We start from the raw sequence: 57,671 nt of genomic DNA, 5'->3' as shown, positions 1-57,671 counted from the left end.
GTGGCCGACTTGATGCCGGCCTCCTCGGCGTAGGAGGTCTCGTAGACCTCGGTCGGGTAGCCCTTGCGCTCAGCCCAGCGGAGGTACATCCGCAGCAGCATCTCGGCCCAGTCGGCGGCGTCGACGCCACCGGCCTGCGAGTTGATCGTCACCAGCGCCTCGCGCGCGTCGTACTCGCCCGACAGCAGCGTGCGGACCTCAAGCGCGCCGATGTCGGACCGCAGCGACGACAGCTCCTTGTCGGCCTCGGCCCGCGTGTCGTCGTCGGCCTCCTCGGCCGCCAGCTCGTAGAGGACCGACAGGTCGTCGAGCCGGCGGACCAGGCCCTCGACCCGGTTGAGCTCGCCCTGGAGGTGAGAGAGCCGGCTGGTGACCTTCTGGGCCTGGTCAGGGTCGTCCCACAGGTCCGGGGCGGCAACCTGCTGCTCCAGCTCCTCGATCTGCTTGCGCATAGCGTCGAGGTCGAGCACGTCCTGGATGCTCCGGAGCGTGCCCGCGAGCTCGTTGATCTCTTCTGCGGGATCGATGACTGCCACGTCTCCCAAGGGTACGCGACCCTCGCGCGCCCGAATAACATGGCGAGGTGCGCACATCTGGTCGGCTCAAGGCTCTGGCGCTCGCCGTCACCCTGCTGACCGGGACGGCCGGGCTCGCCGCCTGCTCGGGCTCCGCGTCGCCCGCCCCCAGCCGGGCGGCCGCCGCCGAGAGCCTCTCGCCCACCCCCGCGCCGGCGCCGCACGCCGTCACGCCGGACGACGCGGCCGAGGTGTTCGCCGAGTTCGTCGCCACCGACGACCTGCTGCGCGCGGGCGGCGACCTGCGGCTGTCGCTGGAGATCACCCGCGACTCCGAGGCGTTGCTGACCACGGCCGCCTTCGAGTCCACCGGCAACCGCCCGCCCCGCTACACGTGGGGGCGGCCCACCTTCTACGTGCCGCGCTTCCCGGCCGGGGAGCGGGCCCCGTGGTTCAGCGTGCTGGTGACCCGTGACGGCGAGCTGACGCTGCTGACGTTCGCCAAGGCCGCCGACTGGCGGCTCGGTTCGGCGACACGGCTGCTGGACGGGCAGCGGGCGCCGGCGATCGCGCTCGACGCCGACGGCTACGCGACGGCGCTGGGCTCCCAGGACGAGAGCGTCACCATCAGCCCCCACTACATGGGGCCGCTGCACGCCACGGTGGCGGAGGCGGGCGCGGGCGGCGTGGCGGCCGGCCTCATCGCTCCGGGCCCCCACACGACCGACATCGCCCAGGAGATCGCGGCGGAGCGCGACGAAGCCAAGATCGCCGGGTTCAGCTACGACTCGATCTTCAGCGGCAACGACCACCCGGTCTACGCGCTGCGCACCTCCGACGGCGGGGCGCTGATCCAGTACTCCCTGACGCGGACCACGACCACCACGACGCGCACGGCGGAGAAGGACTTCATCCCGGTGCCCGAGTCGGCCCGCTGGGCCATCGGGGAGCCGGTGCTGCGCCGCACGCTCCGGCTCTCCGAGACCCACCAGTACGCGACGGCGGTCCCGCCCTCCTCGGCCCCGGCCGCCGCCCGGGTCGTCGCCCACGACGGCGCCCTCACCCGCGCCTCCGGCGAATGAGCCGACCGGCCTCCTCCTGAGGCCGACCGCTCCCGAGGCAGCCCGCCCCTGACGCCGGGTCCTGCCACACGCATGGGTCGTGTCGTGGGTGGGCTGTGTCGTGGGTGGGCTGTGTCACGCGGACAGGCGCATCACGCAGACGGGCGTGTCGCGCAGACCGGCGTGTCACACAGACCGGCGTGTCACACAGACAGACGCTCCACACAGACGGGCGTGTCGCGCAGACAGACGCGCCACAGACGGGCGCGCCAACAGACGGGCGTGTCGCGCAGACCGGCGTGTCGCGCGAACGGGCCGTGTCAGACGGGCCGTTCGAGGCGTGCCGGAGGGCGCCGGCCCCTGCCGGAAAGCGGCGCCCTCCGGGCGGTGTCAGCTCGCCGGTCCACCCTCCGATCGGGGCAGGGTGCTGGTCGACACCAGCGTCCTGACGGCGCGCAGGGCGACCGACAGGGTGGCGAGGTCGAAGTTGTCGCTCTCCCAGATCTCCGACAGCGTCTGCCGGGCCCGGCCGACCGCGGCCGAGTTGGCCTCGCTCCAGCTGGCCAGCCGGTCCTCCGGCGACAGGCCGGAGGCGCTGGTGGTCAGGACGTCGCGGGTGAGCGAGGCGTGCGCCGCGTACAGGTCGTCGCGCAGGGCCGAGCGGGCCATGGCGTTCCAGCGGTTGTCGCGCGGCAGGGCGATGACCCGCTCGCGCAGGCGGGCGAGCTGGAGGCGGTCGGCGAGGTCGAAGTAGACCTCGGCCACCTCGTTGACCGGCCGGCTCGTCACCGAGGCGATCTCCACCAGGTCGAACGTGGAGTAGGCGGGCACCATGGCCGCCACCCGCTCGGCCAGGTCCACGGGCACGCCGCGGGCGACGAAGGAGTCGCGCCGGTCCTCGAAGGCCGCGAGGTCGGGGCCGGTGAGCATCTTCGGCAGGTGCGTGAGCAGGCCGTTGACGCCCTTGGTGAAGAAGCCGGCCGAGCCCTCCATGTCGAGCGGCGGGCGGCGGTTGGTGAGCAGCCAGCGGGTGCCCCGCTCGGCGAGCTTGCGCGCCTCCAGCAGCATGGCGATCTGGGTGGCGGTGTCGACGACGTTGTCCAGCGACTCCACCTGACGGTGGAAGCTGGGCAGGTCGAAGACCTCGCGGGTGACGAGGTAGGCGCGCACGATGTCGGGCGTCGAGGCGCCGGTCTCCTCGGCGAAGCGGTACATGAACGTGGTGCCCATGGAGTTGACCAGCTCGTTCACCACGCAGGTGGTGATGATCTCGCGGCGCAGCGGGTGGGCGTCCATGTACGACCGGAAGCGCTCGCGCAGCGCCGACGGGAAGTACGACACCAGCCAGGAGGCCAGGAAGGGGTCGTCGGGCAGGTCGGAGCCGAGCAGCTCGGCGTCGGCCACGAGCTTGGTGTAGGCGAGCACCACGGCGAACTCGGGCGCGGTCAGCCCCAGGCGGGCCTGGCGGCGCTCGGCGAGCGTCTTGTCGGACGGCAGGAACTCCAGCTCGCGGTTGACCAGCCCGTCGCGTTCGAGCCGCCGCAGGTAGCGGGCGTGGATGTGGAGCATCTCCACGGCCTGGGAGCGGGCGGCGGTCAGCACCACGTTCTGGGCGTAGTTGTCGCGCAGCACGAGGTCGGCGACCTCGTCGGTCATCGAGGTGAAGACCTGGTTGCGCTGCTTGTCGGTCAGCTCGCCGTCGCGGACGACCTGGTCGAGCAGGATCTTGATGTTCACCTCGTGGTCGGAGGTGTCGACGCCGGCGGAGTTGTCGATGAAGTCGGTGTTGACCAGCCCGCCGTTGAGCGCGAACTCGATGCGGGCGAGCTGGGTGAAGCCCAGGTTGCCGCCCTCGCCGACGACCTTGCAGCGCAGGTCGGCGGCGTCGATCCGGAGCGGGTCGTTGGCCTTGTCGCCGACGTCGGCGTCGGACTCGGCGCTCGACTTGACGTAGGTGCCGATGCCGCCGTTCCACAGCAGGTCCACGGGGGCCCGCAGGATGGCGCTGATCAGGTCGTTGGGCGCCATGGACGACACGCCGGCGGGCAGGTCGAGCGCCTCGCGCATCGGGAGCGTGATCGCGATCGACTTGGCCGTGCGCGGGAAGACGCCGCCGCCCTCGGAGATCAGGCCGGCGTCGTAGTCGGCCCACGAGCTGCGCGGCAGCGCGAACAGGCGCTGCCGCTCGGCGTAGGAGGTGGCGGCGTCGGGCTCGGGGTCGATGAAGATGTGGCGGTGGTCGAAGGCCGCGACCAGCCGAATGTGCCGGGACAGCAGCATGCCGTTGCCGAACACGTCGCCCGACATGTCGCCGACGCCGGCCACGGTGAAGTCGGTCGTCTGGACGTCCACGCCCATGGTGCGGAAGTGGTACTTGACCGACTCCCAGGCGCCGCGGGCCGTGATGCCCATGGCCTTGTGGTCGTAGCCGATGGAGCCGCCGGAGGCGAAGGCGTCGCCGAGCCAGAAGCCGTACTCCTTGGCCACGCCGTTGGCGATGTCGGAGAACGTCGCCGTGCCCTTGTCGGCGGCGACCACCAGGTAGGGGTCGTCACCGTCGTGCCGCACCACGTCGGCCGGCGGCACGACCTTGCCGTCGACGAGGTTGTCGGTGACGTCGAGCAGCCCGGAGATGAACATCCGGTAGCAGGCCACGCCCTCGGCGAGGACCTCCTCGCGCGAACCGGACTTCGGCGGGCGCTTCACGACAAATCCGCCCTTGGAGCCAGTCGGCACAATAACGGTATTTTTCACCATCTGCGCTTTGACCAGGCCGAGAACCTCGGTCCGGAAGTCCTCCATCCGGTCCGACCAGCGCAGCCCGCCCCGCGCGACCTTCCCGAACCGCAGGTGCACACCCTCCACCCGCGGCGAGTAGACGAAGATCTCGTACTTGGGTCGCGGCAGCGGCAGCACGCTGATCGCCTGCGGGTCGAACTTCAGCGAGATGTACGGCTTGCGCCGCTCGCCGTCGCGCTGGAAGTGGTTGGTGCGCAGCGTCGCCTGGATCATCTCCATGTAGGCGCGCAGGATCCGATCCTCGTCGAGCGAGGCCACGTCGTCCAGCGCGCCCAGGATCTCCTCACCGAGGGCGTCGGCCAGGTCGGCGCGCACGTCCTCGTCGCGCCGCGGGTCGAGCCGCGCCTCGAACAGCCGCACCAGCAGCCGCGCCAGCCGCACGTTGCCGTTCAGCACCCGCTCCATGTAGCGCTGGGAGTAGGCGCTGCCCGCCTGGCGCAGGTACTTCGCGTAGACCCGCAGGATCTCGGCCTGCTCGTACGTCAGACCGGCGCGCAGGATGAGCGCGTTGAAGTTGTCGGCCTCGACCTCGCCCTTCCACAGCGCGACCAGACCGTCCTGGAAGAGCCGCTTGAAGTCGTTCCGGTCCACTTCCTCCGAGGGGGTGAACCGCAGCCCGAAGTCGTAGATCCAGGCGTTCCTGGTGGCCGGGTCGTTGTCGATGTCGATCTCGTACGGCCGCTCGTCGACCACCTCGACGCCGAGCCGCTGGATCAGCGGCAGCGCCTTGGACAGCGAGATCGGTGCGCCGACCTTGTAGATCTTCAGCCGCCGCTCGCCCTCGGTGGCGTCGTACGGTTCGTACAGGTTGATGTCGATCTGGTCGTCATCGGCGGCGAGGAGCTGCTCCAGGCGGCGCAGGTCGACCACGGCCATCTTGGGTGGGAAGTCGGCCTTGTACCCCTCGGGGAAGGCCGACTGGTAGCGCCTGATGAGCCGGGGGGCCTCCTCCTCGGAGCTCATCTCGGTCAGCGCCGTGGCCAGGTCGTCCTCCCAGGAGCGGGTGATCGCGGCCAGCCGCGCCTCCAGCTCCTCCACATCCACCTGCGGCGGCGGCAGCAGCTTGCCCCGCCCGCCGCGGACGACCACGTGCAGCCGGGCCAGCACCGACTCACCGATCATCGCGCTGTAGTCGAGCGTGCTGCCGCCCAGCGCCTTGAGCAGCACCTCCTGCATCCGCAGCCGGACCTGCGTGGTGTAGCGGTCGCGCGGCAGGTAGATCAGGCAGGAGATGTAGCGGCCGTAGTCGTCGCGGCGCAGGAAGAGCTTGACCTGCTTGCGCTCGCGCAGCCGCAGCACGCCGAGCGCGATCGGCAGGAGCTGCTCGACCGAGGTCTGGAACAGCTCGTCACGCGGGAACGTCTCCAGGATCTCCATCAGATCCTTGCCGTCGTGGCTGTCGGCCTCCAGCCCGGCGCGCTCCAGCACCTCGGTGAGCTTGCGCCGCAGGACGGGGATCCGCAGGATCGACTCGTTGTAGGCCATGTGCGTGAACAGGCCGAGGAAGCGCCGCTCGCCGATGACCTCGCCCTCGGGCGAGAACAGCTTGACCCCGATGTAGTCGAGGTAGGCGGCCCGGTGGACCGTCGCCCGGGAGTTGGCCTTGGTGATGATCAGCAGCCGCCTCTCCCGCGCCTTGGCCCGCACCTCGGGCGGCAGCACGGAGAAGCTCGTGGAGCCGATCTTGTCGTCGCGCAGGATGCCGAACGCCGTGCCGGGCAGCGCCCGCAGCGCGTCGCCCTCGTCGGTGCTCTCCAGGCGGTACTCGCGGTAACCGAGGAAGGTGAAGTGCCCGTCGGCGAGCCAGCGCAGCAGGTGGAGGCTGTCCTCCACCTGCGCGGGCTCCAGCGGCGGCGGGTTGTCGGACAGGTCGTCGGCCGTCTGCACGGCCATCGCCCGCATCTTCGCGAAGTCCTCGACCGCGTGGCGCACGTCGTCCAGCACCCGCTGCAGGTCGGCTTCGAGCCGCTTGAGCACCTCGGGGTCGGCCTGCTTGTCGATCTCGACGTGCATCCAGGACTCGACCGTCACCTGGCCCGTGACGTCTTCCTGGCCCCTGCCGAGCATCCGGCCCGTCATGTCGCGCCGGACCCGCATCTGCGGGTGGACCACCAGGTGGATGCCGACGTCGTGCCGGTCGAGCTCCATCGTCACCGAGTCGACCAGGAACGGCATGTCGTCGGTGACCACCTCCACCACGGAGCGCCCCGGGTCCCAGCCGTTCTCGTCGACGGACGGGGTGAAGGCCCGGACCACCGCCCTGCCCTGGGGGCGCACCTCGGCGAGCTGCTTGTGGGACATCGCCGGACCGTAGACGTCGACCAGATTGCGGTCGAGCAGGTCTTCGGGTGCGACGTGCTTGTAGTACACGCGCAGCAGGGCCAGGGCCTCCTCCGGGCTCACATGGTCGCTACCGGCCGCGCATCGCTGCGCCGCCCGTTGGAGCAACTCGTCCTTGGCCTCGTCAAGCGGCATGTCGCTCTCACTCCTTTGTGAGGGTTTGCCATCACATTCATAGCCAGGCCCTAAGTTCCCACAGCAGCGGGAAATAGTGCAGGCGCGTCCTACCACGCAGATAGGGGGCGCCGGTCGAGCCGCCTGTGCCCGACTTCGTGCCGATCTGCCGTTCGACCATCTGCACGTGCCGTGTCCGCCACTGCGCGGCGGTCTCGTCGTGCGTGAGCAGATCCTCGGCCAGTTGCCACAGGTCGTCGTACGACCGGCGGTCCCTCGCCACGGCCAGCAGCGAGCCCATGATCTCGTCGTCCGAGACCGGCAGGCCACGCTGGGAGAGGGCGGTGAGATAAGCATCCCACAACGTGGGCTCGTCCAGCCTGCGGCGCAGCCTGGCGAGTTCGGCCTCGTCGGCGTCCCTGAGCCGCGCCAGGTAACCCGTGTCCTTCAGCCCCGACAGGAACTCCAGCTCGCGGAACTGCACGGACTGGAACCCGCTGGCCGGCGACAGATGGGCGCGGAAGGCGAGGAAGTCCTGGGGCGTCATCGTCTCCAGGACCTCGACCTGCTGGACCAGCACCCGCTCCACCGCGTGTACCCGCCTGAACTGGTGCCTGGCCTGCCACAGCTCGCCGCCGTCCATCGCGTCGCGGGCCTTCTCCAGCTCGTGCAGCAGCAGCTTGAACCAGAGCTCGTAGACCTGGTGGATCGTGATGAACAGCAACTCGTCGGGCGCCTCGGACTGGGGCCGTTGCTGGGCGAGCAGCTCGGGGATGCGGAGGTAGGCGCCGTAGGAGAGCCTGCCGCCCTCCTCACCGAATCGCCTGCCCGGAGGGACGGCCGCATCGGCGTTGTGCCCCACCGAACACACACCTCCCCCGATCGCGTCCGGGCGTCACTGACCGGACGTTCGCCTTGCCGTACCGATATCACCCGAAAAGGGCGGAGACGTCAACGCGACATCGACCGCGGGGGGTCGTCTTCGGAGGCGGAGGGGAGGTGCTTCAGCTCGTCGAGTTGCCCAGGAACCTCGGCGAACTCCTCGAGCTCGCGCCGGCACGACTCACACGTGTCGAGGTGGCGCTCGAACGCCTCGATGTCCTCCTCGTCGAGGACGCCAAGGACGTAGGCGGCCACCTCCTCGTGCATTACCCGGCTACCCCCTTGTCCCGCAGATGTTCGCGGAGAGCCCGGATGCCGTAGTAGAGCCGGGACTTCACCGTGCCCGGCGGAATCCCCAGGATCTCCGCCGCCTCACTTATCGTACGGTCCCTGAGGTAGGTCTGCTCAATGACTTCGCGGTGTTCTTCGGACAGGCTGCGGAGCGCCTCGGCCACGACGATCGCCGATAACGCCCGTTCCGACCCGTCGGGGACGGCCAGCATGTCAACTTCGGGGGGTTCGACCTCGTGGGGCCGGACACTCTTGCGCCGGCGCCCGTCAATGACGATGCGGCGGGCCACGGTCAGCAGCCACGCCCAGATGAGGCTCGGTTCCCATTGCAGTCTTGCCGAGTTACGCCAGGCGCGGACAATCGTCTCCTGCACGACGTCCTCAGCCCATTGGAGGTCGTTACCTGTCGACTTGCGTATGTGGCGCAGCAGAGGGCCGCCGAACTCCTGGTAGAGGACCGCGATGCGGTGCTCCGCCTCGGCATCCGCACTCTCGAACCTGCCGTCGAGGTGACTTAGCACGGGGCACATCTTTACACCTTCGTTATGCGTCCGGTAGCCACTCCGATAACTCCAGTCATTTGTAACTATTCACCGGTATGGCTGAACCGGTCCGCTGATGCCCGCGTACCTCCCACCATGCACAGGCTTTTGCGCGGTGAGGTCCTCATGTTCGGCGGCTTCGCCCTGGCCGCGGTGGTCACGATCCTGCTGGTCATGCCACCCGCGACCGCGCCCGTGTCCGCCGAGTGGTCGGTGCTGCCCTCCGGTCCCCTGGGGCCGGCGGACCGTGACCTGCTGGTCAAGGTCCGGCAGGCAGGACTCTGGGAGATACCCATGGGCAAGCTGGCCCAGGAACGCGCCGACTCCCAGCGCGTCAAGGAAGTCGGGATGCACCTGGTGGAGGACCACACCAAGCTCGACCTGGTCACCCGCCAGTACGCGGCCCGGCTCGGCGTGCCGCTGCCCGACGTGCCCAGCCCGGACCAGCAGAGCTGGATGGCCCAACTGGGGGCGCAGTCCGGCTCCGCGTTCGACAAGGACTTCGCGCAGTTGCTGCGCGCGGCCCACGGCAAGGTCTTCTCCGTCGTCGCGGGCGTGCGGGCGGGCACCCGCAACAGCGAGATCAGGAGGTTCAGCCAGCACGCGGTGAACGTGGTCATGAAGCACATGACGCTGCTGGAGTCCACCGGCCTGGTCGTCTACGACCAGTTGCCCGAACCCGCGGTTCCCGCGGCCGCGCCACCCGCCCCAGCAGCGGTCGACCCAAGGAGACAGCAATGAGTAGTTCGAGACGCCTGGCCGCGGCCGTGTCGGCCCTGGCCGTGATGGCGGGCGGGCTGGTGTCCGCCGTGGTCATCAGCGCCGGCCCGGCGATCGCGGATCACTGCGAGCCGGGCGAGCCCCCGCAACAGTCCCAGCGCCAGCGCGGGCAGGACCAGGACGGCAACGACCAGGGTCAGGACCCGAACGGCCAGGACCAGAACCAGGACCAGAACCCCGACGGCCAGGACCAGGGGGACCAGAACCAGAACGGCCAGGACGGCCAGAACGGCCAGAACGGCCAGGACGGCCAGAACGATCAGGACGGCCAGAACGGCGCCGGCCGGCAGCAGGACGGGGACCAGCCCGTCTCCGGCGGCGGCGCCCTCTCCCAGGCGCTCGACCCGGTCCAGAACCCGGACGACCAGAACCAGAACCCCGACGGCCAGGACCAGGGCGACCAGAACCAGAACCGCGACCGGAACCAGGAACAGGACCCCGGCCAGGACCAGGACCAGGACCAGGGCGCACAGGACCCGGGCGCCCAGGACGAGGAGCAGGCCCAGCCGTTCCGCCGCCGGCCCACCCAGCGCCCCACCTCCAGCCCGTCCCCGTCGCCCTCCCCCACCAACACCGGCGGCAACGGCGGCGAGGACGACTGTGCCGACCTCGGCCCGTTCGTGACCGACTTCGTCGACATCCGCCAGGTCCAGCCCACCTCCATCGACCCGCCGCGCGGCCGCGGCGGCTCGCGCGGATCGTTCGTCTCGCGCTGCGGCACGAACCAGAACGGGCACAACAACCCCGACAACTTCATCGTCGCCCCCGGCGTGTCCAACGGCGCCCACCACCTGCACGACTACGTCGGCAACCTCTCGACGGACGCCTTCTCGACCGACCAGAGCCTCGCGGCGGCGGGCACCACGTGCCGGCTGGGCGACAGGTCGACCTACTTCTGGCCGGTGCTGCGCGACCGCCGGGCGGACGACAACATCGAGGACCCGGACGGCAACGTCGGCCGCGTGCTGCGGCCCCGCCAGGTGATCCTCCAGTTCAGGGGCAACTCCACCGCCCGCGTCAGCGCGATGCCGAGGTTCCTGCGGCTGATCACCGGTGACGCCAAGGCCGCCACGAACGGCGGCGCCAACGCCCGTGCCGCCTGGACGTGCAGCGGCTTCAACAACCGGATCACCACCAAATATCCGCTTTGCCCGCGCGGCAGCCAGGTGCTGCGTATTCTGGATTTCCCAAGCTGCTGGGACGGTCAGAACACCGACAGCGCCAACCACCGCTCGCACGTGGTCTTCCCCGACCAGAGCGGCGCCTGTCCTCAGGGCACCAGGGCCATCCCGCAGCTCCGGATGACACTCACGTACTCCGTTCCCCAGGGGCCGTCCTACGCCTTGGACGCGTTCCCGGAACAGTTGCACAACCCGATCACCGACCATGCGGACTTCGCCAACGTCATGCCCGACCGGCTGATGCGCTTCGTGGTCGACTGCATCAACCGGGGCCGCCGCTGCTGACCTGAACCCGCCCCACCCGGCCGCCCGCCCCGGTCCCACCGCCCCGCCCGTCCCGGCCCCGCCTCCCCCGGCGGGACCGGGACGGGATCGGGCGGGTGACCCGGTCGGGCGGCACCGTCAGGCTTGCCTGACCCTCCCGAGGCGCACCCTCAACCGACCTTGGAGGGAAACCAATCCATGCTCCACAGACGAACCCCCCGGCACGCCCCCACCAGGCTGGACGACCGCAGGGTCCGGCTCGCGGCGAGCGCCGCCATAGCCGCCGTGGCGCTGTCCGTGTTCGCCCTGGCCAGGACCGAACGCGGGATGGCGCTCCTGGGCCGAGGGGTGGCCTTCCTCGAGCTCTACGCGGGCGTGTTCGCGCTCGTGCTGTTCACCGCGACCGTCGGGCTGGGCCTGCTCACCACCGAGCGGGTCTTCCTCTCCCCCGCCAACCGGGTGCGGGCGCAGCTCGCCCACCGGGCCACCGCCGTCATCGGCCTGGGTTACCTGATGACGCACGTGGTCCTGATGATGACGCTGAACCACGTCCCGGTCACCGCCATCCTGCTGCCGACCGCCGGGATCTGGGTGGCTCTCGGCGCGGTCTCGTGCAACCTGATGATCATGGTCATCGCGACCGGCATCATCCGGGGCCGGTTCGCGGTCAGCGGCCGGCCGTGGATGTGGCGGCTGCTGCACGGCGGGGCCTACCTGGCCTGGCCGGTCGCGGTGCTGCACGGCCTGACCGCCGGCCGGCCCGCCGCCGGCTGGGTGGTCTGGTCGTACGCGGCCTGCCTCGCGGCGGTCGGCGCGGCCCTGCTGGTACGAGTGCTGGCCACGCTGCTCAGGCCCGCCACGTTGCCGGAGGCCGTCGAGGGCCCGGCGGTCTCCACCGAGCCGCTCGTGCGCCCCGAGGAGATCAACGCGCCGGTGAGCCTCGCCGCCGCCCGGCGCAGGTACCGGGAGGCCGGATGACACCGCAGAGCGACGCCCAGGAGACAACGTGATCCCGCACCGAGTGCCCGAGGTGTTACGGCTGGGGCCGGCCCGCCTGACCGCAGGGCTGGAGCACACCCGGCGCCTGGACCTGCCCGCCCACCGCACCGTGCACGGCGAGCCCGTCCCGCGCGACGTGGAGACCCTCATCTCCCTGGCGAACGAGGTCGACATGCGCGGCAGGGGCGGGGCGGCGTTCCCGTTCGGCCGCAAACTGCGCGCGGTGTCCGACGCGGCCGGGTCGCGGGAGAGCGTCGTGCTCGTCAACGGCGCCGAGGGCGAGCCGGCCAGTTCCAAGGACGCCATGCTGCTCACCCGCACTCCGCACCTGGTGCTGGACGGCGCGGTGCTGGCGGCCGAGGCGCTGAACGCCCGCGAGGTGGTCGTCGCGACCGCCGGCGGCGAGGTGGCCGAGGCGTCGATCACCGCCGCCGTGAACGAGCGCCGGGCCGCGAAGGTCGCGGGCGCCGCCGAGAGCCACATCCCGATCCGCGTGGTCGGGCTGCAGGAGCGCTTCATCTCCGGCGAGGGCGGCGCGCTCGTCAACGCCGTGAACGGCCTGGAGGGCATCCCACCCGGCCGCAAGCGACGGGCCGCGCAGACCGGCGTGGACGGGCTGCCGACGCTGCTGTCCAACACCGAGACCTACGCCCAGCTCGCGCTGCTCGCCGAGCTGGGCCCGGAGGAGTACGCCGAGGTGGGCACCAGCCGGGAGCCCGGCACGGTGCTGCTGACCATGAGCGGCACCGCCTGCCGCAACGCGGTCGTGGAGGTGCCGACCGGCACCCTGCTGGCCGACGTGCTGGACATGTGCGACGCCGATCCGGGCGACGGCGTGCTGGTGGGCGGCTACCACGGCGCCTGGCTGACCCCGGACGCGGCCGTCAACGCGGTGATCTCGCGTGCGGGCATGAAGGCCGCCGGAGCCGACCTCGGCGCCGGGATCGTCGTGCCGCTCGGCGAGGCCACCTGCCCGCTCGGCGAGGCCGCCCGGATCACCGCCTACCTGGCCTCGCAGTCGGCGGGCCAGTGCGGGCCGTGCCGGCTGGGCCTGCCCGAGGTGGCCAGGCAGCTCATCGAGCTGACCGAGGGCAGCGGCTCGACCGACGCGGTCCGCCGGGCCGTGCGCACGGTCGAGCGGCGCGGGGCCTGCTTCCATCCGGACGGCACGGCCCGGTTCGTGCTGTCGGCGCTGGACACGTTCGAGAGCGAGATCGCGGTCCACCGCGACTACGGCTCGTGCGGCCGGCCGGTGCGCGGCGTGCTGCCGCTGCCCGAGCCGGAGGTGGAGCCCGACTACCGCCTCGACGTCGACTGGAGCCGCTGCCAGGGGCACGGCCTGTGCGCGCACCTGCTGCCGGAGTTCGTGGAGCTGGACGGGTTCGGGTTCCCGTCGTTCAGGACCGTGCCCGGCTGGATGGTGAAGGAGGCGCGCCGGGCGGTGGACATGTGCCCGGCGCTGGCGCTGCGCCTGGCGGAGACCACGCCGGTGGCCGTCAGGACGGGGTGAGAGCCGCTCGGCCCGTCCGAAGTGCGTCCGGGCGGGCCGAGCACCCCTTCCCCCGCACCCGACATCCGCGAACCAGCCATACTGGGACAGCGTCTCACCCAGGAGCCCGTACCGATCACCGGAGGCCCCATGGACCGTCGAGACTTCCTCCACACCGCCGCCGCGGCGCCGCTGCTCGGGGCGCTGGACCGGCAGGCACGGGACCGGGGCGGTGCGGCGCCCGACTGGGCCCGCCTGCGCCGCCGGCTCGCCGGGACGCTGGTGCTGCCCGGAGACGCCCGGTACGGCACGGCGCGGCGCCTGTTCAATCCCGCCTACGACACGGTGCGGCCACGTGGCGTCGCCTACTGCGCCGCGGCGGCCGACGTGTCCCGCTGCCTGGCGTTCGTCCGCGAGCACCGGCTGCCGGTCACCGCCCGCTCGGGCGGCCACTCCTATCCGGGCTGGTCCACCGGCACGGGACTGGTCGTGGACGTCTCACGGATGGACGCCGTCCGCTACCGGGACGGCCGCGCCACGATCGGCGCCGGCGCCAAGCTGATCGACGTGTACGCCAAGCTGGCCCGGCACGGGGTGAGCATCCCCGCGGGCACCTGCCCGACGGTGGGGCTGAGCGGCCTCGCGCTCGGCGGCGGCATCGGCGTGATGTCCCGCATGTACGGCCTGACCTGCGACATGATGGAGTCGGTCGACATCGTGACGGCGGACGGCCGGCTGCTCACCTGTGACGAGCGGCGCCATCCCGACCTGTTCTGGGCCTGCCGGGGCGGTGGCGGCGGCAACTTCGGCGTCGCCGTGTCGTTCACCTTCCGCACGCATCCGGCCCGCGACCTCCACGTGTTCTTCCTGAGCTGGCCGTGGTCCACGGCGGCCGCGACCGTGCGGGCCTGGCAGGCGTGGGCGCCGGGCGCCCCGGACGAGCTGTGGTCCTCGCTCGCCCTCTCGCGCGGCGCGGGCGGGCCCGAGGTCCGGCTGTCCGGCGTCCACCTGGGCGGCCGGGCGGTGCTGGACCGGCTGCTGGGCTCCCTCGTGGCGCGGGCCGGCCGCCCGTCGTCCCGCTCGGTCACCCGTACCTCGCATCTGGAGGCCATGAAGGTGATGGGCGGCTGCTCGTCGCTGTCGGTGGCCCAGTGCCATCCCGCCCCACACGGGCGGCTGGGCAGGGCGGTCTACGTGGCCAAGTCGCACCTGGCCTACCGGCCGCTGCCGCCCGACGGGGTGCGGGCGCTGGTCGCCGGGGTGGCGCGGCCCGGCCGGCACATGGTGATGCTGGACGCCCTCGGCGGCGCGGTGGCGCGGGTCCGGCCGGACGCGACGGCCTTCCCGCACCGGGCCGCGCTGTTCAGCGTGCAGTACAACGCCGACGGCCGGGACCGTACGTGGCTGCGCCGTGTCCACGCCGACCTGGCCCCGCATCTCGGCGACCACGCGTACGTCAACTACGCCGACCCGGACCTGACGAGCTGGCGCACGGCCTACTACGGCGCGAACGCGGCCCGGCTCGCCCAGGTCAAGACGGCCTACGACCCGGCCCGCGTCTTCCGGCTCCCCCAGGGCTTCTGACCTCGGGCCTCCGCCCCGGGGCAGGGGTCAGGCCGGGCTCGGGTGCGCCCGGCGCGGTGACCAGGCGGCGTCCTCGGGCGGCCGCGGGCAGACCTCGCGCCGGTAGCGGCCCGGCGGCAGGCCGTACTCGCGTTTGAAGGCGTTGGCGAACGCGAACTCCGAGCCGTAGCCGACCTGGGCGGCCACCGCGCCCAGCGAGACGTCGGACCCGCGCAGCAGGCGGGCGGCGGTGGCCAGCCGCCACCAGGTGAGGTAGGCCAGCGGCGGCTGCCCGACCAGGGCGGTGAAGCGGCGCGAGAAGGCGGCCCGCGACAGGCCCCCGCGGGCGCCGAGCGCCTGGACGGTCCACGGGTGGGCGGGGTCGCGGTGCATGGCGTCGAGGGCCGCGGCGATGGCCGGGTCGGTCAGCGCGGCGGACCAGCCGCCGGTCTGGCAGTGCTGCGAGGGCGCGTCGAACCAGGCGCGCAGGATGTAGACCAGCAGCGTGTCGAGCAGGGAGGACACGACCGTGTCGGCACCCAGCCGGGGGCCGGCGATCTCGCCCGCGAGCAGGTCGACGGCCGCGCGCAGCTCGGGATGGTGGCCGAGCCGGGCGGGCAGGTGGATCATCTCCGGCAGCTCGCGCAGCACCGGGTGGCCCTTGCCGGCGTCGAGCCGGTAGCCGCCGCAGAGCGTCACCGTGGCCGCGCCCGGCCCGGCGATGGACGCCGAGGCGAACAGCTCGCGCTCCTCCTCGGGATCGCAGTCGGCCTCGCCCACCGGCGTCGCCGGGCTGTCGGCCAGCGCGTAACCGTGCCCGTGGGGGAAGAACACCACGTCGCCGACGTGCAGCTGCACCGGGTCGCCGGTGGGCGGGATCAGCCACGCGCCGCCCTGCAGGATCACCTGGAAGCCCGCCGAGCCGGGCTGCGCCGGGAACCGCTGACCCCACGGCGCGTGCCACTCGACCCGGGCGGACCGGGGGCGTCCGGTGCGGACGATGGCCATCACGTCACTGAGCACGTCCATGGCTGAAGTCTACTCACACCTGATCGAGCGAGACGCTGGCGAAGAAAAGGCAGACTCTCACGCATTGGATGTCTCCCGGGCTGCTCCTACCGTTGCCAGGGCGAAAGGAGGGCCCAATGACTGTGGTCCAACAGGACGAGAAGGCCCCGGCCGGGAGCGGCGGCAGGATGCGGGCGGCGCGGATCCACGCCTACGGCGACGCGTCCGTCATCCGCTACGAGGAGGTCCCGCGTCCGCGCCCCGGGCCGGGCGAGGTGCTCGTCGAGGTGGCTGCCACCTCGTTCAACCCGTCGGAGGTGGGGCTGCGGCTCGGGCTGCTCGACGGCGTGCTGCCCGTGACCCTGCCGCACACCCTCGGCTGGGACGTCTCGGGCACGGTCGTCGAGGCCGGCCCGGAGGTGACGGCCCTGGCGCCCGGCGACCGGGTGATCGGCCTGGTGGACGGGGCCGCCGCCGACTACACGGTGGCGCCGGCCGCCGTGCTGGCCCGAGCGCCCGAGACGATCCCGCCGGCCGACGCGGCCGCCGTCCCGGTCGCCGGGCTCACCGCCTGGCAGGCCGTCTTCGAGCACGCCCGCCTCGGGCCCGGCCAGACGGTGCTGGTCAACGGCGCGGGTGGCGGGATCGGCATGTTCGCGGTGCAGCTCGCCAAGCGGGCCGGCGCCACCGTGGTGGCCACGGCGAGCCCGCGCAGCGAGGCGGCGGTCCGCCGCCTCGGCGCCGACGAGGTGGTGGACTACACCGCCGCCCCGCTGCCCGGCGGCATGGACGTGGTGCTCAACCTCGCGGGCATCCCCCCGGAGGCGGCACAGCGGCTGACCGGCCTGGTACGGCCCGGCGGCCGGATCGTCACCGTGGCGACGCCCGTCGACTCGCCCCAGGCCACCCACTTCGTCGCCCGCAACGATCCCGCCCAGCTGCGGGAGCTGGTGGCGCTCATCGACGCGGGCGCGCTCACCGTGGAGATCGCCGAGTCCCACCCGCTGACCGCCCTGCACGACATCCACCGCAGAGCGGAGTCCGGCCGCACCCGTGGCAAGATCATCATCATTCCGAGGAGCACATCGTGATCAGGATAGGCATCGTCATCGGCAGCACCCGCCCCGGTCGCAACGGCGAGACCGTGGCCCGCTGGGTGAGCGAGCTGGCGGCCAAGCGCGGCGACGCGGACTACGAGCTGGTCGACATCAAGGAGTTCGACCTGCCCCACCTGGACGAGGCGATCCCCGCGGCCATGGGCGTCTACGAGCACCCGCACACCCGGGCCTGGTCCGAGCGGATCGGCGCGTTCGACGGCTTCGTGTTCGTGACCCCGGAGTACAACAGCTCCATCCCGGGCGCGCTGAAGTCCGGGCTCGACTTCCTGTACGCCGAGTGGGCCGACAAGGCCGCCGGGCTGGTCAGCTACGGCGTGGACGGCGGCGTCCGGGCGGCCGAGCACCTGCGGCAGATGCTCGGCCGGCTCAAGGTCGCCGACGTGCCGGCCCAGGTGTCGCTGTCGCTGTTCACCGACTTCGAGGAGATGAGCGTCTTCCGGCCCGCCGCCCACCACGAGGAGAAGGTCAACGCGATGCTGGACCAGGTCACCTCCTGGGCGTCGGCGCTGCGCCCGCTCAGGGCCTGAAGTGCGTCAGCACCTCGGGGTTGGCCATGGCGTCGGGGTTGGCGGCCTGCTCGACGGGGGTCCCGAGGAGGATCTTGCGGACCGGCACCTCGAGCTTCTTGCCCGACAAGGTGCGCGGGATCCCGGGCACCGCGCGGATCTCGTCGGGCACGTGCCGGGGTGACAGTTCCGCGCGCAGCGCCTTGCACAGGGCGTCCGTCAGCTCGCCGGTCAGCTCGGCGCCCTCCGCGAGCGACACGTACAGCAGCAGCCGCCCCTCCTGCCCGAGCCGGCCGGTGTCGATCACCAGGCTGTCGGCGATCTCGTCGAAACGCTCGACGACCCGGTAGAACTCGCTGGTGCCCATGCGGACGCCGCCCCGGTTCAGCGTCGAGTCGGAGCGGCCGTAGATGACGCAGCCCCCCTCCTCGTCGATCCTGATCCAGTCGCCGTGTCGCCACACCCCGGGGTAGACGTCGAAGTAGCTGTCGCGGTAGCGCTCGCCGGACGGGTCGTTCCAGAACATGACCGGCATCGACGGCATCGGCCGGGTGAGCACCAGCTCGCCCACCTCGCCCACGACCGGCCTGCCCTCCGGGTCGTACGCCTCCACCTTCGCGCCCAGCGACCGGCACGGGATGATCCCCGCCCGGATGGGGTGGAGCGGCGTCGCGCCGACGAAGCCCGTGCACACGTCGGTGCCGCCGGAGAAGGACCCGACCGGCACGCCGGGCAGCGCCTCGGCCACCCAGGCGAACCCCTCGGGCGGCAGCGGCGACCCGGTGCTGCCCACCCCACGCAGCCGGTCGAGCCCTTCGGGGCGCACGCCCGCCTTGAGCGAGGCCATGATGTACGGCGCACCCACCCCGAAGTACGTCACCCGCTCGGAGGCGGCGATGCGCCACAGCACGGCGGGCGAGGGGTGGGCGGCCGAGCCGTCGTAGAGCACGGGCGTGGCCCCCACCAGCAGGGCGCCGACGAGGTAGTTCCACATCATCCAGCCCGTGGTGGTGTACCAGAAGAACACATCGCCTTCGCCGAGGTCCTGGTGGAAGGAGAGCGACTTCAGGTGCTCCAGCACGATGCCGCCGTGCCCGTGCACGATCGGCTTGGGCAACCCGGTCGTGCCACTGGAGTAGAGGATCCACAGCGGATGCCCGAACGGCACCCGCTCGAACTCCAGCGGCGCGCTCTCGGCGCGCAGCCCCTCCCAGCCGATCACCTCGCCGTGCGGCACCTCCCCGGTGTGGCCGGGCGCCGGCTCGGCCTGCTGCGGCGGCAGCCCCTCACCGGCCGCGGTCAGGTAGGGGATCCACACGGTGGCGCGCAGCGAGGGCAGCGCGGCGGCGATCTCGTTCACGGCGGCCGAGCGGTCGTATGCCTTGCCGTTGTAGCGGTAGCCGTCGACCGCGATCAGCACCTTGGGCTCGATCTGCCGGAACCGGTCCACGATGCCTGCCACCCCGAAGTCGGGCGAGCCGGCCGACCAGATCGCGCCGAGCGAGGCGGTGGCCAGGAAGGCGATCAGCGCCTGCGGGATGTTCGGCAGGTAGGCGGCGACCCGGTCGCCGCGCCGCACGCCCAGCCGGACCAGCCCGGCCCGGACCCGGGCCACCTCCTCGCGCAGCTCGGCGCGGGACAGCTCCTGGCGGGCGCCGTCCTCGGAGACGAACACCACGCCGGTGCCGCCGGTGTGGCGCAGGGCGTTCTCGGCGTAGTTGAGGCTGCTGCCGGCGAACCATTCGGCGGCCGGCATCGTCCCGGAGAGCACGGGCCCGTCGCCGCGCTCCCCGATCACGTCGAAGTGGTCCCAGATCGACGCCCAGAACTCCTCGGGACTGTCGACCGACCACTGCCACACCTCCTCGTAGCCCGCCCCGGACCGGCCCAGCCACTCCAGGTAGCGGGTCAGCCTCGCGCGCCTGACGACCTCGTCGGCCGGCTCCCAGAGAAGTGCGCCTTCAGCAACCATGTGCCCCATCCTGTCGCCCAGTCGATCGCGTGTCCTACAGGACCGCCCCACACAACTCCCTACCTTCTCAGGTGGTCGACCGCCATACGCGCCGCGGTGCCGATCACGGCGTCGGCGCGCGGCTGGTTCACCACGGGGCTGAACGCGCGGGTGAAGACGGCCACCGCGTACCTGCCGCCGTCGGGGTACTCGACGACGCCGACCTCGGAGCGCAGCGTCGGCAGCGTGCCGGTCTTGCCGCTGACGTCCACGTCGTCGTACGGGAAACCGGAGGCGAGCCGGTGCGGCCACACCTGCTTGTTGAGCACGGCACGCATCCAGGCGCACGAGTCGGGGGAGGCGGCCTCGTCCCGCCAGATCAGGGAGAGCAGCCTCGCCATCTCGCGCGGGGTGCTGCGGTTGGTGTGCCACGGGTCCAGCACGCGCAGCGCGGCGATCTCCTCCGGGTCGAGGTACGGCCAGCCGTGCCCGGTGTCCTCGGTCATGCTCCGGTAGAAGCCCGCGATGTCCTGCTGGACGTAGGTGACCTCCAGCCCGAACCCGGCCAGCATCGCGTTGATCGCCTCGAAGCCGACCCTGCCCAGCAGGACGTCGGCCGCGGTGTTGTCGCTCACCGCGATCATCAGGTAGGCCAGGTCGCGCAGCGACATCGTGACGTCGTCCAGCATCGCCGAGACCCCGGTCGGCCCGAACACCCGGTCGGCGGCGTGCACGGTCACCCGCTCGCCGGGGTCGAGCAGCCCGGCGTCGGCCTGCCGGCAGAACGCGACCATGAGGGGCACCTTGAACACCGACGCGGTCGGCATCGGCTCGTCGGAGCCGTGCCCGACCTCCTTGCCGGTGTCGATGTCGAGGGCGTACAGGTAGCCGGTGACGCCCGCGGCGCGAAACAGCGCGGCGAAGTCGGGAGCGCTCATGCCAGCACCCCCGGCCGGCGGCTGACCCGCCGCACGGGCACGCTCGCGGCGCCCTCGTCCGCCATGCCGGCGCGCTCCTTCAGAATCCGCACGGCCACCTCCGAGAAGGCGGCCACCTCGGCCGTCCCGGCCCGCCAGGCCGTGGAGACCCGGCCCGTGATCGGCGAGCCTAGCAGCGGCCGCCAGGCCAGTCCCGGCACCTCCTGCCGTGGACCGAACGTGACCGCGGCCCCGGCGAGCACCAGGCCCAGCCCCGCCCCCTCGTGCACCTGGGGCGGCACGTAGCCGTGGCGGCGGCACTCGGCCAGCACCTCGGCGTACAGGCCGGGCTCGCCCTCGCGGGGCGGCATCAGCAGTTCGCGGCCGCTCAGGTCCGCCAGGTGCACCTCTCCGCCACCGGCCAGCGGGTCGTCCTCGGCGAGCAGCACGCCGTGCCGCTGCGCGAGCACCTGGCCGACGTGCAGGCCCGGCGCGGTGACCGGGTGGCGCACGACGCCGACGTCGATGGCGCCCTCGGCCAGCGCGGCCACCTGGTCGGCCGTCCAGATCTCCGCCGGGGCGAGCCGCACCTCGGGGTGGCTCTCGCGGAACCCGGCGACCAGGGCGGCGATCACCGCGGCGCCGAGGTCGGGCGGGACGCCCACCCGCAGCACGGCTCCTCCGCCGCTGCGGGCCAGTTCGTGCAGCCGGTCGACGCGGGCCACGATCTCGCGGGCCTCACCGAGCAGCAGCCGGCCCTCCTCGGTGAGCCGGACCTGGCGGGCCGAGCGGTCGAACAACCGCACGCCGAGCTCCTCCTCCAGGCGCTTGATCCGCTGGCTCAGCGGTGGCTGGGCCATGCCGAGCCGGATCGCGGCGTTGCCGAAGTGGAGTTCCTCCGCCACCGCGATGAAGTAGCGAAGATGCCGGACGAGGTCCATGAGCAGGAACTATAGCCACTTCCATATAAGTTGGCCGTGCATATCACTATTGGACATCCACCGGATGGCTCTGGTGTTGTCTCCCCCATGGCACCACAAAGGGGGACAATGTACGCACGCCTCAGGGAGGAGAACGCGCCACGGAGACGGCGCCGGTGGCCGTGGGTGACCGCGGCCGTCCTCGTGCCCGTCCTCGCCGCCGGCGTGACGGTCTGGGTCCTGCGCACGACCGGCTCGCCCGAGGAGAGCGCGGAGGCGTACCTGCGGGCCTGGTCGGCGCAGGACTACGCGCGGATGCGGGAACTGGTCGCCGACCCGCCCGCCGACTTCGAGCGCCTGCACCGCCGCTTCCGCGCGGACCTGAAACTCACCGGCGCCGCCTTCCGCCTGCGCGCGACCGCCGCTGACAGCGGGGCGGCGACCTTCCGCGCCGACCTGTCCGGCCCCAAGGACTGGACGTACGAGGGGAAGCTCAGGCTGGTCGAGCGCGACCGCGCCTGGAAGGTCGACTGGAGTCCCGCGAGCATCCACCCGCTGATGACGAAGGGCCGGACGCTGCGCCTGGTCACCTCGAAGGGGCCCACGCTGCCGGTGCTGGCCGCCGACGGCCGCCGCATCGACACTCCGGGCACACCCGGCTCGGTGCAGCAACTCGTCGAAGGGCTCCGGCAGACCTATCCCGACCGGTTCGGCACGGGCGAGCGGCACCGCATCGATCTCCACGACGGCGGGCAGCGCGTCCGGACCGTCGTCGAGACGGCCGAGCAGCGGCCGCTGCGCACCACCGTGGATCTCAAGGTCCACCGGGCCGGGGCCGGGGCGCTGGAGAGTGCCGGCAAGCCGGCCTCCCTCGTGGCGCTGCGGCCCTCGACCGGCGAGATCCTCGCCGTGGTCAACAAGCCGGGCGGGTTCAACCGGGGGCTGCTCGGCAAGTATCCGCCGGGCTCCACGTTCAAGGTCGTCACCGCCTCCGCCCTGGTCGCCGGCGGCATGGCGCCGGACAAGGCGGTGAGCTGCCCGGCCGAGCAGAACATCGGCGGCTTCCCGTTCCACAACGCCGGCTTCAAGGACTACGGCACGCTGCCGTTCCGCGACGCCTTCGCCCACTCGTGCAACACCACGTTCGGCGCGATGAGCGTGACCGGGCTCGGCGGGGCCAGGCTGGCCGAGGTGGCCGCGAGCTTCGGCTTCGGCGCCCCGATCACGCCCGGCGTGCCCGCCGTCAAGGCGGACTTCCCGGCGCCGAAGGACGACACCGACCTCGCCTCCGCCTCCATCGGCCAGGGCAGGGTGCTCGCCAGCCCGCTCAACATGGCCTCGGTCGCCGCGGCCATCGCCGACGGCGCCTGGCGGCCGCCCCGGATCGTCGCCGCCGACCTGCTTCCCGACCGCACGCCGCGTCCCCGCCCGCTGGAGAAGAACGTGGTGCGCGCCCTGCGCGACCTCATGCCCGCCGTCGTCACCGACGGCACCGCCCACGCCGTCCGCTTCCCGGACGGCACCGCGGGCAAGACCGGAACGGCGGAGTACGGCTCGGGCAAGGAGCCGCCCGCGCACTCGTGGTTCATCGGCTACCGCGAGGACCTGGCGTTCGCCGTCATCGTGGAGGGCGGCGGGGCCGGCTCGGCCGTCGCCGCCCCGATCGCCGCCCGTTTCCTGAACGCCCTCTCGTGACCCGTCGGAAACCTGGGCACGTCAGAGGCCCTGGGCCCGTCAGAAGCCCTGGACCCGGCGGGAACCTTGGGGAACGCGGTCCGCCGGGGAGGTCAGCGCCGCCACAGCGGCGACCACCTCGGCGGCGTCGGACAGGTCGGGCAGCACGATGTCGGCCCCCGCCTCGCGCAGTTCGGCAGCCGTGGAACGGCCCGAGGCCACCGCGATCATGGCCGCGCCGCCGATCCTGGCGGCCTGGACGTCTCGCGTCGAGTCGCCGATGACGACCGTGTTGGCCGCCGTGAACGGCGTGCCCAGGCGCTCCTTGGCCCGGCCCTGGGCGACCTGGAGCAGCGTCGCCTTCGGATAGACCTCCTCGCCGTAGCCGCCGAGGTCGAAGTCGACGTACGGATCGAGCTTGAACGCCTTGAGCTTCAGCACGGCGTTGCCCCTGATCGTGCCGGTGAGCACCGACTGGACCACGCCGTCGAGCCTGGCCACGGCCTTGAGCGCGTCCTTGGCCCCGGGCATCGCCCGGCCCTCCTTGGCCAGCCGCTTGCGCCGGTCGGCGAAGGCCAGGGCGAGCGCCGACAGGAACCTCGGCAGGTGGTCGTCCTCGGCGACGACGCCGTTGACGGCGAGGGTCTCGAACACGATCTCGGAGTCTGGCCGGCCGAGCGCCGGCGCGAGCTTGACCAGCGGGCGGCCGGTCACGACGCGGAACGCCTCGGCGTAGGCGTCTCGGGTGACGATGGCGACGTCGACCAGGGTCAGGTCGAGGTTCCAGAGCACTAAGCGGTTGATGGCGGCCTCCTGGGGGGAACCCTGCAAGAGTACGGCCACCGCCCCGCTCACCGCGCGCCCCCGGCCCCTCCCGGCCGCGGCAGGACGGGGTCAGGCATGGCCGAGCGCTTCGGCGAGGGTGTCGACCACCGGCAGGCCGGTGGCCTCCAGGTCGGCCCGGCTCGTCATGCCGCCCGTGTAGAGCACCGCCCGGGCGCCGACGTGCTCGGCGGCGAGCCCGTCGTCCACGCTGTCGCCGATCACCAGCACGTCGCGCGGCTCCACGCCGAGCCGCTCGATGTGGTCGGCCATGTGCCCGGCCTTCTCGCCACCGGTGACTCCCAGTAACCCGTCGATCCGGGTGAAGTGGCCGGTGATGCCGAACGACTCGACGATCGGGACCAGGTGGGAGTGCGGCGCCATCGAGCACAGCGACTGGCTGCCCGTCCAGGAGGTCAGCGCGTGCTCGGCGTCGGCGGCCAGCCGGCAGGCGACGCTCAGCCGGAAGTAGTGGTCGTGGAAGCCCACGTCGAGCACCTCCCACTCCCCCTCGGCCAGCGGCCGGCCCAGCAACCGCTCGTAGGCCAGCCAGATCGGACGCGTGTAGACGGCGCGGAAGCCGTCGGGGGTGAGCGGCGGCAGCTCGTAGCCGGCGAACAGCTCGTTCGTCGCCCCCACCACGGCGTCGATGTCGTGGAAGAGGGTGCCGTTCCAATCCCAGATGATGTGCTTCGTCATGTCCCTTCCAGCCTAGCGAGCGCGGGCGACAATCGGCGGCACCCGGCGCCTCAGCCCAGCAGGTCGGGGATCTCCTGCGTGGCGTACCACATGAGCTCGTGCGCCTCGGCCCCGTCCACGGTGAAGCGGGCGTCGTCGTCGCCCTTGTCGGCGGCGGGCAGCGCGTCCATCGCGGCCATGACGTCGGGGACAGCGGACAGGTCGTCCACGTGCACCGCGGCCACCTTGGCCAGCGGGACCGGCCGGTCGACGCGCACCCTGCCGCGGTCCGCGAGCTCGGCGCCGGCCGTCAGGTCGGAGTCGGGCACCTCGGCCACGACCACCACGCGGCGCGGCACGGCGCCGCCGTCGCCGTCGGCCAGCAGCCGCAGGGACGCCCGGGCGGCCTCGGTCAGGGCGACGTACTCGAGCTCCTCCGTGTCGCCCGAGGCGTACCACTCGATCAGCGCGGGCGTCACCGCGTAACCGGTCAGCGGAGCCGGCCCGAGCTCGCCCGCCTCGACCACCCTGGCGAGTGCGGGCAGCGTGCACGGCAGGTAGACGCGCATCAGGAACCTTTCTGGCGGCGTGCGGGCACCATCATGCCCGGCGCAGCGGGAGTCGGAGAAGTGTCTCGAGCTGGGCGAGGGTCGTGTCGGGGTCGCGGTGGTGGATGCCCGCGATGCCGAGCCCCCGCGCGGCCACGATGTTGGCCTCGATGTCGTCGACGAACACGCACGCCTCGCCGGGCAGCCCCACCAGCCCGAGCGCGTGGTGGAAGATGCGCGGCTCCGGCTTGCGCATGCCCACCTCACCGGAGATCACCACCGCGTCGAAGACCTCGTCCCAGTCGTCGCGCGGGTAGGTGTTGGCCCACGAGTTGGACAGCAGGCACGTCTTGACGCCGTTGGCCCGGGCCGTGCGGAGCATCTCGTACATGACCTCGACCCGGTCAAAGCCGGCGAACATCCGCTCCAGCAGCCCCTCGGCCTCCGGCGGCACCCCGTCGAGGGTGAGCAGCCGGGCGGCGAGGTCGCGCTCGAAGGCGGCGCCGTCGAGCTCGCCGCGTTCGAGGGCGTGCACGACGGTCTCCCGATCGCCGCCGTACGCCTGGCTGACCAGCTCGGTCATCACCTCGCGGTAGTGGTCGTGGTCGATGCGGTCGGCCTCGATCCACCGCGCGATGGAGTCGGACATGCTGGTCGTGAGCACCCCGCCCCAGTCGATCAGAACACCTGTGACCACACCGCCTCCTCGGCTCGCGCTCCGGCTCCAGGGTAAAGCGTCGCACGCCGGTTGACGCCCGAGGAAATCCTGGACAAAGGATCACCGAATCTCACGGTCACGCTGCCGTCCCGGTTCTCGCCGGACACAGCGGGCTAGCGCCCGCCGCGGGCGACCCGGGCGGCCAGCCTGCGGTGCTCGGCCGAGCGCAGCACGCCGGCCGCCTTCGCCGCCGACGCGGCGGGCGCCCCGCGCAGGATCCCCCGGGCCTGCTTGAGCGTCAGGAGCCGGGTGACCGACTGGTCGAGCCGCTGCTTGGAGATCCGGCCGGACTTCGCCGCGGTCAGCACCGCGTTGTACGCCTTCGGGAAGTCGTTCGGCATGAGCAGCAGGTCGGCCCCGGCGAGGACGGCCCGCACGGCCACCTCGCCGTCGTCGTACTTCTTGCGCACGCCCTCCATGTTGAGCGCGTCGGTCGAGATGACGCCCTTGAAGCCGAGCTTGTCGCGGAGCAGGCCGGTCAGGATCGGCTTGGACAGCGTCGCCGGGTCGCCCGAGGGGTCGAGCTTGGGGAAGACGATGTGGGCGCTCATCACCGCGTCGACGCCCGAGGCGATCGCGGCCCTGAACGGCGGGGCGTCGAGCCGTTCCCACTGGGCCCGGGTGTGCTTGATCACCGGTAGCCCGGTGTGGCTGTCGACGTCCGTGTCGCCGTGGCCGGGGAAGTGCTTGGCGGTGGCCGCCACGTTCGCGTCGGCGAAGCCCTTGACGGCGGCCGAGACCATCCGCGACACGTGCGCGGGGTCGTCGCCGAAGGCGCGCTTGCCGATGACGGGGTTCTTCGGGTTGACGTTCACGTCGGCGACGGGCGCGAAGTCGAGGTTGACGCCGAGAGCGCGCAGTTCGTCGCCGGTGGCCCGGGCGACCGCCCGCGACAGTGCCGTGCTCCTGGTGGCGCCGACCTGCGCGGCTCCGGGGAACGGTGTCATGAGCGCGCCCATCCGGGAGACCAGGCCGTTCTCCTGGTCGGTGCCGATGAGCAACGGCACCTCGGGGGACGCCTTCTGCAGTCCGTTGGTCAGTGCGACCACCTGGCCGACGCTCTTGACGTTGGCGGGGAACAGGATGACGCCGCCCAGGTGGTAGCGGGCGACGACCTTGGCCGGGGTCTGGGCGCCGTACCTGGCCTGGTTCTCGCCCGAGACGGTGCCGGCCGTCGTGCCGTACAGGACGGGCATGAAGAGCTGGCCGACCTTCTCCTCCAGGCTCATGCCGGCCAGCGCCCGCCGCACGTCGCCGGACTGCGCGGGCGCCCGGCCCTGCGCCGCCCCGCCCGAGGTGGGCCCGGCCGTCTGCGCGGGGGTCTGTGCGGGGGTCGTGCCGGCGGTCCCGGTGGCCGCGGTCCGCGCGCCGTCCGATGACCGCTCCGCCGGGCGGGCCGCGCCCGCCGCCTCGCCGCCACCACCGCCGCACGCCGCCAGAGCCGCGACGAGCACGCCTGCCATGCCGATCCGTCCAACCATGCACCCCACCGTATCCAGGCTCCACGGTGCCCGGACCCGGCTTGACGCCTTCCGGACCCGCACCGGTCAGGCGGGGGTCACCACGCGGGGGCCTTCGTCACGGCGACCCGGCGATGCCGGCCAGCTCGTCGAGCACCGCGTCGGAGCCCTCGCCCTCAGCCCTGATCACGATGGTCTCGTCCTGCTTCACGTCCAGCGCCAGGATCTGCAGAATGCTCTTGCCGTTGATCGGCGCGCCGTCACCCGAGGCCCTGGCCACGGTGACGGCCATCGGCGCCTTGGCCGCCGCCCGGACGAACGTCGCGGCCGGGCGGGCGTGCAGGCCGACCTCCGCGACCACGGTGACCCTGCGTTCAGGCATGGAAGTCCTCCTTCTACCGGTCCAGACCAGCCGGACCCTTTCACAACCAACGGAACAATTCATCCCCTGCCCGTACCCTTCCCGCCACCACGCACCGTACCGAGGCGGCGGGCGCGTCAAGCGCGACGACAGGGCAGACCGGCGACCGGCCACCGGCCTCGACCTGGCTGGGGTCCCAGGCGACGACGGGCTGGCCCGCGCGCACCCGGTCGCCCTCCGCGGCGAGGAGTTGGAACCCCTCGCCCCTGAGCTGCACCGTGTCGATGCCGAGGTGCACCAGCACGCCCTTGCCGTCGTCTCCCACGATGACGTAGGCGTGCGGATGCAGTTTCATGATTTTTCCAGCAAGGGGGGCGACGGCCTCACCCGGCCCCCGGTACGGGTCGATCGCCGTACCGGGGCCCACCATGCCCGCGGAGAAGACCGGATCGGGAACGGCCGCCAGCCCCACAGCCATCCCCCCGACCGGGGCGAGGACAGTCGTCATGGTCTCGCTCTCTAACCGATGACATCCCCGATGTCGCCGGCGATCGTGTCGGCCTCCGGCCCCACCACGACCTGCACCACGTTGCCCGCCACCATCACCCCGTGGACGCCGGCCGCCCGCAGGGCCTCCCTGTCGACCTTGGAGGCGTCACGCACCTCCGTGCGCAGCCGGGTGATGCAGGGCTCGATGTCGATGATGTTGCCGGCACCGCCCAGCCCGGCGATGATCGCGTTCGCCTCCGCCGTCATGGCGTCTCCTCCTCGTTGTCCGGACGGCCGCGTTCGGCCGGTCCGCGCTCAGTCCGTCTGCGTGACCTTGTTCAGCCCTCGCGGCGCGTCGGGGTCCACGCCGAGCCTCCTGGCCAGCGCCTCGGTGAGCAACTGCCCGGGAACGATGAGACCCATCGGCGCGACCCACTCCGGCAGGTCGGGACCGTTGAGCGCGGCCGTGCCCGCCTTGGCGAGCGTCGCGCCGCCGCCGATCGTGTACGCCGCCGCGCCGGCCGCCACCACCCGCTCGGCCAGCGCCACCGTGCCGGCCAGCGTGGGGCTGTTCTCCGCGGCCACCAGCACCGCGGGCGTCTCGGCGTCCACGACCGCGATCGGCCCGTGCAGCAGGTCGGCGTACGACAGGCCCATGGCGTGCAGGTAGCAGGCCTCCTTGAGCTTGAGCGCGGTCTCCAGCGCGGTCGAGAAGGCCAGGCCGCGGGCCGACACCACGGCGCCGTGCTTGTCGGCCAGGCCCTCGACGACCGCGTCCAGGTCGCCGGGGTTGGCGATCAGCTCCTCCACCGCGTCCGGCACCCGCTGCAGGTCGGCGGCGTCCACCTCGGCGCCCAGGCCCAGCGCGAGCACGGCCAGCGCGGCGAGCTGGGTCGTGTAGGTCTTGGTGGCGGGGACCGCCTTCTCCTCGCCGGCGACCGTGCACAGCGCCACGTCGGCGGCCTGCGCGAGCGGGCTGTCCGGGCCGCCGTTGGTGATGCCGACGGTCGCGGCCCCGCAGTCGCGCGCCCAGGCGAGCGTCTCCACGATCTCCTCGGTACGGCCCGACTGGGAGATCGCCACGGCCAGCACCCCGTCGAGGTCGAGCCTGCGCCGGTACGTCGTCGCCACCGACGGCGCGGCCAGCGCGGCGAGCCGCCCGGCGCGCGACTCGACGAGGTAGCGGCCGTAGACTGCGGCGTTGTCGGAGGTGCCCCGCGCGATGAAGAGCAACTGGCGGGTCCGCTCGCCGAGCGCCTTCACCTCATCGACCCTGGGGAGGAGGGAGTCGAGCGTGGCTCGCAGCGCCGCCGGCTGCTCGGCGATCTCGCTGCGCATCTTGGTCGTCATCGCGCGCTCATCCTTCAATCGTTACCGTACGGACTTGACCCTGTTTTGCGACATGTGGTCTAGTCCGGACTAGACCAGTACGAACCATAGCCCATTGCCCAGGTCAGATCGAGGGGAGGATCCGTGGCGCACATCGATCCCGACAGCCCGGTGCCCAAGTACTTCCAGCTACGCGAGATCCTGCTGGACCTCATCGACAGCGACGAGCTGAGCATCGGCGCCGCGATCCCGTCCGAGCGCGAGCTCTGCCAGCGCTTCGGCCTGTCCCGGATGACCGTACGGCAGGCCGTCGACCATCTGGTGTCCGAAGGCCGCCTGCACCGGGTGCCCGGCAAGGGCACGTTCGTCGCCCGGCCCAAGATCGAGCTGGCGCTCCAGCTCACCTCGTTCACCGACGACATGCGGGCCCGCGGGATGGAGCCCGGCTCGCGCGACCTCGACCGCCGGACCGTGCGCGCCAGCGCCCACCTGGCCAAGGAGCTGGGCATCGCCCCCGGCGAGGAGGTCCACTTCATCGAACGCCTGCGCACCGCCGACGGCGAGCCGCTGTCCATCGAACGGGCGCACATCCCGGTCCGCCTCGCCCCCGACCTGGCCGAGCACGACCTGTCGGGCAGGTCGCTGTACGAGCTGCTGGAGAGCCGCTACGGGCTCGTCATGGACGCGGGCGAGCTCACCATCGACGGCGGCATCGCCGACCCGAGCGACGCCGACCTGCTCAAGCTGCCCCGTGGCGGCGCCGTGCTGCTGCTGCAGCGCCGGTCCTTCTCCGGCGGGGTCTGCGCCGAACTGGGCGTCTCCACCTACCGCGCCGACCGCTACCAGCTCCGCACCGTCCTCGAGATGCCGGTACGGCGGGGCTGAGCTGCGGCGCGTGACCGGCCGACGGCACGCGCCCCACGTCCCGCAGCCCTGAGCCCGCAGCTCACGCCGACTTCCCGACACCCGACTCCCGGAGGCCCGACTTCCCACTCCGGAGGCCCGGCTCCCATCACCCGGAGGACCCGGTGAACGAGACCACCGCCGCCAGGCCGTCGCCGTTCGCACGAGTGATGAGCGTGCTCCAGCGGCTCGGCCGCTCCCTCATGCTGCCGATCGCCGCGCTGCCCGCCGCCGCGCTGCTCCTCCGGTTCGGCCAGCCCGACATGCTCGGCTCCAACGGCGCGAAGCCCGGCGGGCTGGCGGACGTGGCGGGCTTCGGCTGGCTGAACCAGGTGGCCGAGGTGCTGGCCGCCGCCGGTGGGGCGCTGCTGGAGAACATCCCGCTGCTGTTCGCGGTGGGGGTCGCGATCGGGTTCGCGCGCAAGGCCGACGGCACGACCGCGCTGGCGGCGGTGGTGGGCTACCTGGTGTTCGACCGGGTGACGAAGGTGATGTTCTTCGGCTCGGCCATCCGCGACACCGTGCTGCTGCGCAAGGTCGAGGAGCCGGGCGTCACCGAGGTCATCGACTACGGCCTGCAGAACCCCACCAAGGTGCTCGGCGGCATCCTGATGGGGCTCGTCACCGCGCTGCTGTGGCAGCGCTTCCACCGGATCAAGTTGCCGTCGTGGCTGGCGTTCTTCGGCGGGCGCCGGTTCGTGCCGATCGTCACGGCCATCACGGCGCTGGTCCTCGGCGTACTGGTCGGCTGGGTGTGGCCGCTGCTGGCCGAGTGGATCGGCGCCGCCGGTGAGGCGCTGACCACGCTGGGGCCGCTGGGCACCGGGCTCTACGGGTTGATCAACCGGTTGCTGATCCCGCTGGGACTGCACCACTTCGTCAACTCGATCGTGTGGCACGTGGTGCCGCAGTGCGAGGTGGGCGGGCGGGTCCTCGGCGGTGACTGGAACTGCTACTTCGGCGGGGCCGAGCACGCGGGACAGTTCATGGCGGGCTTCTTCCCCGTCATGATGTTCGCGCTGCCCGCCGCCGCGCTCGCCATGTGGCGGGCCGCGCCCAGGCACCGGCGTCCCGCGGTCGGCGGCATCATGCTGTCGGCCGCCCTGGCGTCCTTCGTGACGGGCATCACCGAGCCGATCGAGTTCGCGTTCATCTTCGTGGCGCCGCTGCTGCTCGTCGTGCACGCCGTACTGACCGGGCTGGCGATGGCGCTCACCACGCTGATCGGTGGACAGCTCGGCTTCGGCTTCTCCGCCGGGCTGCTCGACATGCTGCTCAACGCCGGCAAGGCCAACACCGCCAACCTGCCCGGCATCCTGCTGCTCGGCGTGGTGTACGGGGTCGTCTACTACGTGGTGTTCAGCTTCCTGATCCGCAGGCTCGACATCATGACCCCGGGCCGCGAACCCGAGCCGGACGTCGACTCCGGCGAGACGGGCCCGCCCTCCCCCCAGCAGGCGTGAGGCGGGGTTACGGACACCACTCACCCGCCCGTCCCCTTACCGAACGCCCGGCCGGTCGCCGCGTCACCCCTCCAACTCGTCCCGACGATCCTCACATAACCCCTCGAACGGGCCGCCGTTCCGAGAAAGTTGGCGTCCCGCGTATCGGGAGGCGGGGCCGAAAACTCCTTGTAGTGATCGTCCCCCTATGACCATGGAGCGTTCATGCGCCCCCTGCACACCACCCGAACGACACCGCACCCCTCCACCCCCACGCCCGCGCGGGGGACGGCGCCCCACCGGTGCGTCCCCTCCTCCCCGCCGGTGCGCGGGGCCCTCGCCCTCGAACCGGATCCCCTGGTGTGGGGCCCGCCGGGTGCGATCCCCGACGAGCGCGGGCTGCGCCTGCTCGGCCAGGCGCTCGCCGAAGTCCTCACGGGCCGCCGCCCTCCGGAGACCGTCGCCGGGCGCCTCACCGACCTGGCCTACCGTGAGCTGGTCCGCGCCGGCCGGATGATCCGGGCCACCCGGCCCCCGTTCGCCGGGGTCCCCCGCGTGACGGAGCCCCGGGAGGGCGCGGTCGAGATGTGCCTGCTGATCCACTGCGGCGAACGCAGCCACGTCCTCGCCCTGCGCCTCGAACGGCGCGGCGTCCAGTGGCTGGTCACGGACTTCGAGACCGCGTGAACGCGAAGGGCCGAGGCGCCCGCCCCGTTCGGCCCTTCCCCACTCCACGCCGTCCGCGCTCCGGCCCCGCCCGACCCTCAGGTCCCGGCCACCCGCTCCAAGCCCCGAGAACCGGTCCCTGGAACGTACGCCAAGCCGTGCCCCTGGGACCTGACGCGCGGCTGCGGAGCGGGTGAGGGATCCTACGTTCCGGTGCCACGTGCGCGTGCGGATGTGGGGTTCGAATCGTAATCTAAACGTCCCTATCACTCCCTTTGCTTAGTAGAATAGGGAGTGATGAATGACCCGAGGCCCGCCTTGCTCTGCGCGCGCTCGCCCGCGAGTCGAACAGGTCCGGCCGCGGGTGGTCCGTTCCGAATCTCGACGCGCTCGATGCGCGGTTGGCGGTGCAGGCGTCATGACCATGATCTACAAGTCCGAGGCCGGTGGACGCGAGCTCCTCGACCACTACCGGCAGGTGCTGGACACCTGGCCGGTTCCCGCCGAACACGTACGGGTGCCGACTCGCGAGAACGAGACCTTCGTCCTCGTCTCCGGCCCGCAGGACGCGCCGCCTCTGGTGCTGCTGCACGGCTCGGGCGCGAACGCGTCGATGTGGCGAGGAGATATCGCCACCTGGTCCCAGCACTTCCGCACGTATGCGGTCGACCTCGTCGGCGAGCCTGGGCTGAGCGCGCCCTCGCGCCCCGCCCTGGACTCCGACGCCGTGTCACTCTGGCTGGACGACGTACTCGAAGGGCTCGGGATCACCAGCGCCGCGTTCGTCGCCACGTCCCTCGGCGGCTGGATGGCACTGGACTACGCCATCCGCCGTCCAGAACGAGTGACTCGCCTGGTCCTGATGTGCCCCGGCGGCGTGGGACGGCAGAGGGTCGGCTGGATCTTCAAGGCCCTGCTGACCCGCCCGTTCCGACGCGGCGGACTGCGCGAGTCGGCGATGGCTGTCGCCGGCCTGGACGGGGAGCGGGACCGGCAGGCGCTCGACGCCGTCGTCCTGACGTTCACGCACTTCAACCCGCGCAGGGAAAGGCTCCCGGTGTTCCCCGACGACGCGTTGCGCGGCCTCACCATGCCCGTACTCGTCATCGTCGGCGGCCGTGACGTCATGTTCGACTCCCGCCAGACCGCGCGGCGCGTCCGGGAGTGCGTTTCGCGCTCGACCGTGAACCTGCTCCCCGAGGCCGGTCACGCCATCTTCGGCCAGGCCGAGCCGATCGCCAGGTTCCTCCGGGCCTGACGAAAACCCTGTGGAGCCCTCCCAGCAGTGACTCCACAGGGTTCGCGGCCCTTCGGTCCCCGGTGCGCACGGCTCGGCCACGGACACCGGCAGACAGCACGCAGGCCCGCGCCGTGGGGCGCGGGCCTGCGTCTGGCTGTCTGGGCCGGGGGCCGGGCCGTATCGGCCCGGCCGGGCCTAGGCGGCGTTCTTCGGGTCGCCGTGGCAGCGCTTGTACTTCTTGCCCGACCCGCACGGGCAGGGCGCGTTGCGCTCGACGTTGCCGTAGGCCGCCCGCTCCTCCGCGGTGGTGCGGACGCGGGTGTGCTCGACCTCGCCCTGCTCGCCCGGCGCGGTGTACTCCAGCTCGGCCGGACGCTGGGGGCCACGCAGCCCGCGCGCGATGATCGAGCGGGTCTCCGCGACCGCCGCGTCCTCCTCCTCGACGATCGGGTTCTGCTGAACCTCGACCTCGATGTTGAACAGGAACCCGACCGAGTCCTCCTTGATGCCCTCCAGCATCGCGGCGAACATCTCGAAGCCTTCGCGCTGGTACTCGATCTGCGGGTCCTTCTGCGCGTAGGCCCGCATGCCGATGCCCTCGCGCAGGTAGTCCATCTCGTAGAGGTGCTCGCGCCACTTGCGGTCGAGCACCGACAGGATGACCCGGCGCTCGAACTCGCGCATCGCCTCGGAGCCGAGCTCCTGCTCGCGCCTGTCGTACGCCGCCAGCGCGTCCTGCTTGATCCGCTCGCTGATGAACTCGGCGGTGAGCTCCTCGCGCCCGCCGGCCTCCTCGGCGAGGGCGTCGACGGTGATCTGGATCGGGTAGAGCTCGCTGAACGCCTTCCACAGCTTGTCGAGGTCCCACTCCTCGGCGAAGCCCTCGGACGTGGCGCCCGCGACGTAGCCCTGGATCACGTCGCCGACGAAGCCGCGCACCTGCTCGTGCAGGTCGGCGCCCTCCAGCACCCGGTGGCGCTCGGCGTAGATGACCTTGCGCTGGCGGTTCATCACCTCGTCGTACTTGAGAACTTCCTTGCGGATCTCGAAGTTCTGCTGCTCGACCTGGTGCTGGGCGGAGGCGATGGCCTTGGAGACGATGCCCGACTCGATCGGCTGGTCATCGGGGATGCTGAGCCGCGTCATGATCATCTCGACGCGGGCCGAGTTGAACAGGCGCATGAGGTCGTCGCCGAGCGAGAGGTAGAAGCGCGACTCGCCCGGGTCGCCCTGGCGGCCGGCCCGGCCGCGGAGCTGGTTGTCGATGCGGCGCGACTCGTGGCGCTCGGTGCCGAGGACGTAGAGGCCGCCGATCTCGACGACCTCGTCGTGCTCGGCCTTGACCGCGGCCTTGGCCTTCTCCAGCGCCTCCGGGTAGGCCTTCTCGTATTCCTCGGGGGTCTCGACCGGATCGAGGCCGCGCTGGCGCAGCTCCAGGTCGGCGCGGAACTCGGGGTTGCCGCCGAGCATGATGTCGGTGCCGCGACCGGCCATGTTGGTGGCGACGGTGACGGCGCCCTTGCGGCCCGCCTCGGCGATGATGGTGGCCTCACGCGCGTGGTTCTTGGCGTTGAGGACCTCGTGCTGCACGCCGCGGCGCTTGAGCGCCCTGGACAGCCGCTCCGACTTCTCGACCGACGTGGTGCCGATGAGCACCGGCTGGCCGGCCTCGTAGCGCTGCCTGATGTCCTCGACCACCGCGTCAAATTTGGCGTCCTCGGTCTTGTAGACGACGTCGGGCTGGTCCTTGCGGACCATCGGCCGGTTGGTCGGGATGGGCACCACGCCCAGCTTGTACGTCTTGTGGAACTCGTTGGCCTCGGTGACCGCCGTGCCGGTCATGCCGGACAGCTTCTCGTAGAGGCGGAAGTAGTTCTGCAGGGTGATCGTGGCGAGAGTCTGGTTCTCGTCCTTGATCGCCACGCCTTCCTTGGCCTCGATGGCCTGGTGCATGCCCTCGTTGTAGCGACGGCCGTGCAGGACGCGCCCGGTGAACTCGTCGACGATCAGGACCTCGCCGTCGGCGACGATGTAGTCCTTGTCCTTCTTGAACAGCTCTTTGGCCTTGAGCGCGTTGTTGAGGAAGCCGACCAGGTGGGTGTGCTCGGGCTTGTAGAGGTTGTCGATGCCGAGCCAGTCCTCGACCTTGGCGACACCCGACTCCAGGACGCCGACGGTGCGCTTCTTCTCGTCGACGACGTAGTCGCCGGTGCTCTCCTCGCCGGGGTTCTTCGCCTCGACGCCCCTGCGCAGCCGGGGCACGATCTTGGCGAACTCGGCGTACCACTTGCCGGACTGCTCGCCCGGGCCGGAGATGATCAGCGGCGTGCGGGCCTCGTCGATGAGGATCGAGTCGACCTCGTCGACGATGGCGAAGAAGTGGCCGCGCTGGACGCACTCGTCGAGCGACCACGCCATGTTGTCGCGCAGGTAGTCGAAGCCGAACTCGTTGTTGGTGCCGTAGGTGATGTCGGCCTCGTACTGCTTGCGGCGGTCATCGCCCTGCTGGCCGGAGAGGACCACGCCGACCTCGAGACCGAGGAAGCGGTGCACGCGGCCCATGTTCTCGGCGTCGCGCTTGGCAAGGTAGTCGTTGACCGTGACCACGTGGACGCCCTTGCCCGCCAGCGCGTTGAGATAGGCGGGCAGGGTGCAGGTGAGGGTCTTGCCCTCACCGGTCTTCATCTCGGAGATGTTGCCCATGTGGAGGTTGGCGCCGCCCATGATCTGCACGTCGTAGGGGCGCTGTCCGAGGACGCGGCGAGCCGCCTCACGAACCGTGGCGAACGCCTCGGGAAGCAGGTCGTCGAGCGACTCCCCGTCCTTGTGGCGCTGCTTGAACTCGTCCGTCATCGCGCGCAACTCCGCGTCGGACAGGCTCGTGAAGTCGTCCTCGATGGAGTTGACCTGGTCTGCGATCCTCTTCAGCTTGCGGAGGGTCTTGCCCTCACCGGCACGCAGGATCTTGTCGAGAATGGCTGCCACTTTATGTAAAGCTCCTCGCAGGTCTACCCCGGCGGCGCCGCCAGGAGGAGAGGCCGAGACAAACTTCCCCGCTGCCATGGTAGGCGGTTCCGCCAGCGGACACAGCCACCGCGACATCCGGGGCGCCGACCACGTCTGGGAGAATGGGTATCCAGGCAGAGGGTATGCCGGTTGACAGCCGGTTCGCACCGAATAGCGGGATATCCGGCAAAGGAAGGGAATTGTCATGGTTGAGGGCGCGAAGTCGGAGCAGACCGAGAATCTCGGCAGTCACGGCGGACGCGCGTCTTCGTGGCTCGCGGTCACCGTCATGCTGATCGGCACCATCGTGGGCGGAGTCGGCCTGACCATGGCGAGCTGGACGCTCATCTGGGTCGGCGTGGGCGTGTTCGTCGTGGGCGGGATCCTCGCTCTCGTCTTCGACATCTTCTCCGACGTCGTGATCGACGCGCCCCGCGTGGGCATGTCGGTCGAAGACCACCGCTGATCCAGCGGCGCGGCGGGCACCGATTCTTCCTCGGTGCCCGCTTTCGGCATGCCCGCCGCCGGCCACAGCACCCCGACGACCGTCCACTGCGGCCACCCCGCCGCGCCCCGGAGACCGTCCGCGTGACCGCCTCGTCGCGCGGGTCGCACGATCGTCCTCGGGGGGCGCCCCGGCCGTCTCTCGGAGCTCACGCACGCCCCGCTTCACAGGTGACGGCCGCCGGGGGACAGGTCCACCCGAACCCGCCCGGGACGCCGCCCACCGTGTGACAGATCCTGGCGGCGTGCACGCCCACGGCGGGGCGTCCAGGCACGATCGGCCGCTCGGGACTCAACGGTCCGAACACGGCGAGTCCTGGAGCAACACCCCGATACTGCACGTTCCCGGCATCCGGCCGTGGCGGACCGCCGGGCGTTTCTGTCGGTGGGCGGCGCTAGCATGCCCGGCATGCTTCGCCCTACCAGAGAAACTCGCCGTGCCAGGCAAACTCGCCTTACCAGGGAACTCCGCCGGACCAGGGACCGCTGACATGACCGATCTGACGGCCGACGAGGCGCGGCGGATCATCCTGCGGGCGCAGGGGCTGCTCGGCGCCGACGCGCGCCGTGGCGGCGTGCACGGCATGCTGCGCAGGCTCGGCGCCGTGCAGCTCGACACGATCTCCGTACTCGCGCGTTCCCACGAGCTGGTGGCGTACGCGCGGCTCGGCGCGGTCGGCAGGGACACCGTGGAGCGCGCCTACTGGCACGACCCGGCGCAGAGCTTCGAATACTGGTGCCACGCCGCCTGCATCCTGCCGGTCGAGCACTGGTCGCTCTACGCGTTCCGCAGGCGCGCCTACCGCGAGCGGCGCTACCGCTGGCACGAGGTGCCCGACCACGTCGACAAGCTGCTGGAGCAGGTGCGCGCGTCCGGCCCGGTGACGACCGCCGACGTGGGCGGCGCGCGGGCCGCGCGCAACGGCGAGCCGGGCGCCGGCGAGTGGTGGGACTGGTCCGACTCCAAGATCGGGCTGGAGTGGCTGCTCGACATCGGTGAGCTGGTGTGCACCCGCCGGGTCGGGTGGCGCCGGGTCTACGACCTCGCCGAGCGCGTGGTGCCCGCCGACCTCCTGGCCGAGGACCTCTCCGACGAGGAGTGCGTCATACGGCTCGCGCGCATCGCGGGCCGCGCGCTGGGCGTCGCCACCAGGGGCGACCTGATCGACTTCCTGCGGCTCAAGGGCCGGTTCGCCGCGATCCTGGACGAGGCCCTGCTCAGCGGGGCCGCGGGGCTGGTGCCGGTGACGGTCTCCGGCTGGCCGGCCAGGCCCCGCGCCAACGGTTCCGCCTCCAGAGCCACTCCGGCCAGGTCAGCCACCGCGAAGTCATCCGGCGCCACGATCACGGCCGCCACCGCCACGGGCATGCCCCAAGGCGCCACCACGGCATCGGCCGGCGCGACGCTCACCGGAGGAGCCGCCACGGCTACGGCGGGCGCGACGCTCACCGGAGGAGCCGCCACGGCTACGGCCGATGCGACGCTCACCGGAGGAGTGGCCACGTCCGGGGCGGGTGTGGCGGGGGGCTTCGGGGGCGCCTTCGCGGTGCCGGCGACGGCGGCGTTCCGGGCCGCGGCGGCCTCGGCCAACGCCTGGGCCGATCCCGCGGCGCTGGAGGCGGAGCCGCGCGGGCGGCACCGCACCACGCTGGTCTCCCCGTTCGACTCGCTGATCTGGCACCGGGGCCGCACCGAGCGGGTCTTCGGCTTCGCCTACCAGCTGGAGCTCTACGTGCCCCGGCACAAGCGCGTCCACGGCTACTTCACGATGCCCGTGCTGGCCGGTGGCCGGCTCATCGGCCGGGTGGACCCGGCCCGCGACGGCACCACGCTGGTGGCCCGTCAGCTCAGCCTGGAGCCCGGCCTCACGGCCGCCAGGTGGGCCGACGCGCTGCGCGACGCCCTGTGGGAGGCGGCCGGGTGGGTGGGCTGCGACGCCGTACGAGTCGAGCGGGCCGACCCGGGCCTCGCCGCCCACCTGGAGGCCGGCGTCAGGTGATCTCCAGCATGCGCTCGCGCACGGCGTACACCACGGCTTCCATGCGCGAGTGCAGCTGCAGCTTGTCCAGGATGTTGCGGACGTGGTTCTTGACCGTGTTCTCGCTGATGAACAGCTGCTTGGCGATCTCACGGTTGTTCATGCCCTTGGCGACTAAGCGCAGCACCTCCATCTCGCGCTCGGTCAGCCGCGGCACCGGCAACTGGGGCGGTCGCTCGGCCTCCTTGCGGCTCATGTTCGCGAACTCGCTGATGAGCTTCGCGGCCATGGCGGGGTTGATGAGCGACTGACCCTCGTACACTCCGCGCACGGCCGCCGGCACATCGTTGATCTGCACGTCCTTGAGCAGGTAGCCCGTCGCACCCGCCTTGATGGCCTCGAAGAGGTCCTCCTCCTCGTCGCTCACCGTCAGCATGATGATGCGGGTGCTCGGCACCGAGGCCTTGATGCCCTTCGCGGCCTCGATGCCGTCCTGCCGGGGCATGCGCACGTCCATCAGCGCCACGTCGGGCATGAGGCGGTCGGCCAGCTCGACCGCCTCCTGCCCGTCGCTCGCCTCGCCGACCACGTCGATGTCCGGCTCGGCGGCCAGCGCCAGAGCCAGACTCCGCCTGATCAACTCGTGGTCGTCCACGATCAGCACGCGGATCGGCTCGCCTCTCGGCGTGCCGTCCTCGCCGGGCTCACTCACGAGGCCTCCTTGACGCGCCTCGCGATCTCGCTCCGTTCGCGCACGTGCACCTGACTGAGCTCGCTCACGTCTCCTCCTCGTCGGGGGGCCAGAGCCGTCGGACCGCCCATGATGGCATGGGTGCCGCGATCCTCGGTCGGTCGAGAAGATCTTTTAAGACGCTATCAGGGCTCGACGAGCCGCAACACGCCGTAGTTGTAGCCGCGCCGGTTGTAGACCACCGACGGCTGGCCGCTCTCCTTGTCACGGAACAGGTAGAAGTCGTGTCCGACCAGCTCCATCTCGAGGAGGGCCTGGTCGATGGTCATGGGTTCCGCCTTGTGGAACTTCTCTCGCACGATGAGCGGCCCGTCGCCGTCCATCTCGATCGGGACGATGTCGTCGTACTGCTTGTCGTCGGGGAACTGGTCCTCTTCGGACTCGGCCGGCTCGGGGACCAGCGTGGCCTTCCGGGGCGGGAGGTCGACGTCGGGTAGCGTCGCGGTGAGCTCCGCCACGGAGGGCGGGCAGTGGTTGCCGTGGTGAACCTTGCGCCGGTCGGCGAGCCTGCGCAGGCGTCCCTCGAGTTTGTCGAGGGCGATGTCGAGGGCGGCGAACCGGTCGTCCGCGGACGCTTCGGCCCTGATGGCCGGACCTCGGGAGTGAATGGTCAGCTCGACACGCTCTCGCTGCCCGGCGAGGCGCGGGTTGCGCTCCTTCGACACCTCCACATCGACTCGAATGAGCTTGCTATCCAGACGCTCGATCCTGGCCAGCTTGGTCGTCACGTGGTCGCGGAACCGCTCACTCACTCCGGTGTGCCGGCCCTTGACGATGATGTCCATGCAACAGCCCCCCTTCGTCTAACGACTGAGAAAGAGCGCCCGACGACGCGCCCGCCGGGCGGGGTCTTCTGTCTTCCTCTCTGTCACCGTTCCCCTCTCCGACGTTTCATCACCGGGATCTCGGGTGGCACCCGTTCGGCCGACCTGGTCTTCGACCCCACATCCGCCTGCTGAGGCTTTCGCAGCTCTGTCGCCACTACTGGCCTTCTCTTCTGACGAGGGACATCTGGACCCTCGGGAAGGCAGGACTTACCCCTAAGCCGCACCGTGATCGATCGACGAAGAGTCGCCTTACGTGGGCCGTTTCGCCTGCGGCTGGCATCGGCTTGCAGAGCCGGGACTCCCGGCCCTGCGCAACCACGGACCCGAACGGGTGCCATGTCAGAACGCTATCCGGATCGGACCCGAATGTCAGCTTGCGGATTGCCCAAAGGATCACTTTCCGTGATTTCCCAAGGGTGTGACAGGGGTGAAGGATGTCCCAGTTAAGGGTCGGCCAAGGGCTATGCCCAGGTGATGAGCCCCTCTTGATCTGCGATCATCCTGCACACTGGGTAGTGAGATGTGACCCCATGGTGAGGGTTGCGGCCGCCACCCTCTTTACCCAACGTGACCGTAATCCTTTTTAAGATCTCCGGCGTGTCGCGGCGACGGTGGCGGCGAACAGCACCTCGGCACCCCGCGAGCGCAGCGCCCGGGCGGCCTCCGACAGGGTGGCCCCGGTGGTGACGAGATCGTCGACGAGCACCACGGGCAGCGCCGGCGCGAGGTGGCCGGCGACGTCGAGCGAGCCGGCGAGGTTGGCGGCGCGCCGCCGCGCGTCGAGCCCGGCCTGGTCGGCCACCCGCCGGACCGGCACCAACACCGCGCGGGCCGCCGCCCGGTGCCCGTAGGCCGTCAGCAGGCGCGCCGCCCGCGTGGCCAGCCGCCCGACGGGGTCGTGTCCGCGGACCCGGCGGGTGCGGCGCGCGCTCGGCACCGGCACGAGGACGAACCCGCTCGTCGCCGGGTGCGCGCGGGCGAGGGCGGTGGCCACGGTGCAGGCCAGCGCCTCCGCGAGGGGCGCCGCCAGGGTGACCTGGGCGCGCTCCTTGTAGGCGATCACCGCCCGGCGTACGGGCCCCGCGTAGTCGGCGGCGGACCAGCAGTCGGGCAGGCCCGCTGGGCGGGGCGCAGGCGGGCGCCGGGCCGGCTCGGCGAGCCGGGCCAGGCACGGCCCGCAGAACGGCTCCCCGGTCGCGCCACAGCCCACACAGCGCTGCGGGAGGAGCAGGTCGAGCAGGGGAAGGGACACGCCCGCCAGCATGCCGCCCACCACCGACACTTTCCGCCGCCCCTGCGTGGGTCGTCCGTGGGCCCCTGTGTGGTCCTGCGGGGCTCGGGTGGGTCAGCCGAGCTGGAAGAACGGGCGGGTGTCGTCGGCGGCGACCTGGGACACCCAGGCCTGCTTGTCCTTGCTGAACTCCAGGATCTCGTTGCCCTGGTCCGTGGCCGCCAGGATGCGCTCGCCCAGGGCCGTGATGCCGCGCAGCCGCTTGCTGCCCGTGGGCAGTTGCTTGGTCTCGCCGTCGCCGACGTTGATCTCGCGGACGCTCTGCACCTTCTCCTTCTTGCTCTCCACGAGCACGAGCAGGCGCTCGCCGTCCTGCCAGGCGATGTCGCGGATCCGCTCGTCCGCGACGGTGGTGAGCGTGTGGAAGTTGCCCAGCATCGGCGAGCCGGCGCCGCCGGTGATGGCGCCGACCCGGACCTCGCTCTCGCCGAGCGTCACGGCGACGCGCACGCCGTCTCTGGCGACCCTGAGGGCGGTGACGTCGAGCCCGTCGAGGCCGGGGGCGGCGACGCGCTCGGGGCCGCGCCCGGCGGACGGGTGGCAGCGCAGCACCGTGTCGTTCGCGCGGTCGTAGGTCCACAGGGTGCCGTCGCGCCGCCAGGACGGAGCGGTCAGGTCGGCCCCCTGGACCCACTGCTCCCACTGGCCGTCGGTGGCGACCCGGGTGACCCAGATGCCGCCCGCGCCCTCCTTGCCGCGGGCCGCCACGAGGTCGGCGGCGCCGGACATCGCCATGTCGCGGAACTCGCTCGGCTGCCCGGCGGGCCCCTGCACGGCGTTGCCCGCGCCGTCGCTGAGCGTGTGGATGGCGCCCTTGCTGGTGAAGTACGCGGGGCGGGCGTTGTTGTTGTCGAACCAGTTCTCGCCCTCGCGCAGGTTGGCGGGCACGACGAGGGACTCGGTGGAGTAGAACGGCTCGCCGTCGAGCTGCACCTCGATGGGCCGGCCGTTGGCCATCTGGTTGTCGTTGAGGCTGAACTTGAGCTGCGCCTGGAGCCCCTCGGCGAAGGCGCCCTCGGGGTCGATGGGCCCGCTGAGGTCGACGACCACGCGTTCCTCGGCCGATCTGACGGACCGCACGCTCACACCCTGCGGGAAGACGCTGCCCACCGCGCCGTGCAACGCCTTGCTCGGCCCTTCGAGCAGGCGCCTGACGATGGTCTGCGCGAAGTTCTCGGTGGGTTTGACCCGCAGCCACACCCGGTCGACGACCAGGCGCCTGTCGGGCAGCAGCCGGTCGGTGCCGGGGGGCCCGGCCAGGAAGTAGAGGTTGGTGGGGCGGTAGGCGCGGGTCAGGTCGTCCACGGTCAGCAGCAGGCCGGTGGCGCCCGCGACCGACTTGACGCGGTAGGCGCCCTGCTGGTTCTTCACCAGCGTGAAGAAGACCTGCAGGTCGGCGGCGGTGCCGAGCGCGGGCACGTACGTGTCGTCGGCCTCGATGCGGGCGACGGGCGTGCCGACCAGCTTGATGACCACCTCGTTGCCGCCGGCCTTGCTCTCGTACTCGTACTTCGGCGAGTTGCCGATCACGGTGACCGGCCCGTCGGGCTTCCACGTCTTGGCGGCGTCGGGCGTCAGGTAGTGGGGCAGCACCGTCGGGTCGTCGGCGTAGGCGGCCATCGCGGCCTGCAGGCCCTCCACCACCTGCCGGGGGTCCCAGTCAGTCCGCGGCTTCACGGCGATCATGCGCTGGAACGGCCGCGTCAGCTCGTCGCCGCCGCCGGCCTCCTCCATGGGGAACGGCCCGCCCACGGGGATCACGGCGCAGCCCGTGCCGGTGGAGACCAGCGTCAGGGCCGCGAGGGCGGCGACGAGGCGCCTAGACCTCGTCATGGACGGCTCCGTCTCCCGAGGCCGGCAGCAGCACCGGGGTCATCTGGCCGCGCCACGTGCGGCGCATCTCGATCTCGGGCGGCACCAGGGACAGCGGTGAGCCCTTGAGGTCGGCGCCGGCGGTCCTGGGCAGCGTCAGCCTGAACTGGGAGCCCTCCCCCTGCTGCCCCCACGCCTGCAGCCAGCCGCCGTGCAGCGCGGCGTCCTCGCGGGAGATGGCCAGGCCCAGGCCGGTGCCGCCGATGGTCCTGGCCCGTGACGGGTCGGCGCGCCAGAACCGGTCGAACACCATCGTCTCCTCGCCGGCCTTCAGGCCGATGCCGTGGTCGCGCACGGCGACCGCGACGGCGTCGCGGTCGGCGCCCACGGTCACCACGATGTCCCTGCCCTCGCCGTGCTCGATGGCGTTGAAGAGCAGGTTGCGCAGGATGCGCTCGACCCTGCGGTTGTCGATCTCGGCCATGCAGGGCTCGTTGGGCAGCCGCAGCTCGAAGCGGGTGGCGTGGCGCTCGGCCAGCGCCTCGGAGTCGGCGATGGCGCGCAGCACCACGTCGCGGACGTCCACGGAGTCGAGGTCGAGGTCGGCGGCGCCGGCGTCGTAGCGGCTGATCTCCAGCAGGTCGGCGAGCATCGCCTCGAAGCGTTCGAGCTGGGCCTGCATGAGCTCCGCCGAACGGGAGGCCATCGGCTCGAAGTCCTCGCGGGAGTCGTACAGCAGGTCGGCGGCCATCCGGACGGTGGTCAGCGGGGTCCGCAGCTCGTGGGAGACGTCGGAGACGAACTGGCGCTGGACCTGCGAGAGCTCCTCCAACTGGTGGATCTTGAGCGCGAGGTTGCCCGCCATCTCGTTGAACGAGGTCGCCAGGCGGGCCAGGTCGTCCTCGCCGCGCACCTTGAGCCGCTCGTCGAGCTTGCCGGCGGCCAGGCGCTCGGCGGCCTGGCGGGCGAGCCGTACCGGGGTGACGACCTGCCGAGTCACCAGGTAGGCGATGGCGGCGAGCAGCAGCACGAGCCCGAAGCCCACCACGACGATGGCGAGCCGGACGTTGGAGAGCATCTGCTCTTCCTCGTTGAGCGGGAAGAAGTGGTACACCTCGTACACGCCGCCGCTCTCGGGGGTGACCAGGCCGCCGATCACCAGGGTGAGCCGGGGCTGGATCTCGCCGTCGAAGCGGATGAGCGCCTGGTGCCGTTGCGGCTTGTCGTTGGGGAGCTTGCCGACCTGGCGCTCCATGCCCTGGCGCAGCCCCTCGGGGACGTTGCCGGGCGTGAGGTTGCCCGAGGCGCGCGAGGCGGCGGGCGCGGCCGCGTTGAGCACGAGCACCTCGTAGCGCTTCTTGGAGCCGTCCTCGATGGAGCCGGTGATGCTGTCCATCACGCTGTCGAGCGGGTTGACGGGGGTCTTCTTGCCCGAGTTGGCCGGGGGCGGCTGCTCGTCGGGCGTGCGGTTGAGCGCGTCCTCGATCTGGACGCGGTCGGCGAACGCCTCGCTGGCCGCCGAGGCCTGGCGGCCGGCGATGACCGATTTGTTGATCTGGTCGGACAGGAACACGCCGAGCACGACCACCACGGTCACGGAGATGACCAGCGTGCTGGTGACGACCTGCAACTGCAGCGAGCGGCGCCAGACACGCCGCAGCGTGCCCGCGGCACGGCGCGCCCGACGGCGGACACCGCCGAGGATCTGGCGCAGTGTCCGTCTGCGTGGCCGCTTGGTCCGTGTCGCAGGCATGACCGGTGGGGCGGCGGGTTAGGCGGGCCCGGCTTTGTAACCCACGCCGCGGACGGTCACCACGATCTCGGGGTGCTCGGGGTCCTTCTCGATCTTGGCGCGCAGCCGCTGCACGTGGACGTTGACCAGGCGGGTGTCGGCGGCGTGGCGGTAGCCCCAGACCTGCTCCAGCAGCACCTCGCGGGTGAACACCTGGCGCGGCTTGCGGGCCAGCGCCACCAGCAGGTCGAACTCGAGCGGTGTGAGGTTGATGGTCTCCTCACCGCGCTTGACCGAGTGGCCGGCCACGTCGATGGTGATGTCGCCGATCTGCAGGATCTCGGGGGTCGGCTCGTCCGTGCGGCGCAGCCTCGCCCGCACCCGGGCGACGAGTTCCTTCGGCTTGAACGGCTTGACGATGTAGTCGTCGGCCCCCGACTCCAGACCGAGCACGACGTCGATCGTGTCGCTCTTGGCGGTGAGCATGACGATCGGGACCCCCGACTCCGCCCTGATCCGGCGGGCGACGTCGATGCCGTCGGCGCCCGGCAGCATCAGGTCGAGCAGCACCAGGTCCGGGCGTGTGTCCCGGAAGGCGTCCAGGGCCTTGTCGCCGTCGGAGACGAAAGACGGTTCGAAGCCCTCTCCGCGCAACACGATGCCGAGCATCTCGGCAAGGGCGGCATCGTCGTCGACGACTAGCACACGACCTTTCATGGCCCCTCATCCCGTTCTTCGCATTGTGGGACATACCCGCACGACCGCTGAAGGTTACCCTTGGTGTGTCCATGTGTGAGACACGAGACCTTCAAAAGGCGAATTTTAGACTGGCGACAGGATCGCACTCTCAGTCTGCGATAACCGACCGGCATTCGGCCATCCCCGACGAGATCATTGACCCGGTTCGCCCCAGTATGCAAGGGATCACCTGCCGGACACCACGCTTCGCTCCCCCGTGCCAGGATGGACACATGTCAGACGGTCACGGTCCCTCTCCCGAGATGCCGCCGGGATGGGCGGTCGAGCAGCCCCCGCCCTACGGCGCCCCGCAGGCCTCGCCGTGGACCGCCCCCGGGCCCCACCCCCACGCCGCCCCCGGTCACGGTCCCCAGGGCGCGCCCCAGCAGTGGCAACAGCCCGGCTACGGCTACCTGCCGCCGCCCGCGCTGCGTCCCGGCATCATCCCCCTGCGCCCGCTGGGCCTGGGCGACATCCTCGACGGCACCATCAAGCTCGTCCGGTCCAACCCCAAGGCCGTGCTGGGCCTGTCCGCGGTCGCGGCGCTGCTGGCCTCCGTGCCGGTCGCGATCGGCAACGTGTTCCTGCTCGACGCGACGGCCGCAGTGATGACCGACCCGACCAGCAACTCCGACGACCTCCCCGGCGGCTTCCTCGCGCAGTTCGGCGGGCCGCTGGTGTCGCTGGTCGTCGGGTTCGTGGTGGTGACCATGCTGACCGGGGTGCTGACGCGCATCCTCGGCCGGGCCGTCTTCGGCGGCGACATGACCGCGGGCGAGGCGTGGCGGCTCACCCGGGGGCGCGTCCCCGCGCTGTTCGCCGTGGTGGGGTTGCAGTTCGCCATCCTGATGGCCCCCCTGGTGGTCGTCGCCCTGCTCGCGTGGGCGCTGGTCGCCTCCGGCGCCACCCTGTCGCCGGGCACCGCCCTCGCCTTCCTCTTCCTGACGGTGATCCTGTACATCCCCTATGTGCTGTTCTTCCGGACGCGGTTCGCGTTCGCGGCGCCGGCCGTGGTGCTGGAGAGCCGGGGGCCGCTCGACGCGATGCGCCGCTCCTGGACACTGGTGAGCGGCGGCTTCTGGCGGGTGCTGGGCATCCTGCTGCTCACCTCGCTGCTGGTCGGCTTCATCGGCTCGATCCTGCAGATGCCGTTCACCATCGCGGGCACGCTCTTCGGCGTGCTGGGCGGGGGCGGCATCGGCACGCTCATCCTCGCGGGCGTCCTGACCGCCATCGGCGGCACGCTCGGCGCGATGATCACCTATCCCTTCGAGGCGGGCGTCGCCGGGCTCCTGTACGCCGACCGGCGGATGCGCAGCGAGGCGTTCGACCTGGTGCTCCAGACGGCCGCGATCGAGCAGCAGCGCCAGGGCTGGGTCCACTCCTCGGCCGACGAGCTCTGGCACCCGTCCAACTCCGCCGGATCGTGACCCCGATCGGCAGGGACGAGGCCGCCCGTCGTGCGGCGGACGAGCTCCTCAAGCCCGCCTACGAGCAGGAGCCGCTGATCGACCGGCTCTGGCGGCAGGTCCAGCAGTTCCTCGGCGACCTCATGGACGCGGCCGCCGGCGGCGGCACGACCGGCGGCGTCATCGCCGCCGTGCTCATCACGCTGGTCATCCTCGCCGTCGTCGTGCTCGTCGGCTGGCAGCTCCGCCGCACCTCGCGCCGCAACGCCACAGGGTCCGCCGTGCTGTTCGGCGAGCACGCGAGAAGCGCGGCCGAGCACCGCCGGGCCGCCGAGGGTCTGGCCGCCGAGGGCCGCTACACCGAGGCGATCCAGGAACGGCTCCGCGCCATCGCCCGCGACCTGGAGGAACGCGCGCTGGTCGACGGACTGCCCGGCCGCACGGCCGACGAGCTGAGCGCCGAGGCGGCCCGGGCCCTGCCCGCGTTCGCCGCGGAGCTGGCCGCCGCCGCGCGCTCCTTCGACGACGTGACCTACGGCGACGTGCCCGGCACCCGGGCCGCCTACGACGCCATGACGGAGCTGGACGAACGCCTCCGCCTTGCCAGGCCGGTGGCGCTCACGGGCCCGGCCGACACCCAGACCGCCGGCGCCTCGGCATCCGCCGCCGCGCCCTCGGGCCCGGCGGGCACCCGGCCCAACGGCTCGGGAGGGCCTCCGTGAGCCTCGACATGCGACCGGCCGACAGCCGCGAGTCCGTCCCCGCCTCCCCCACCGCCCGCTCGATCTGGCGCTCCGTCCGCGTCGCCGTCCTGCTGGGCGTGCTCATCGTGGCGACCGCGGTCGCCGGCGTGCTGCTCGGTTCCGGAGAGCGCGCCTCGCGCCCGCTCGACCCCGACGACACCACGCTCGCCGGGGCCAAGGCGCTGGCCCAGCTCCTGCGCGCCCGCGGCGTCACCGTCGACCGGGTCGACTCCGTGGAGGACGCACGGGCCGCAGCCGGTCAGGGCGGCCGGCTGCTGCTGATCACCGACGTGACCGCCTTCGACGAGGTGCGCCTGGCGGCGATCCCGGGCGACCGCCTCATCGTCGGCGACGTGTACGGCCTCGACGACCTGGCGCCCGGCGTGCGCCCCCTGTCCGGCACCCCTCGCGAGCGCTCGCGCGAGCCCGGATGCTCGCTGCGCGCGGCGACGGCCGCCGGGAGCGCCTTCATGGGCTCGGCGGCGTTCACCGCCCCGACCGGCGCGACCGGCTGCTACCCGGCGGGCGAGGGCTGGACGCTGGTCAGCTACCCCAACGCGGGCGGCACCACGACGGTCGTCGGCAGCGGCTCCTTCCTGACCAACCAGCGCCTGGACGAGGACGGCAACGCCGCGCTCGCGCTCAACCTGATCGGCTCCGCCGAGGCCGTCACCTGGCTGGTCGAGCCCGAGACGCCGCCGACCGGCGACCTGGCCGGTCCGGAGGGCGCGAGCGTGTACGACCTGATGCCGGAGAGCGTCCCGTGGGCCGTGGGCATGGCGGCCGTCACCGTGCTCGTCGTGGCCCTGTGGCGGGGCCGGCGGCTCGGCCCCGTGGTGACCGAACGGCTGCCCGTCGTGGTACGGGCCGCCGAGACGGTCGAGGGTCGCGGCCGGCTCTACCGGGCCAGGCGGGCCCGCGCCAGGGCTGCCGAGTCGTTGCGGGCCGCCGCGGTCGACCGGCTCGTGCCCCGGCTCGGGCTGGGCTCGGGCGCGGCGCGGCACGAGGTGGTGGCCGCCCTCGCCGTACGGACCGGGCTGGACGCGCAGCAGGTCGACGCGGCGCTGTACGGCCCCGCGCCCGCCGACGACGCCGGGCTCGTCGCTCTGGCCCGATACTTGGACTCCGTCGAAAGGACGATCGGTGAACTTTGAGGGGACCCACGCGGCCGCCCGCGGCGACGCGGCCAGGGAGGCGCTGGGCGCGCTGCGCGCCGAGGTGTCCAAGGCCGTGGTGGGCCAGGACGCCGTGGTGACGGGGATGGTCATCGCACTGCTGTGCCGGGGGCACGTGCTGCTCGAAGGCGTGCCGGGCGTGGCCAAGACGCTCATGGTGCGCACGCTGTCGGCGGCGCTGTCGCTCGGCTTCAAGCGGGTGCAGTTCACGCCCGACCTGATGCCGGGTGACGTGACGGGATCGTTGATCTTCGACGCGAAGACGGCGCGGTTCGAGTTCCGCGAGGGGCCGGTGTTCACCAACCTGCTGCTCGCCGACGAGATCAACCGCACGCCGCCGAAGACGCAGGCGGCGCTGCTGGAGGCGATGGAGGAGCGGCAGGTCAGCGTCGAGGGCGAGGCGCGGGCGCTGCCGGACCCGTTCGTGGTGTGCGCGACGCAGAACCCGGTCGAGTACGAGGGCACCTACCAGCTTCCGGAGGCGCAGCTCGACAGGTTCCTGCTCAAGCTGACCGTGCCGCTGCCGCCGCGCGAGCAGGAGATCTCGGTCCTCGAACGGCACGCGCTCGGCTTCGACCCGCGCGACCTGTCGGAGATCAAGACGGTCGCCACCGCCGACGACCTGGCGGCCGGGCGCGAGGCGGTGGCCGGGGTGCACGTGGCCCCCGAGGTGCTCGGCTACATCGTGGACCTGGCGCGGGCCACCCGCAGCTCGCCGGCGCTCCAGCTCGGCGTGTCCCCGCGTGGCGCGACCGCGCTGCTGGCCGCCTCGCGGGCGTGGGCGTGGCTGTCCGGACGCCCGTACGTCACTCCCGACGACGTGAAGGCGCTGGCCCGGCCCGCGCTGCGGCACCGCGTGCAGCTCCGGCCCGAGGCCGAGTTGGAGGGGGCGAGCGCCGACGGCGTGCTCGACGGCATCCTGGCCTCGGTCCCGGTTCCGCGCTGATGGCGCTGACGGGACGCGCCGGGCTGGTCGCGGCGCTCGGCATCGTGGTGGTGGCGCTGGCGCCGCGGCCCGGTGCCGCGCTGGCCGGGCTCTGCCTGCTGCTGGCCGCCGCGGTCGTGGTGGACTTGCTGTTCGCGGGGGCGGTGCGGCCGCTGCGCTTCCACCGTTCGGGCGACAGGCTGGTCCGGCTGGGCCAGTCGGTCACGGTCGAGCTGGTCGTGGAGAACCCCGGCCGCAGGCGGGTGCGCGGCGTGCTCAGGGACGCCTGGCCGCCGTCGGCCGGCGCCTCGCCCCGCACGCTGGCGCTGGACGTGCCGGCCGGCGAGCGGCGCCGGCTCACCCTGACGCTCACGCCGACCCGGCGCGGCGACCGGGAGTCCGTGGCGGTCGCCGTGCGCTCGCTGGGGCCGCTGGGCCTGGCCGCCCGCCAGGGCGGCCACCGCTCGCCCTGGTCGGTGCGGGTGCTGCCGCCGTTCCTGTCGCGCAAGCACCTGCCCTCGCGGCTGGCCCGGCTGCGTGAGCTCGACGGCCGGCATCCCGCGCTGGTACGCGGCCAGGGCACCGAGTTCGACTCGCTGCGCGAGTACGTGGTGGGCGACGACGTGCGCTCCATCGACTGGCGGGCCACGGCGCGCCGGCACGACGTGGTGGTCCGCACCTGGCGGCCCGAGCGCGACCGGCGGGTGCTCATCGTGCTCGACACCGGCCGCACCTCGGCCGGCCGGGTGGGCGAGGCCCCGATCCCGCTGGCCGGGGCCGCGCCGACCGGCGGCGGCCTGCTCGACACGCCCGACACCAGGCCGGTGCCGGGCTGGCCGCGGCTCGACTGGTCGATGGACGCGGCGCTGCTGCTGGCCGCGCTCGCCGCCAGGGCCGGCGACCGGGTCGACTTCCTCGCCTACGACCGGGCCGTGCGGGCCTGGGTGGCCGGCGCCTCGCGCACCGAGCTGCTGACGTCGCTGGTGAACGTGATGGCGCCGATCGAGGCCGAGCTGGTCGAGGCCGACGCGCAGGGCATGGTGGCCGCGATCCTGTCGCGGGCCAAACGGCGCTGCCTGGTCGTGCTGCTCACCGACCTCAACCCGGCGGCCATGGACGAGGGGCTCATGCCGGTGCTGCCGCAGCTCTCCTCGCGCCACCTGGTGCTGGTGGCGGCCGTCTCCGACCCGCTGGTGGCGGCCATGGCCGCCGGGCGGGGCACGGCAGAGGAGGTGTACGACGCGGCGGCGGCCGAGCAGGCGCGGCTGGCCCGCAGGCGGATGACGGCGCGGCTGCGCCGCCACGGGGTCGAGGTCGTCGACGCGCCTCCTGACGACATCGCGCCGGCCCTGGCCGACGCCTACCTGGCGCTGAAGGCCGCCGGCCGCCTCTGACGCGGCCGGTCCGACGCGGTCCGTCCGACGCGGTCCGGCTGACGCGGTCCGTCCGACGCGGTCCGTCCGACTCAGCCCGTCCGGCGCGGTCCGGCTGACGCGGTCCGGGGCCGTCAGGCGCTCGGTGCCACGTCGGGGGCGCGCTCGATGTCGCCGGTCTCACCCCGGCGGAGGGCCCGCCGCCCGAACACCACGATGTACGCCAGGAACGCCACCTCGGCGAGCACCCCGATGCCGATCCGCGCCCACGTGGGCAACCCCGACGGCGTGACGAACGCCTCGATCAGCCCTGACACGAACAGCACCACGACCAGCCCGAGCGCCACGCTCACCACGGCCCGGCCCTGCTCGGCCAGCGCCTCGACGCGCCTGCGCGGCCCGGGGTCGACGACCGTCCAGCCCAGCCGCATGCCCGCGGCGGCGGCGAGGAAGACCGCGGTGAGCTCCAGCAGGCCGTGCGGCATGATCAGCCCGAAGAAGATGTCGAGCTTGTCGCGGGAGGCCATCAGACCGCCGGAGACCGCCACGTTGGCGGCGTTGGTCCACAGCACGAACGGGATCGGCAGCCCCAGGAAGATCGCGTAGATGATGACCTGCGCCGACACCCAGGCGTTGTTGATCCAGACGCGGCTGGCGAAGGAGGCCGCGGGGTGCTCCGAGTAGTAGTCGGCGAAGTCGTGCTCCACGAGCTGGGTGATCTCCTCGGGTGAGGCGATCGACGCCTGCACCGCCGGGTCGCCGGCCACCCACGCCCCGAACAGCCACGACACCGCGACGAACGACAGGCTCGTGGCCAGCCACCACCACCGGGCCCGGTAGGCCACCACGGGGAACGACACCGCGAAGAACCTGCCGAACTCCCGCCAGGCCGGGGCCCGGCCGCCGGTGACCGCGGACCTGGCCCGCGCCACCAGTGCGGACAGGCGGCCGACGAGCATCGCGTCGGTCGAGGCGGAGCGGACGATCGACAGGTGCGTCGACACCCGCTGGTAGAGGTCCACCAGCTCGTCCACCTCGGCTCCCGTCAGGGACGAGCGGCGCCTGACCAGGTGCTCCAGCCGGTCCCACACGGGGCGGTGTGCCGCCACGAACGCATCGATGTCCACGGGACCATTCTGGCCGGTCGCGCAGGCGGCCATTGCCGTTAGGCTCCACGTATGTCAGAGGTTGTGACCGGAGACGCCGTCGTCGTCGAGGTGCGGGTGGCGCAGATGCCGTCGCGTGCCCTGGCCCTGTTCATCGACATGGCGGTGCAACTGACGGTCCTGGTGGTGGCCTACCTGGCGCTCCAGGCGTTCTCGGTGATCTCCGACTCCGCGATGTTCGCGGCGGTGTCGATCGTGCTCACCGTGCTGGTGCTGGTCGGCTACCCGGTGATCTTCGAGACCGCCACCCGGGGCCGGAGCCTGGGCAAGCTCGCCATGGGGCTGCGGGTGGTCAGCGACGACGGCGGTCCCGAACGGTTCCGGCAGGCGCTGTTCCGGGGGCTGGCGGGGGTGGCGGAGTTCTGGATGTTCTCCGGGGCTCCCGCGCTGATCTCGTCGCTCATCTCCCAGCGGGGCAAGCGGCTCGGCGACGTCTTCGCCGGCACGATCGTGATCTCCGAGCGGGGGCCGCGCGACACGGGGCAGGCCATCGTGATGCCGCCGCAGCTCGCCTCCTGGGCGGCGCGGCTGGAGCTGTCGCGGCTGCCGGAGGAGGTGGCCGGAGCCGCCCGCCAGTACCTCGTGCGCTGGCACGACCTGGCGCCGCACGTCCAGCACGAGATGGGCGTCCGGATCGCCACCCAGGTGGCGGCGTTCGTCTCGCCGCCGGCGCCGCCGGGGGTCCCGCCGCACGCCTACCTGAGCGCCGTCCTTTCCGAGAGGCGCAGGCGGGAGCACGAAAGGCTCGCCCGGCGCATGGCCCGCCACGCTCCCCACGCCCAGCCGCCCGCTCCCTACGGCACGCCACGGCCGTCCTTCCCCCAGGCGCCGCCGCCTCCGGCGCCCCCCCACGCGCGACCCGGACCGCCCGCTCCCGTTCAGGAGCCGCCGCGGCCGTCCTCGGGCGGGTTCGCGCCGCCGGACTGAGCGGCCGCGTGGCGGCCGCTCAGGCCGGCGGGCGGCGTTCGCCGCCCGGTGCGGTCAGAACCCGGTCTGCGTCTGGGCGTTCAGCGCCTTCATGCGCACCTTGGCCGCCGGGTCGGTGCGCTTGTCGGAGATGCGCAGCACGTCCAGGCCCTTCTGGATGTCGCTGCTGTAGATGTGGCCGTTGTAGTAGTACGCCGACCACGACCCGGCGAGGTTGCGCGGCCGGAGCGGGCCGCGGTCGAAATAGCCGATCTCGCGCGGGTTGGCGGAGTCGGTGAAGTCCCAGACGGAGACCCCGCCCTGGTACCACGCCTGGACCATGATGTCCCGGCCCTTGACCGGGATGAGGGAGCCGTTGTGGGCCACGCAGTTCTCGGACGTGCTCTGCACGCGCGGGATCTTGTAGTACGCCTTCTTGACGAGCCGGCCGTCCTCGATGTCGAAGATCGCGTCCGCGCCGCGTTCGGGGCCGACCGCCTTGGTGCAGGTCGCGCCCAGGCCGCCGCCCAGCTCGTCGGTGAAGACCACCTTGTCGCCGGTGTTGTTGAACGTGGCCGAGTGCCAGAACGCGAAGTTCTCGTCGGTGACGGTGGCGGTGACCTTGGGGTGCTCGCGGTCGGAGATGTCCATGAGCACGCCGTCGCCCATGCAGGCGCCCGCGGCGATGTTCTTCTGCGGGTAGACCGTGATGTCGTGGCAGCCGCTGGTGGGCGCGAGCAGCCCCTCCTGCGTCTCGTTGCCGCCCTCGGGGAAGAGCACCGGCGTGGCGACCACCTTGGCGGCCGTCGGCCTGTCCAGGGGCACCTTGACGATGGAGATCCGGTCGTGCGGGGGCTTGCAGCCGGGGAAGGCCTTCTCCGGCCCGTACGACGACACGTACAGGTAGACCGACTTGCCCGTCTTGTCCGGCACGAGCGTGTGCGTGTGCGAGCCGCAGGCGGTCTTGACGGCCTTGACGTACTTCGGCCGGGCCTTGTCGGTGATGTCGAAGATGCGGATGCCCTCCCACGACGACGGCGAGGTCACGTTGCCGAACTCGCCCTTGCAGGAGTCGCCGCGCATGGGGTCGTCCACCGACAGGAAGAGCAGGTTGCCCTGGACCGACACGTCGTTCTGCGCGCCGGGGCAGCTGACGCGGCTCACCACCTTGGGCTTGGCCGGGTTCTTGATGTCGTAGACGGTGAAGCCGTAGTAGTTGCCCTGGTAGGCGTAGTGACCCTGGAACGCCAGGTCCGTGCCGTAGGCGTCGGCCTCGTCGAAGGGCGCCTTCTTGGGGACGTTGGCCACGTGCTCCACGTTGGGGCTGGCCTTGCCGTCGTCAGCCGCCTGGACGGGTGACGCCATGAGGGCTAACACCGCTCCCATCAACGTCAGGGTACGGCCGATTCGGGGCGCCACAGAGGACCTCCTGCTTGGGGATAGGGACACAGCGGCCCCCACTATGGCAGGAAAATCCCCCCTTTCCCTCCATATTTCATCAGAGCACCGACCCTTGCCGGGTTACGCGCCGAAGCGCGAACCACGAGACCGCCCGCGGCTCGTCCACGCGGCCCCGGAGACAGCCGTACGGCGGAGCCCGGCTGGGCTCCGCCGTACCGGTGTCAGGGGGTCAGTGGCCCCAGCCCCACCCGCGGTAGGACTCCTGGGTCTGGACGTTCAGCCGGTCGGTGCGGACGCGCGCGGCGCCGTTGACGAGCGGGTCGTCGACCTTGATGACGTCGAGGCCCTCGTGGAAGTCGGCCGCGTAAATGTGGCCGTTGTAGTAGTACGCGGACCAGACGCCGCCGCCCTGGCCGTTGGCGCGCGGGCCGCGCTCGAAGTAGCCGATCTCGCGCGGGTTGGCGGAGTCGGTGAAGTCCCAGACCGAGACGCCGCCCATGTACCACGCCTGGACCATGATGTCCTTGCCCTTGACCGGGATCAGCGAGCCGTTGTGCGCGACGCAGTTCTCGCTGTCGGCCTGGTGCCGGGAGATCTTGAAGTAGCTCTTGAACACGAGCTGGCCGCGCACGATGTCGTAGATCGCGTCGGCGCCCCGGTTCGGTCCCGTGGCCTCGTTGCAGGTGGCCGCGCCGCCGCCGCCGAGTTCGTCGGTGAAGACGACCTTCCTGGCGTCGTTGCTGAACGTGGCCGAGTGCCAGAAGGCGAAGTTCGGGTCGGTGATCTGGGCGGTGACCTTCGGGTTCAGCCGGTCGGAGATGTCGAACAGCACACCGTCGCCCATGCACGCGCCGGCCGCGATGTCCTTCTCGGCGTAGGCGGTGATGTCGTGGCAGCCGCTGGTCGGCACCAGCAGGCCCGGCTGGGTCTCGTTGCCGCCGTCGGGGAAGACGACCGGGGTGGCCGCGACGGTCGCGGCTGCGGGGTCACGCAGCGGCACCTTGATGATGGAGATCTTGTCGTGCGGCGGCTGGCAGTCGGGGAAGTTGTCGTTGGGCGAGTACGACGAGACGTACACGTAGATGTTCTTGTGCCGGTCCCGGCCCTTGCCCGGCACGAGCGTCAGGGTGTGCGAGCCGCAGTTGGTCTCCACCGCCTTGACGTACCTGGGCGCCGCCTTGTCGCTGATGTCGAAGATGCGGACGCCTTCCCAGGCCTCCTTGTTGCTGGCCGACAGCCCCGTGCTGTTGCAGGAGTCGTCGCTGCGCGAGCTGTCGACCGCGGCGAACAGCAGGTCGCCGTAGACGCTGACGTCCATCTGGCCGCCCGGGCAGACGACCGAGCTGACCGGCTTGGCCTGCTTCGGGTTGCGGACGTCGTAGATCGAGAAGCCGCCGTAGTTGCCCACGTAGGCGTAGCCGCCCTGGAAGGCGATGTCGGTGTTGATGGTGCCGGCGATCGGCTCGGGCTTCGGGATGTTCAGCACGTGGGAGACGTTGGGGCTGGTCACCACGGTGTCCGCGGGCGGGATGTCGGCAGCCGACGCGGGCAGGGCCGTCAGCGCTAACGCGACCGCCGCTCCGGCGCCGACCAGGCATCTGCGCAAGGTCAACACTCGCGGCTCCTCTCGGGCATAAAGGCTACATAAATGCCCAAATCATGCACACAAGCACTGTGCGCCGCCAAGCGATCACTCTGTCAAGATTTTTGCTGACTTGCCGTGTTTACTCGGCCATACCCGAGCATCTAGAGTGCAACCTCGCAACTGCCAGCAGTCAAGGAGGTCGGGTGCGGAGCGCACTCACCGTCGGCGCCTGCGCCTTCATGCTCGTGACCAGCGCGTGCACGGGTGGCGCCACGCCGGCCGCGGCGCCCACGGCCACCGAGACGGCCCCGGTCATCGCCCCCGGCAGGCCGGGGGAGGAGGCCAGGACGCTCGGCCCGGACGAGGCCGCCACCGCCGTCCCGCCCCAGAAGGCGAACGCGGCCGACGTCCGCTACCTGCAGGACATGATCGTCCACCACCGGCAGGCCCTCGACATGAGCGTGCTGGCCGCCTCCCGGGCGGCGAGCGACGGCGTCAAGCGCCTGGCGTCGCGGATCAACGACGTCCAGGGGCCGGAGATCGCCATGATGACGGACTGGCTCAAGGCCGAGGGGCAGCGGGTGCCCGACCACCACGCCGGCCATGCCGGCATGCCCGGCATGGCGACGCCCGAGCAGTTGGAGGCGCTGAAGGCGGCCCGGGGCGAGGCGTTCGACCGCCTGTTCATCCAGCTCATGACCGCGCATCACCAGGGCGCCATCACCATGTCGGGCGACGTCCTGACCAAGGGCTCGCACCAGCGCGTCCAGGAGATCGC

The 57,671-nt window shown here is 71.9% G+C and carries 50 protein-coding genes (2 of these 50 cut by a window edge); 22 read left to right on the top strand and 28 right to left on the bottom strand.

All coding sequences use genetic code 11. From position 1 onward, the window contains the following. Positions 1-536, bottom strand: partial view of a peptide chain release factor 2 gene (gene prfB / locus FHU36_RS36195; RefSeq protein ID WP_185088542.1) — the beginning only. Its footprint begins 580 nt before the window's first position; only the first 536 of its 1,116 coding nucleotides appear in the window; the start codon lies at positions 534-536; its stop codon lies beyond the left edge, outside the window. A 47-nt stretch (positions 537-583) separates the two neighbouring features. On the opposite strand from prfB, the gene FHU36_RS36190 reads away from it, so the two are divergent. After that, the gene (locus FHU36_RS36190) at positions 584-1,597 is read left to right on the top strand and encodes a DUF8094 domain-containing protein (protein WP_185088541.1); all 1,014 of its coding nucleotides are present in this window, start codon (positions 584-586) and stop codon (positions 1,595-1,597) included. 369 nt (positions 1,598-1,966) lie between these two features. Here FHU36_RS36190 and FHU36_RS36185 read toward each other — a convergent pair whose 3' ends face one another. The 4 genes from FHU36_RS36185 to FHU36_RS36170 all read right to left on the bottom strand — a co-directional run bounded on the left by FHU36_RS36185 (position 1,967) and on the right by FHU36_RS36170 (position 8,532). After that, complete coding sequence (locus tag FHU36_RS36185) at positions 1,967-6,850, bottom strand: NAD-glutamate dehydrogenase (RefSeq protein ID WP_185088540.1); 4,884 nt, start codon at positions 6,848-6,850, stop codon at positions 1,967-1,969. Positions 6,851-6,887: 37 nt separating this feature from the next. Continuing rightward, positions 6,888-7,691, bottom strand: coding sequence for a tryptophan 2,3-dioxygenase (locus tag FHU36_RS46620; protein ID WP_185088539.1), 804 nt, complete (start codon positions 7,689-7,691; stop codon positions 6,888-6,890). An 89-nt stretch (positions 7,692-7,780) separates the two neighbouring features. Beyond that, positions 7,781-7,978, bottom strand: coding sequence for an anti-sigma factor family protein (locus FHU36_RS36175; RefSeq protein ID WP_185088538.1), 198 nt, complete (start codon positions 7,976-7,978; stop codon positions 7,781-7,783). Further along, on the bottom strand, positions 7,978-8,532 hold the full coding sequence (locus FHU36_RS36170) for a sigma-70 family RNA polymerase sigma factor (protein ID WP_221497099.1): 555 nt from the start codon (positions 8,530-8,532) through the stop codon (positions 7,978-7,980). The genes FHU36_RS36175 and FHU36_RS36170 overlap by 1 nt, the downstream gene beginning before the upstream one ends. A gap of 108 nt (positions 8,533-8,640) precedes the next feature. Between FHU36_RS36170 and FHU36_RS36165 the strand changes: the two genes are divergently transcribed. The 5 genes from FHU36_RS36165 (at position 8,641) to FHU36_RS36145 (ending at position 14,841) form a co-directional block, all read left to right on the top strand. Continuing rightward, the gene (locus FHU36_RS36165; RefSeq protein ID WP_185088536.1) at positions 8,641-9,285 is read left to right on the top strand and encodes a DUF4142 domain-containing protein; all 645 of its coding nucleotides are present in this window, start codon (positions 8,641-8,643) and stop codon (positions 9,283-9,285) included. Further along, positions 9,282-10,790 (top strand): DUF1996 domain-containing protein, encoded by a 1,509-nt coding sequence (locus FHU36_RS36160; protein WP_246503053.1) that lies wholly within the window; start codon positions 9,282-9,284, stop codon positions 10,788-10,790. Before FHU36_RS36165 ends, FHU36_RS36160 begins: the two co-directional genes overlap by 4 nt. A gap of 177 nt (positions 10,791-10,967) precedes the next feature. Continuing rightward, positions 10,968-11,747, top strand: coding sequence for a hypothetical protein (locus FHU36_RS36155; protein WP_185088535.1), 780 nt, complete (start codon positions 10,968-10,970; stop codon positions 11,745-11,747). Positions 11,748-11,775: 28 nt separating this feature from the next. Continuing rightward, entirely contained in the window at positions 11,776-13,278 is a 1,503-nt protein-coding gene (locus tag FHU36_RS36150) for an NADH-ubiquinone oxidoreductase-F iron-sulfur binding region domain-containing protein (protein WP_312892079.1), read from the top strand. 129 nt (positions 13,279-13,407) lie between these two features. Continuing rightward, on the top strand, positions 13,408-14,841 hold the full coding sequence (locus FHU36_RS36145) for an FAD-binding oxidoreductase (protein ID WP_185088534.1): 1,434 nt from the start codon (positions 13,408-13,410) through the stop codon (positions 14,839-14,841). A gap of 27 nt (positions 14,842-14,868) precedes the next feature. Here FHU36_RS36145 and FHU36_RS36140 read toward each other — a convergent pair whose 3' ends face one another. Then, positions 14,869-15,849, bottom strand: coding sequence for an AraC family transcriptional regulator (locus FHU36_RS36140; protein WP_185088533.1), 981 nt, complete (start codon positions 15,847-15,849; stop codon positions 14,869-14,871). A gap of 116 nt (positions 15,850-15,965) precedes the next feature. On the opposite strand from FHU36_RS36140, the gene FHU36_RS36135 reads away from it, so the two are divergent. Together FHU36_RS36135 and FHU36_RS36130 are read left to right on the top strand one after the other, a co-directional pair. Beyond that, positions 15,966-16,919: an NADP-dependent oxidoreductase gene (locus tag FHU36_RS36135; RefSeq protein ID WP_246503052.1), complete on the top strand. Its 954-nt coding sequence runs from the start codon at positions 15,966-15,968 to the stop codon at positions 16,917-16,919. After that, a complete protein-coding gene (locus tag FHU36_RS36130) occupies positions 16,916-17,473 on the top strand; it encodes an NADPH-dependent FMN reductase (RefSeq protein ID WP_185088532.1) in 558 nt (185 codons plus the stop codon). Before FHU36_RS36135 ends, FHU36_RS36130 begins: the two co-directional genes overlap by 4 nt. Here the strand turns inward: FHU36_RS36130 and FHU36_RS36125 are convergent. Genes FHU36_RS36125 through FHU36_RS36115 form a run of 3 tightly spaced genes read right to left on the bottom strand, consistent with a single transcriptional unit; the run spans position 17,463 to position 21,261 of the window. After that, complete coding sequence (locus FHU36_RS36125; RefSeq protein WP_185088531.1) at positions 17,463-19,424, bottom strand: acetoacetate--CoA ligase; 1,962 nt, start codon at positions 19,422-19,424, stop codon at positions 17,463-17,465. The two genes, FHU36_RS36130 and FHU36_RS36125, sit on opposite strands and share 11 nt — an antisense overlap. Before the next feature lie 59 nt (positions 19,425-19,483). Continuing rightward, positions 19,484-20,341, bottom strand: a complete 858-nt coding sequence (locus FHU36_RS36120; RefSeq protein WP_185088530.1) for a serine hydrolase — start codon at positions 20,339-20,341, stop codon at positions 19,484-19,486. Beyond that, positions 20,338-21,261 (bottom strand): LysR family transcriptional regulator, encoded by a 924-nt coding sequence (locus tag FHU36_RS36115; protein ID WP_185088529.1) that lies wholly within the window; start codon positions 21,259-21,261, stop codon positions 20,338-20,340. The genes FHU36_RS36120 and FHU36_RS36115 overlap by 4 nt, the downstream gene beginning before the upstream one ends. 165 nt (positions 21,262-21,426) lie before the next feature. On the opposite strand from FHU36_RS36115, the gene FHU36_RS36110 reads away from it, so the two are divergent. Continuing rightward, a complete protein-coding gene (locus FHU36_RS36110; protein ID WP_312892078.1) occupies positions 21,427-22,935 on the top strand; it encodes a penicillin-binding transpeptidase domain-containing protein in 1,509 nt (502 codons plus the stop codon). A gap of 39 nt (positions 22,936-22,974) precedes the next feature. On the opposite strand, the gene FHU36_RS36105 is transcribed toward FHU36_RS36110, so the two are convergent. The 9 genes from FHU36_RS36105 to FHU36_RS36065 form a co-directional block, all read right to left on the bottom strand. After that, entirely contained in the window at positions 22,975-23,757 is a 783-nt protein-coding gene (locus FHU36_RS36105; protein WP_312892077.1) for an HAD family hydrolase, read from the bottom strand. 51 nt (positions 23,758-23,808) lie between these two features. Continuing rightward, complete coding sequence (locus FHU36_RS36100; RefSeq protein ID WP_185088527.1) at positions 23,809-24,435, bottom strand: HAD family hydrolase; 627 nt, start codon at positions 24,433-24,435, stop codon at positions 23,809-23,811. Between the two features lie 50 nt (positions 24,436-24,485). Further along, a complete protein-coding gene (locus FHU36_RS36095) occupies positions 24,486-24,983 on the bottom strand; it encodes a DUF6912 family protein (RefSeq protein ID WP_185088526.1) in 498 nt (165 codons plus the stop codon). 31 nt (positions 24,984-25,014) lie between these two features. Beyond that, a complete protein-coding gene (locus FHU36_RS36090) occupies positions 25,015-25,659 on the bottom strand; it encodes an HAD family hydrolase (protein ID WP_312892076.1) in 645 nt (214 codons plus the stop codon). A gap of 134 nt (positions 25,660-25,793) precedes the next feature. Then, entirely contained in the window at positions 25,794-27,161 is a 1,368-nt protein-coding gene (locus FHU36_RS36085) for a glycoside hydrolase family 3 protein (protein WP_185088525.1), read from the bottom strand. Positions 27,162-27,258: 97 nt separating this feature from the next. Continuing rightward, positions 27,259-27,522, bottom strand: a complete 264-nt coding sequence (locus tag FHU36_RS36080; RefSeq protein WP_185088524.1) for an HPr family phosphocarrier protein — start codon at positions 27,520-27,522, stop codon at positions 27,259-27,261. Between the two features lie 40 nt (positions 27,523-27,562). Next, positions 27,563-28,009, bottom strand: a complete 447-nt coding sequence (locus FHU36_RS36075; protein ID WP_185088523.1) for a PTS sugar transporter subunit IIA — start codon at positions 28,007-28,009, stop codon at positions 27,563-27,565. Between the two features lie 11 nt (positions 28,010-28,020). Then, the gene (locus tag FHU36_RS36070) at positions 28,021-28,257 is read right to left on the bottom strand and encodes a PTS sugar transporter subunit IIB (protein ID WP_185088522.1); all 237 of its coding nucleotides are present in this window, start codon (positions 28,255-28,257) and stop codon (positions 28,021-28,023) included. 48 nt (positions 28,258-28,305) lie between these two features. Beyond that, positions 28,306-29,340: an SIS domain-containing protein gene (locus FHU36_RS36065; protein ID WP_185088521.1), complete on the bottom strand. Its 1,035-nt coding sequence runs from the start codon at positions 29,338-29,340 to the stop codon at positions 28,306-28,308. 123 nt (positions 29,341-29,463) lie between these two features. On the opposite strand from FHU36_RS36065, the gene FHU36_RS36060 reads away from it, so the two are divergent. The 4 genes from FHU36_RS36060 to FHU36_RS36045 all read left to right on the top strand — a co-directional run bounded on the left by FHU36_RS36060 (position 29,464) and on the right by FHU36_RS36045 (position 33,588). Further along, a complete protein-coding gene (locus FHU36_RS36060) occupies positions 29,464-30,204 on the top strand; it encodes a GntR family transcriptional regulator (protein WP_185088520.1) in 741 nt (246 codons plus the stop codon). A 143-nt stretch (positions 30,205-30,347) separates the two neighbouring features. Next, positions 30,348-31,685, top strand: a complete 1,338-nt coding sequence (locus FHU36_RS36055; RefSeq protein ID WP_312892074.1) for a PTS transporter subunit EIIC — start codon at positions 30,348-30,350, stop codon at positions 31,683-31,685. Between the two features lie 204 nt (positions 31,686-31,889). Continuing rightward, complete coding sequence (locus FHU36_RS36050) at positions 31,890-32,351, top strand: Rv3235 family protein (protein ID WP_221497098.1); 462 nt, start codon at positions 31,890-31,892, stop codon at positions 32,349-32,351. Positions 32,352-32,748: 397 nt separating this feature from the next. Then, on the top strand, positions 32,749-33,588 hold the full coding sequence (locus FHU36_RS36045; RefSeq protein WP_185088519.1) for an alpha/beta fold hydrolase: 840 nt from the start codon (positions 32,749-32,751) through the stop codon (positions 33,586-33,588). A gap of 177 nt (positions 33,589-33,765) precedes the next feature. On the opposite strand, the gene secA is transcribed toward FHU36_RS36045, so the two are convergent. After that, entirely contained in the window at positions 33,766-36,555 is a 2,790-nt protein-coding gene (gene secA / locus FHU36_RS36040; protein ID WP_185088518.1) for a preprotein translocase subunit SecA, read from the bottom strand. 226 nt (positions 36,556-36,781) lie between these two features. Between secA and FHU36_RS36035 the strand changes: the two genes are divergently transcribed. Next, on the top strand, positions 36,782-37,042 hold the full coding sequence (locus FHU36_RS36035; protein ID WP_185088517.1) for an HGxxPAAW family protein: 261 nt from the start codon (positions 36,782-36,784) through the stop codon (positions 37,040-37,042). Positions 37,043-37,571: 529 nt separating this feature from the next. Continuing rightward, positions 37,572-39,080, top strand: coding sequence for a winged helix-turn-helix domain-containing protein (locus FHU36_RS45185; RefSeq protein ID WP_185088516.1), 1,509 nt, complete (start codon positions 37,572-37,574; stop codon positions 39,078-39,080). Here the strand turns inward: FHU36_RS45185 and FHU36_RS36025 are convergent. From FHU36_RS36025 to mtrA, 6 genes are all read right to left on the bottom strand, one after another. Then, positions 39,073-39,771, bottom strand: coding sequence for a response regulator (locus FHU36_RS36025; RefSeq protein ID WP_185088515.1), 699 nt, complete (start codon positions 39,769-39,771; stop codon positions 39,073-39,075). The two genes, FHU36_RS45185 and FHU36_RS36025, sit on opposite strands and share 8 nt — an antisense overlap. Before the next feature lie 164 nt (positions 39,772-39,935). Continuing rightward, positions 39,936-40,595 carry a ribosome hibernation-promoting factor, HPF/YfiA family gene (hpf, locus tag FHU36_RS36020; RefSeq protein WP_185088514.1) on the bottom strand — a complete coding sequence of 220 codons (660 nt, stop codon included), beginning with the start codon at positions 40,593-40,595 and terminating at the stop codon, positions 39,936-39,938. A gap of 625 nt (positions 40,596-41,220) precedes the next feature. After that, positions 41,221-41,889, bottom strand: coding sequence for a ComF family protein (locus FHU36_RS36015; protein WP_312892072.1), 669 nt, complete (start codon positions 41,887-41,889; stop codon positions 41,221-41,223). Positions 41,890-41,982: 93 nt separating this feature from the next. Further along, positions 41,983-43,761 (bottom strand): LpqB family beta-propeller domain-containing protein, encoded by a 1,779-nt coding sequence (locus FHU36_RS36010; RefSeq protein WP_185088513.1) that lies wholly within the window; start codon positions 43,759-43,761, stop codon positions 41,983-41,985. Then, positions 43,748-45,493: an MtrAB system histidine kinase MtrB gene (mtrB, locus tag FHU36_RS36005; RefSeq protein WP_185088512.1), complete on the bottom strand. Its 1,746-nt coding sequence runs from the start codon at positions 45,491-45,493 to the stop codon at positions 43,748-43,750. The genes FHU36_RS36010 and mtrB overlap by 14 nt, the downstream gene beginning before the upstream one ends. 18 nt (positions 45,494-45,511) lie before the next feature. Next, on the bottom strand, positions 45,512-46,189 hold the full coding sequence (gene mtrA, locus FHU36_RS36000) for an MtrAB system response regulator MtrA (protein WP_043620615.1): 678 nt from the start codon (positions 46,187-46,189) through the stop codon (positions 45,512-45,514). Positions 46,190-46,443: 254 nt separating this feature from the next. On the opposite strand from mtrA, the gene FHU36_RS35995 reads away from it, so the two are divergent. The 5 genes from FHU36_RS35995 to FHU36_RS35975 are packed head-to-tail and all read left to right on the top strand — an operon-like array spanning position 46,444 to position 51,856. Continuing rightward, positions 46,444-47,640 (top strand): glycerophosphoryl diester phosphodiesterase membrane domain-containing protein, encoded by a 1,197-nt coding sequence (locus FHU36_RS35995; protein WP_246503051.1) that lies wholly within the window; start codon positions 46,444-46,446, stop codon positions 47,638-47,640. Beyond that, positions 47,637-48,341, top strand: a complete 705-nt coding sequence (locus tag FHU36_RS35990; RefSeq protein WP_185088511.1) for a DUF4129 domain-containing protein — start codon at positions 47,637-47,639, stop codon at positions 48,339-48,341. The genes FHU36_RS35995 and FHU36_RS35990 overlap by 4 nt, the downstream gene beginning before the upstream one ends. Further along, positions 48,338-49,516: a DUF4350 domain-containing protein gene (locus tag FHU36_RS35985; protein ID WP_312892071.1), complete on the top strand. Its 1,179-nt coding sequence runs from the start codon at positions 48,338-48,340 to the stop codon at positions 49,514-49,516. Before FHU36_RS35990 ends, FHU36_RS35985 begins: the two co-directional genes overlap by 4 nt. Continuing rightward, entirely contained in the window at positions 49,506-50,483 is a 978-nt protein-coding gene (locus FHU36_RS35980) for an AAA family ATPase (RefSeq protein WP_185088510.1), read from the top strand. Before FHU36_RS35985 ends, FHU36_RS35980 begins: the two co-directional genes overlap by 11 nt. Beyond that, positions 50,483-51,856 carry a DUF58 domain-containing protein gene (locus FHU36_RS35975; protein WP_185088509.1) on the top strand — a complete coding sequence of 458 codons (1,374 nt, stop codon included), beginning with the start codon at positions 50,483-50,485 and terminating at the stop codon, positions 51,854-51,856. Before FHU36_RS35980 ends, FHU36_RS35975 begins: the two co-directional genes overlap by 1 nt. Before the next feature lie 113 nt (positions 51,857-51,969). Here the strand turns inward: FHU36_RS35975 and FHU36_RS35970 are convergent, their stop codons facing one another. Further along, positions 51,970-52,962: a stage II sporulation protein M gene (locus FHU36_RS35970; protein WP_185088508.1), complete on the bottom strand. Its 993-nt coding sequence runs from the start codon at positions 52,960-52,962 to the stop codon at positions 51,970-51,972. Between the two features lie 51 nt (positions 52,963-53,013). On the opposite strand from FHU36_RS35970, the gene FHU36_RS35965 reads away from it, so the two are divergent. After that, positions 53,014-53,928 carry an RDD family protein gene (locus FHU36_RS35965; RefSeq protein ID WP_185088507.1) on the top strand — a complete coding sequence of 305 codons (915 nt, stop codon included), beginning with the start codon at positions 53,014-53,016 and terminating at the stop codon, positions 53,926-53,928. 54 nt (positions 53,929-53,982) lie between these two features. On the opposite strand, the gene FHU36_RS35960 is transcribed toward FHU36_RS35965, so the two are convergent. Both FHU36_RS35960 and FHU36_RS35955 read right to left on the bottom strand, forming a co-directional pair. After that, positions 53,983-55,293 carry an LVIVD repeat-containing protein gene (locus tag FHU36_RS35960; RefSeq protein ID WP_221497095.1) on the bottom strand — a complete coding sequence of 437 codons (1,311 nt, stop codon included), beginning with the start codon at positions 55,291-55,293 and terminating at the stop codon, positions 53,983-53,985. A gap of 244 nt (positions 55,294-55,537) precedes the next feature. Beyond that, positions 55,538-56,923: an LVIVD repeat-containing protein gene (locus tag FHU36_RS35955; RefSeq protein WP_185088505.1), complete on the bottom strand. Its 1,386-nt coding sequence runs from the start codon at positions 56,921-56,923 to the stop codon at positions 55,538-55,540. 173 nt (positions 56,924-57,096) lie between these two features. Between FHU36_RS35955 and FHU36_RS35950 the strand changes: the two genes are divergently transcribed. Continuing rightward, on the top strand, positions 57,097-57,671 hold the 5' portion of the coding sequence (locus FHU36_RS35950) for a DUF305 domain-containing protein (RefSeq protein WP_312892070.1). Its footprint extends 58 nt past the window's final position; only the first 575 of its 633 coding nucleotides appear in the window; it begins with the start codon at positions 57,097-57,099; its stop codon lies beyond the right edge, outside the window.

The organism is Nonomuraea muscovyensis (assembly GCF_014207745.1).
GTDB classification, from domain to species: Bacteria; Actinomycetota; Actinomycetes; order Streptosporangiales; family Streptosporangiaceae; genus Nonomuraea; species Nonomuraea muscovyensis.
This window is presented reverse-complemented; position numbering and strand designations above follow the sequence as displayed.

Coding starts and splice junctions, on each gene's coding strand:
- FHU36_RS35995 (WP_246503051.1), top strand. CDS start 46,444: ATGTCAGACGGTCACGGTCCCTCTCCCGAGATGCCGCCGGGATGGGCG.
- FHU36_RS36050 (WP_221497098.1), top strand. CDS start 31,890: ATGCGCCCCCTGCACACCACCCGAACGACACCGCACCCCTCCACCCCC.
- FHU36_RS36155 (WP_185088535.1), top strand. CDS start 10,968: ATGCTCCACAGACGAACCCCCCGGCACGCCCCCACCAGGCTGGACGAC.
- FHU36_RS35965 (WP_185088507.1), top strand. CDS start 53,014: ATGTCAGAGGTTGTGACCGGAGACGCCGTCGTCGTCGAGGTGCGGGTG.
- FHU36_RS36120 (WP_185088530.1), bottom strand. CDS start 20,341: ATGAGCGCTCCCGACTTCGCCGCGCTGTTTCGCGCCGCGGGCGTCACC.
- FHU36_RS36085 (WP_185088525.1), bottom strand. CDS start 27,161: ATGGTTGGACGGATCGGCATGGCAGGCGTGCTCGTCGCGGCTCTGGCG.
- mtrA (WP_043620615.1), bottom strand. CDS start 46,189: ATGAAAGGTCGTGTGCTAGTCGTCGACGACGATGCCGCCCTTGCCGAG.
- FHU36_RS36165 (WP_185088536.1), top strand. CDS start 8,641: ATGCACAGGCTTTTGCGCGGTGAGGTCCTCATGTTCGGCGGCTTCGCC.
- FHU36_RS36010 (WP_185088513.1), bottom strand. CDS start 43,761: ATGACGAGGTCTAGGCGCCTCGTCGCCGCCCTCGCGGCCCTGACGCTG.
- FHU36_RS36100 (WP_185088527.1), bottom strand. CDS start 24,435: ATGACGAAGCACATCATCTGGGATTGGAACGGCACCCTCTTCCACGAC.
- FHU36_RS36145 (WP_185088534.1), top strand. CDS start 13,408: ATGGACCGTCGAGACTTCCTCCACACCGCCGCCGCGGCGCCGCTGCTC.
- FHU36_RS36095 (WP_185088526.1), bottom strand. CDS start 24,983: ATGCGCGTCTACCTGCCGTGCACGCTGCCCGCACTCGCCAGGGTGGTC.
- FHU36_RS36160 (WP_246503053.1), top strand. CDS start 9,282: ATGAGTAGTTCGAGACGCCTGGCCGCGGCCGTGTCGGCCCTGGCCGTG.
- FHU36_RS36185 (WP_185088540.1), bottom strand. CDS start 6,850: ATGCCGCTTGACGAGGCCAAGGACGAGTTGCTCCAACGGGCGGCGCAG.
- hpf (WP_185088514.1), bottom strand. CDS start 40,595: ATGGACATCATCGTCAAGGGCCGGCACACCGGAGTGAGTGAGCGGTTC.
- FHU36_RS36035 (WP_185088517.1), top strand. CDS start 36,782: ATGGTTGAGGGCGCGAAGTCGGAGCAGACCGAGAATCTCGGCAGTCAC.
- FHU36_RS36115 (WP_185088529.1), bottom strand. CDS start 21,261: ATGGACCTCGTCCGGCATCTTCGCTACTTCATCGCGGTGGCGGAGGAA.
- FHU36_RS36080 (WP_185088524.1), bottom strand. CDS start 27,522: ATGCCTGAACGCAGGGTCACCGTGGTCGCGGAGGTCGGCCTGCACGCC.
- FHU36_RS36075 (WP_185088523.1), bottom strand. CDS start 28,009: ATGACGACTGTCCTCGCCCCGGTCGGGGGGATGGCTGTGGGGCTGGCG.
- FHU36_RS36140 (WP_185088533.1), bottom strand. CDS start 15,849: ATGGACGTGCTCAGTGACGTGATGGCCATCGTCCGCACCGGACGCCCC.
- FHU36_RS35975 (WP_185088509.1), top strand. CDS start 50,483: ATGGCGCTGACGGGACGCGCCGGGCTGGTCGCGGCGCTCGGCATCGTG.
- FHU36_RS36065 (WP_185088521.1), bottom strand. CDS start 29,340: ATGACGACCAAGATGCGCAGCGAGATCGCCGAGCAGCCGGCGGCGCTG.
- FHU36_RS36170 (WP_221497099.1), bottom strand. CDS start 8,532: ATGTGCCCCGTGCTAAGTCACCTCGACGGCAGGTTCGAGAGTGCGGAT.
- FHU36_RS45185 (WP_185088516.1), top strand. CDS start 37,572: ATGACCGATCTGACGGCCGACGAGGCGCGGCGGATCATCCTGCGGGCG.
- FHU36_RS36125 (WP_185088531.1), bottom strand. CDS start 19,424: ATGGTTGCTGAAGGCGCACTTCTCTGGGAGCCGGCCGACGAGGTCGTC.
- FHU36_RS35960 (WP_221497095.1), bottom strand. CDS start 55,293: ATGGGAGCGGTGTTAGCCCTCATGGCGTCACCCGTCCAGGCGGCTGAC.
- mtrB (WP_185088512.1), bottom strand. CDS start 45,493: ATGCCTGCGACACGGACCAAGCGGCCACGCAGACGGACACTGCGCCAG.
- FHU36_RS36135 (WP_246503052.1), top strand. CDS start 15,966: ATGACTGTGGTCCAACAGGACGAGAAGGCCCCGGCCGGGAGCGGCGGC.
- FHU36_RS36045 (WP_185088519.1), top strand. CDS start 32,749: ATGACCATGATCTACAAGTCCGAGGCCGGTGGACGCGAGCTCCTCGAC.
- FHU36_RS36175 (WP_185088538.1), bottom strand. CDS start 7,978: ATGCACGAGGAGGTGGCCGCCTACGTCCTTGGCGTCCTCGACGAGGAG.
- FHU36_RS36070 (WP_185088522.1), bottom strand. CDS start 28,257: ATGACGGCGGAGGCGAACGCGATCATCGCCGGGCTGGGCGGTGCCGGC.